Genomic DNA, 42160 nt, shown 5'->3' with positions numbered 1-42160 from the left:
CCGCATTGATCACCTCACGGAATGCGACCTCTCGTGGGCGGCCACGACGCCCAGGACTTGGCATCAACGGCGCGATCCGCTCCCATTCCTCGTCTGTCATGTCAGACGGGTAGCGTCTCGTCTTGCGGGTGATCCTGGCCATCCGGCCCCTCTGCTCTGGCGTCCACATCCAGAGCTTGAATCACATCAGACCGATTTTCCAAACAGGCTCTTAGCAAACCAGCTCCAACTCAACAGTTATCCGCTCGCAGATTACGTTGCTTTCGAACTCAGTAACTCTTTCTCGAGCGCGTCTCTCCGCATCCCCAGAGCAACGCCACTAGCGCATGTCTTAGAGATTTTTTCCATTTTCCCGTAATTTCCGATGCGACGGTATGGTTTGGGCCGCCCGCCCCTCCGGATCGTGACGGTCGGGCTGGCAAATAAGCTACGCATAGCCGCTTGCTCATAGAAACCGTGTTGTATCGTTATCGCGTAGGCATTCCATTACATCAGAACAAACAAAGAATGTCGCCGCAGTGCAGGCATGATCGTCCGAATTCGGGTTGCTTCAATGATCCCTTATAATATCGATTTGATCAAAGAATTAATGGAATAATAAAAAATCACAATAGCAAAAAAAAACTCACAGCATATAGAAAATAAATTGCACAATTTAAATAAATATAAAAATATATGAGGAATTACTTCTAAATTGGATTTATTCAGGGGCACTACGGACGCCAAGAAAACTCCGAGTTAACAGTTTTCACAGTCGTCCAATTCGAGCCTGCCATCATCGAAACTCTCCACCGATATACCGCAAACCTCAGTTAGCCACATCTTCCAACGAAAGCGTCGCCGCAAGAATTCTTTGGCATTGAAGACACAATTTCTGGGCTTCAGTGCGTTGCAGTTTCGCAATAAACACCACATCCAGCTGACCCCATATCAACCCGCCATTGTTTCGGGCGAGGCGACCTCTGGTCATTCCACAATTCAGCGCCGCGTTCATGCTCCGCGCATACCCGGGAAGGGGATAGAAGTGACGCCTAGTCCTAAAAGTTATCTACCGCACACCCTCATTGCGACGTCTCTTATCACGGTCTATGCCTCGTCACCGCTTCTCGCTGCAACAAACAGTGCAGAGACCAATGCCAGACTTCACGGCTCCGCCCAGAAGATGGTTACCGGAACGCCCGCATCCGCTCCCGCACGCCCGGCAAGGCAGGTGACCACTCCTGCGGCCGGTGCGCGGCGTTCCTCCGCGTCCTCTCCAAACGAAATGGTGGTGGTCACCGGCAACCGAAATGTCGCCCGCAAAGTGACCGACAACATCGCGCCGATCGACGTCATCACATCGCAGACTCTGCTTTCAACCGGTATGCCGGATCTTGGCTCGGCCCTGATTAACGTCAATCCAGCCATCAACATGCAGGACCATCAGACCGACCAGGGAGCGTTGAGCTCCTCGATCCGGATGCGTGGCCTTGATCCTGATCAGGTCCTCATACTGATAGACGGAAAGCGTCGCCATACGACGGCGAACATCAACTCGGACAAAGGTCCCGATTCCGGGGAAACACCCGTCGACATCGACATGATCCCGGTCGCCATGATCGACCACATCGAGGTTCTGAGAGACGGCGCCGCGGCACAGTACGGCTCTGACGCAATCGCGGGCGTCGTAAATATCATCTTGAAAAAAGGTCCCAAAGGCGGGTCCGAACAGGGGCTGGTCGGCGCAAACTACGCGGGTGACGGTTTCACTTATCTGCTACGTGGCGACCATGGCTTCAAATGGGGCAGCGACGGCTTTGTTCGCATGGCTTTTGAGTTCAAGCACAATGACCTGACCTCACACGATCTGGTCGACAGCCGCACGGGCCGCAAAGATTTCCATCAGCTGGGCGAACCTGATCAGACGCGTGAAAATTTCGCGATCAACTGGGGCAAGCCCATTCTCCACGACAAGGCCTATTTCTACGGCAACGTCATCTACGGCCATCGTCACGCAGAATCTCCGCAGTTCTTCCGTACTGCCACACAGACGCCGCTGCCCAGCTACTATCCCTGGGGCTTTGATCCTGTCGACACATCAGAGGAAAACGACTTTGCCGCCACGGTAGGCGTCAAAGGCGATGATTTTCTTGGTTTTGGCTGGGATTTGAGCAGCACTTACGGCGAAGATATATTCAATATCAATCAGACGAATTCCGCCAATTTGAGTTATCTGGCGACTTACGGCTACACGCCCACCAACTTTCATCTGCGCGGACTGACCTCCACACAGTGGACCAATAATCTCGACTTCAAGCGATCCATTCCGGTCGGCCATCTCATGGCGGGACCGATCAACGTCGCTTTCGGCGCTGAACACCGCATGGAAAGCTATCGGATGAGCGCGGGCGACCCTGCATCTTACTACGGAGCCGGGTCCCAGGCCCTCGTCGGATTGTCGCCGACAAATGCAGGCATCTGGTATCGCGACGTCTACGCAGGGTATCTTGATGTCGACATGCAACCGATCAAGCATCTTGACGTCGATATCGCGGGACGCTTCGAGCACTACACGGACGCAGGCGACGCCAAGACTGGCAAGATTGCCGCACGCTACGATTTCACGCCACAATTCGCCATCCGTGGCGCGATCAGCACCGGATTTCGCGCCCCGACGCTCGCCGAAGAGCATTATGCGACCCTCGGGGTAGCCCCCACGTACGCTGGCGGTCAGCTCGCGGTGAACTCCGCGGCCGCACGACAGTTGGGCGCAGTGCCGCTTACGCCCGAATACTCGACAAATGCGAGCGGCGGCGTCGTCATTCGACCGATCAAGAACTTCAATATTACAGCGGATGTCTATCAGATTAATATTCGCGACCGGATTGTGAACGGCGGAACATACTCCGGCGAACAGGCCGTGAACGCAATTGAAGCGTCAGGCATTCAGGTGCCCTCGTCCATCGCGGCAAGCGCCGTGACAGCTAGCTATTACTCCAACGGCGCTAGCACCAGAACCCAGGGGCTGGATATCGTATCCAACTATCATCTCGATATGAAAAAGAACGGAGTGCTCGACCTCAATCTTGGGATCGATCTCAACCGCACCACGCTAACGCACCTTGGAAATGACACCAACGGCAATCCGCTTCTCAATGCGCAGCGAATCTCCTATCTCACAAGCAATACGCCGCGCAGCAAGATCATCATGGGCGCGCATTGGAAACGCGACAAGTTCGACGTCATGCTTCAGGAAATGCGTTGGGGCCAGACGAAAGACATGATGACCTACCAGTCAGGTCCTTATGCATACTCTTCCACCCATTTCTTCCAGTTTATCAACCCGCCGGTGTGGACGACAAACATTGAGTTTGGTTATCAGGTTCTCCCTCGCGTACATCTCGCTGTAGGCGCAAACAACCTGACAAACCGGATGCCGAAAAAGCTGCCCATGGACGGTCGCTATTACAACGCCGAGGCTTACGACGTTTACGCAAGCCAGATCGGCTTCAACGGCGGCTACTACTACTTCCGGGTGAACGCGACTTACTGATCAGCGCCTACCTCTGAATGAAGAAACGGCCGCATCGATCTCGATGCGGCCGTTTTTCTTTAGTATCACCAAAAGAACAAGGCGAATCCTACCGGATCCGCCTTACGAAGATCAGCGTGCAAACAGCGCGCTATCATCCTTGAATGCCTTGAATTCAAGGGCATTCCCCGCAGGATCGAAGACGAACATCGTAGCCTGCTCGCCCGGCTGCCCAACGAACCGAACCTGAGGCTCCATTCCAAAGCGAACGTCTGCGGCCTTCAGTCGTCCGGCCAATGCTTCCCACTCCGACATCTCGAGGACTGCGCCAAAATGCGGGATTGGAACATTGTGACCGTCAACCGCTCCACCCCCGGCAGCTTTGCATGCGTCCGGGACAAGGTGCGTGACGATCTGATTCCCGTAGAGATCGAAATCAATCCAGGTCGCACTGCTACGACCTTCGGGGCAGGCCAGGACTTTGCCATAAAAGGTTCGCGCTGCGTCAAGATCGTCGACAGCAAAGGCAAGATGAAACGGTCTGGGCATCGTTTTCCTACGTTAATTTGAGCGCTATTTTGCGCCACAGGAACCAAAGGGAAGTTTTTCTCTTCTCAGAGTGAAGCCGACCTTGCGTTCCCAATTTCGGAATGCAGGGGGCACCGCGCTCGCGGCGCAGCAACGCTGTCGTCGAATGCTCGAAGCAGGCGTTTGATCAGGCGTTCGCGTGGCGACAAAGTCCCCCAGACAAGCCCGATTCTTCTTTGCGGCGCGGGCGACGGAAGCGAAATCTTGCGCAACCGCAATCCTGCTGGCCAAGGCGGGGCCCAATCTGGAACCAACGATGCGCCGATGCCTTCGTTCACCATAATGGCGATTGATTCCAGAGAATCGAGCTCAATCTGTTCATGCGGACGCAAATTGTGCCGGGTCATATAACTGTCGGCCAGACGGCCGCTCCAGTGATTGCGACCATACCGGATGAAGTTGTTGCTGCGCAGGATCTCGAACGGATCGTCGGAAGGCTCTTCCGGGGGCGCGATGACGATCATTCGTTCCGTACGGATTGTACGAAATTCGTAGGTTTTTGAAAGGTCGAAGGGTGGCTCCACGATGAACGCGGCGTCGAGGCCACCTTCCTGCACCATGGCGAGCAACTGTGCGGAAGATCCCGGGACAATATGAAAGTCGATACCCGGAAACTGTTGCACGAACCGACGCAGGACGCCCGGCAGGAGGCCGGTGACCATTGTAGGAATGGCGCCAACGCGCAGCCTGCCGACAGGTCGGTCCAGCGCCGCTATGCTGCGCAGGTCATTGACCTGCCCCACGATCACCCGAGCCTGCTCGACAATCGCCGCTGCGTTGATGGTCGGCTGCACCGTTCTTCCGTTGCGCTGCAACAACGTATGACCGATCTCGGCTTCCAGCGCATTGATACGTTGGGCGACAGCAGCTGGCGTCACGTTGAGCGTGCGCGCAGCCTCCGCCAGCGAACCGCGCTCAACGACAACTAGAAATGTCTCCAGAAATCGGGTATCCATCAGCAGTCCTTATTTCCGGAACAGGCGCGGCGTGATCGTACTCAATCTCTCCGGCGGCCCTGACTCATTGATGACGAATGTCTCGCCCACTCCCGCCGCGAGGCCGCTGTCGGCATCTCCGAGCATGATATGCACAAAGAGGACCATACCCGCTTCAAGCAGGAGCGGATTGCCGGAGTAGATCATCGGAGGCGCGTCCATCCAGGTCGGGCGGAACGTTGCGCCAAGCGAGTAGCCGCAAGCCGAATAGCGCGCGGTGCGATAGCCGCCACGATCCAGTCCTGCGCGATGCACGTCATCGAGATGGCCGATCGGCGTGCCCGCACGGGCCGCGTCCATCACCTCGGCGAGAGTCTCCACCGTGCAGGCATGCATGCGTTCCGCGGCAGGCAGGGGCGCACCGATGGCGACCGTGTGCTCGATACAGACATTATACCGCTGGAAGGACGCCCCTAATTCCAGAATAAGCTGATCCTGATCAGCAAGCTGGCGCGCGCCTCCGAATCCTCGACCATAGATTGCTCGCGGCCCACTATTCACCATCGGGCCACCGGCCGGCATGTCGCCGCCGCCAGCCAGCATGGCGCGTACTCCCTCGGCGGTGACGAGGGAATCCATAATTCCCGGCCCGGCGCGCTCGACCATCGCGATCACCGCGTCGTCAGCCAGCCTGCTGGCCTTGCGCACCATGGAAAGTTCTGCGGGCGATTTACGCAAACGCAGATTGCGGACGATGTCCGATGCGTCCTCGAGAAGGAAACGCTCTCCAAGCTCCGAGCGCACGCGCTCCCAGTTGGCGCCCGTCAAGCCATAGGTCGCAAGCTCGACCCCAATCCGCTCACCGGACAGGCCCAGTTCCGCCAGCAACCGCCCGACTTCGCCTGCCGGGTTTTCATCGACTGCATTAAACCAGAGCGCGACATTTTCGTAGAGCGACCCCGCGAGCGCCTGCGCCTGATCCGGACGGCGGGTAAGCAGGACCGCGGCCCGGCCGTCGGCGGTAATAACGCCACATTGAAAGAAGACGTAACCTGCAGTGTCGAAACCGGTCAGATAGAGATGACTTTCCTGAGCGAACACGAGCAGCGCGCCCATCCCTCGGGCCCGAAGCTCGGCGCCGGTGCGCGATAGGCGCTCCGCGTGCTCTTGCGGATGAAAGCTCAGACTGACCTTTCGACCACTCCCCGTCTCACCCACAAACCCGCGTGCGGTATCGATGTCGGACACGCTTAATTACTCCCAATATCAGCTTCGAGGACGGGAGCTTCCATGCTCCACCACGCTGTCGGTTTGATCCGGTGTTCCGTCGAACGACCGTTGGTATACCACTTGCACATCAGTTTGTCATGTTGCTATCGTAATGGTCATGGATTTATTCCCACCCTCGGAAGGCGCAGCCCCGGACTCACTCGCGCGGACGGCCTACACCCGCCTGCTGTCGTTACTGCTCAGTGGCGAACTCGCGCCTGGCGACCTGATTCAGGAGCGACGCCTCGCGGACTGGCAGGAGCTTTCCCGCACGCCAGTTCGTGACGCCCTGAACCGACTGGAGGCGGAGCGGCTACTTACGCGCAAGGGGCGCCACCTCTTCGTCGCAACGATCTCCGTCCGTGAAATCATCGACATCCTTCACGCGCGCCGTCTGCTGGAAGGCGAAGCGGCCCGGATCGCCGCGACCAAAATGGATCAGCATCAGGTCACTGCGATCCGTACCGCCGTGCAGGAGATGACTGACGCCGGAGACGTGGAAGACGAACAACATTGGCGCGTGGACGATATGCTTCATCTCGGAATAGCCGACGCGGCCGAAAACGGAGAAATTCGTCGTATGATCGGCGCCTTGCGCCAACGCACTCGGATGTTCGGCCTCCGCCGCATTCCTGGCCGGTTCGACATCGGGCGTCTGGAGCACCTGCGCATCCTCGATGCCATCGAAGCGCGGAACCCGGCCGCCGCTGCGCAGGCCATGTGCGATCACATCGACCACGCGCAACAGGCTATCGTCGCATTGCTGCAGCAATCAGGGGGCCACGGTGGCTAAACTTCTCTATCTGGCCAATGGCGCCAAAAAACACGCCCCCGGCCGTCTGGATCAATTTTTTGAACGCCAAAATCTTTCAGTCGACGTTTTTTGGGCGTTCAACAACGAGCTCCCTGACTCACTTGATGAATATGAAGGAATTTTCCTCTCGGGCAGTCCCCATGGCGCTTACGAGGATATCCCCTTCATCCACCGCGAGCACGATCTGATCCGCGAGGGCGCCGCACGCAACATACCCATGCTGGGCCTCTGCTTTGGCCACCAGATTCTCGCCTCCGCACTTTGCGGACGCGAGCAGGTGTTTCGCAGGGAAAGCTGTGAAGTCGGCTACAAATGGCTCGATGTCCATGCACCCGCCGAGCGGGACCTTTTGTGTGGCGGTTTCAACAAAACCACGCATATGTTTGTCTGGCATAATGACGAAGTTCGCGCCGGACATCCCGACATGCAGATTATCGCTTCATCGGATGTTTGTCCCAACCACATCTGGCGCTTTCGAGATCGGCCAATCTGGGGAGTGCAGGGACACCCTGAAATCCCGATGGCTGACGCCCGTGAGTGGTTCGAAGGCGTTCGCAGTCGTCTCGAACACGACGGCGCCAACATCGAAGACTTGCTGGCGCAAGCGAGTGACGCAGACGACGGAAAGACCATGCTGAGCCGCTTTGCGAAGCTTCTTCACGGATGAAGGGTTTTCGTGCCCTCCTTTCCGCTTGCCTGCTTGTCTGGGCCATGCCGGCCGCCGGCTCCGATCTGGTGTTCACCAGTTGGGGCGGCGCCTATCAGGATGCAGTCCGGGACGCGTGGCTTACACCATTCAGCAAGGCAAGCGGTATTTCTGTTCTCGAAGATACCGGCCCTGCCCTCGCAAAAATTCGTCTGATGGTCGAAACCGGATCGGTGACATGGGACGTAGTCGCGAGCAGCGGCTCAGGATTCGCCATGGGTTCGCGACTGGGTCTATTCGAACGCATCACCGACTCGATGGTCGATCAAAGCCATATCATTCCGGGAGCACGAAACCCCTACGGCGTACCATCGGAAATTTTTGCGACGGTTGTGGGGTATTCCACACGCACCTTTCCACAGGACCCGCCGCGAAATTTTGTAGACTTCTGGAATGTCAGGAAATACCCGGGAGAACGCCTTCTACCCGCGCTTCCGACTGGCGTTCTGGAGGCTGCATTGCTGGCGGACGGGGTAAAAAAGGAAGACGTTTACCCGCTACTCTCTACGGACGCTGGCCTCAACCGCGCGATAGAAAAAATTCGCGAAATTCGGCCATATGTCAGCTTCTGGTGGTCCTCAGCCGCGCAGGTCGTCCAGGCGCTGGCCAGTGGAGATGGCGTAATGGCGCTTGGTTGGAGCGGCAGGTTTCAAGACGGGATTGACGCCGGGCTGCCGATCGCCATGGCTTGGGACCAGAGCATCATGCAGGTTGGCTATTTCATGATCCTGAAAGGCGCGCCGGATCGCGACAACGCGCTTGCGTTGCTACGATATATTTCCTCAGCGGACGCTCAATCCCGCCTCAGCAAATACATTGCCTATGGCCCGACAAGAACCGACGCATTGTCGATGATACCGACTTCTCGACTCCAACGTCTCCCATCCACACCCGAGAGGCTTGAAAAAGGCTTGCTGATAGACAGCAACTGGTGGGCGGAGCACGGGCGCAGGGCGACGGAACTCTACACAAGCGTCATGGAAGGAAGCTGATGACAAACTATTCGCCACCAGCGGTTGGGGGTGCGTCAGGCGAAATTACGCCAGCATTTTCGCGCGCGGAATATATGAGCCGTCTTGCTGGCGTCCAGGCTGACATCCGGGCGGGGGGCCACGACGCTCTACTGCTATTCATTCCAGAGTCGGTCACCTGGCTGACTGGATTTTATACACGCGCCTACAGCAGTTTCCAGTTCGTGATTGTTCCGGCGGACGGAGAGCCAACCGTCATATGCAGAGATATGGAGCAGTATTACCTCGACCGTAGCAGCATATTTCAAAAACGTTCTGTCTGGACAGATAGCGACGAACCTCTCTCCGTGGGGCTCTTCGCTATTCAGAGAGCAGTGGGTAAACGCCCTAAACTTGCCGTGGAACTCTCGGCCTGGACTCTCAGTGCAGCAAGGTACCGCGCGATTATCGAAGCATTTCCGGATGCCGTGATTAGCGACGCATCTTCCCTCATTTCCACGAAACGCCTCATCAAATCCCCCGCCGAGATCGAGTATCAGCGCAAGGCCGGGCAAGCTGCGGCGGCTGGCATGCAAGCCGCCGCAGCGGCAGCCTGCGCCGGAGCGAGTGAGCGCGATCTCGCAGCCGCGATCTGCTCCGCGATGGTCACGAGCGGCAGCGATAGTCCTGGCCCAGGCGTTCTTTCCTCTGGAGAGAGAGCTTACCATCTGCACGGCGCGTATGGCGACCGCATGCTCGAGGTGGGCGACATTGTTCAACTTGAAGCCATGGCCTGCGTCAGACAATATCACGCGCGCTTCATGCGGCCGATCTCGATTGGTCCCGCCCGCGAGGATATCCTACGTGCGGTCGAAAAACTCGTAGCCATCCAGGACGCCGCCCTTGCAGTGGTTGCGCCCGATGTAGAAGCGAGCGTGCCCGATGCTATTTATCGCGAGGGCGTTCTCTCCTCCGGACTCGCAAAAAAATACACCAACAAGACTTTCTATTCCGTCGGTCTGCTTTTTCCACCTGCAGGCGGAGAAAACCTGGAGGCGACGCCGCAGAGCACCTGGCGGTTCAAAGCAGGTATGGTTTTCCATAGCTACGTGCTTGCTGGAAATCTTGGCATGTCCGAAACAATCGCGATTACAGACACCGGATACGAGCGCCTTACAACCTTCCCTCGCCAGTTGCTAACCAGCGGATGAAAGCTCAACGCCCGAAAGAAAACAGGCGGCTCGCGCTTGCAACGGCGCCGCTGGTTCTGTTCCTGCTGCTGTTCTTCGCGTATCCTGTCGCACGCCTCTGCGTCCTTAGCTTCGCAGACCCCGAGGGACCGCTGGCAAGTTACGCGCGCCTGCTTTCTGTTCCGGCCTACCGCGCCGGTCTTATGGCGACATTCGGCATATCCTCCCTAGTCACGATCCTTTCCGTGTTGTGCGCCTATCCTGTGGCCTACCTTATGGCCAGCGTCCGTCCACGCCTTGCCGCGCTGCTCGGCCTATGCGTGCTTCTACCATTCTGGACGAGTTCGCTCGTGCGCACCACAGCATGGATAATCCTCCTGCAACGCTATGGTGTTATCAACAGTCTTCTGCTTCACGCCGGGTTGATCCGGTCACCCATTTCATTCATCTACAATCTTTCCGGCGTGCTCATTGGCATGACCCATGTGCTCATGCCCTTTGTCGTATTGCCGCTCTATAGCGCATTTCGCGGCCTGGACCGCAGTCAACTGGACGCGGCAGAAGGTCTCGGCGGGTCGTGGCTCAAAATCATCGGTCGGCTTGTTCTTCCACTCACTTCGCGCGCTGCATGCTCAGGAGCGGCGATCGTGTTTATGAGCGCTCTTGGCTACTACGTCACGCCAGCCCTCATGGGCGGGGCTCGCGAGACGATGGCGGCGCAACTCATCGCTTTCAACGTCGAGGATCAACTGGACTGGCCAATGGCTGGCGCATTTTCCAGTATCATTGTGGCGGCGTCTGTCATGATTTTTGCGTGCGCCCAGCGATTAAGCGGTCCGGGTGGACTGTTTGGCAGCCCTGTGAAAGCGACGCAGGCGACCCGCAGCGACGTCGCAATCCGGCGATCTCCCCTCGATTGGGGCGTCGCCGCATGCGGCGCCGCTCTACTCTTCTTCCTCATACTTCCTCTTCTGATCATTGCGCCGATGAGCTTTGGCGCATCGCCATTTATGTCCTTTCCACCCGAGCACCTTACCTGGCGGTGGTACCACCAAGTTTTTACACGCCCCCAATGGCGCGCGGCTCTTTGGAACTCTCTCCAGATCGGAATGATCGCTGTGACAGGAGCGACTATCCTTGGTTCTCTCGCTGCGATTGGTCTCGACGCCCTGCGCGGACGCGTCCGCACTGCCGCAGAAATGCTGATCATCATGCCGATGATCGCTCCGGCAATCGCTCTTGCGATAGGACTCTATTACGAATTTGCGCCCCTGCACCTGCTGTCCGGGCATTGGGGACTGGGACTGGGCCATATTGTCCTCGCATCGCCATTTGTATTCATCGCGGTCCGCAGCGCCTTGCAACGTTTTGACCCCACGCTACTCGACGCGGCGACGGGCCTAGGAGCAGGCCCTCTGCGCGTCACATATCGCGTCTTACTTCCCGCCATCGCGCCGGGCGTCGCCGCTGGCGCTATTTTTGCTTTTGTCACCAGCTTTGATGACGTGGTGCTGGCGCTCTTCCTGACAGACGTACGCAGTCGCACCCTACCCCGCCTTATTTACGAAAACGTATCACAGGACATTAACCCCACAGTCGCCGTAGCATCGACCTTGGTAGCGTTAGCAACTCTGCTGGTTCTCTCGATCAATCTCCTGCTCACGAAGTCGAAATCATGAACTCTTTCTTCTCAGGCAAGCCGGTTGCTCTTAACCAGGTAAGAAAATCTTATAACGGAACTGGAATACTCAAGAATATTTCGCTCGATATTTCGGCCGGAAGGTTTTGCACATTTCTTGGCGCCTCCGGATCCGGCAAGAGCACTCTGCTCAAGATCATTGCAGGCTTCGAATACGCAGATTCCGGAGAAATAAGTATTGGTGGTCGGAACATGGCCCAGGTTCCAGCTCGCCGACGAAATATCGGGATGGTATTCCAGAATTACGCCTTGTTTCCTAATATGAGCGTCGCTCGAAATATTGCTTTTGGACTTGAGACGCGTCGCGTATCCCGGAATGAAACAAGAGCGCGCGTTAACGAAATGCTGGAGATCATAGGACTTTCTGGGTTTGGTGACCGTCTGCCCTCAGAACTTTCCGGCGGGCAGCAGCAACGCGTGGCTCTCGCCCGGGCGATGGTCATTCGACCTGACGTGCTGCTTATGGATGAACCCCTTGGGGCGCTTGACCGCGTGATCCGACAATCGTTGCAAACTCAGATAAAAGATATTCAACGTAGTTTTGGCATCACCATTTTATTCGTCACTCACGATCAGGAAGAAGCCCTGCATATGTCGGATGACGTAGTGATCATGAGAGATGGTATGATCGAGCAAATCGGGTCGCCGCAAGATCTTTACGCCCGCCCGATTAACCGCTTCGTTGGATCATTCCTTGGCGATTGCAATTTCATTTCGCGCAACGGGAAGGAATACGCGATACGTCCAGAGGCCACACATGTTGGAGACGCCTCAAATGGTCGCGATCACATCCTTGACGGCGTGCTTTCTCAAATCGTTTTTTTGGGTGGTCGCGAAAAACTGACCGTCATGGTGGGCGACATGAACTTCACGGCCATCCGAAACGTGAGCAATACAAACGAACCTATCGTGCCAGGTTCGCCGGTCCGTATCGGTTTTTCCTTACGTGACGCGACAGCCCTTGCAAAATGATTGCCCCCTTAGAGATACATAAAATGTGAAGTATGAATTTATAAAATGGCGTTTGAAGACGCTGGCGGCAACGTCATACAACCACCATCGCGGTTTTCTCACGTGAGTAACGCGCCAAGAACTGCCAGAGGAACATGATGGCACACGAAGCGCCCTGGCGTACGGAACCTGATTTTGCGCTCGCACAATCGCTTTTCGATACCTTCCAAACTATTGGCTTTGACGGACGTGGCATTACGCGCGCCTCCTACGGCGAAGGCGAAGAGCGCGCACACAACCATGTCCGCTCCGTTGCTGCCGATTTGGGTCTTGAAGTTCGTACCGATTGGGCGATGAACCTCTATGTGACCCTTCCCGGTCGCGATCGCAGCCTACCGGCCGTCATGACAGGCTCTCATCTGGACTCCGTTCCTGTGGGTGGCAATTTCGACGGCGCAGCAGGCGTCGTGGCTGGCCTGTCGGTTTTGTCCGGCTGGGTGCGCGAAGGCGCAACGCCTTCCCGCGACGTTACGCTGATGGCGATCCGCGCCGAAGAAAGCGCCTGGTTCCCTGTCTCCTACATAGGATCCAAGGCCGCGTTCGGACTGCTTGATGCAGCCGCATTGCAGGCAAGGCGCACAGATACACGCCGTACCCTGGCCGAGCATATCGCTGAAGCAGGCGGCAACGCCGAAGCATTCAAAAAGCCAGGTCTTGATCCAAAACATATCGATTGTTTCGTCGAATTGCATATCGAGCAAGGGCCGACGCTCATCGGGAAGAATGCACAAGTAGGGATCGTCACGGGCATTTGCGGCAGTTCACGCTATCGACACGCCGAGGTCCATGGCGTTTGGGCTCATTCGGGCGCTACTCCGCGAGCTTATCGCCATGACGCCGTCATCGGCGCTGCACGTCTGGTCGAGCGCCTTCATCGCGAGTGGTTGGAAATCGAAGCCGACGGCGGAGAAATGACCCTGACATTCGGCGTCTTCCAGACTGATCCGACCCAGGCGGATTTCAGCACAATCGCAGGCAAGGTTGGGCTGTCGATTGATGTCCGTTCCCGGTTCCTCGAACTTCTGAGCAAAATGAATGCGCGTATTCTTGATATCGTACAGCAGATCGCCATGGATAATGACGTCGAAATCAAGCTCGGCCCCCATACCGGCAGCACACCGGCCCAGATGGATGACACAATTCTCAAAGACCTTATGACATTGGCAAAAAATTCTGAAATTTCTGCGATTGCCATGCCTAGCGGAGCTGGCCATGATTCGGCGATTTTCGCCAACCAGGGCGTGCCTACGGCCATGTTGTTTGTACGTAACCAGAACGGAAGTCACAATCCGGATGAAGCCATGGATTTCGCGGATTTCAAGGCCGGCTCGAGACTATTGTCCCAAATCCTGGCTAACAGATCAGCTTGACGCAAAATTCGTTTCGACTGGAACTAAGGAACTATGAAGCTTTCTCTTACAGGCGACAGCATTCTGTTTCGCCGACTAAATAGCGTGACTGACCCAACAATTTCTCCATTGTTCGATATCATTCGCGAATGCGACGTTTCTTTCACCAACCTTGAATTGGTCCCCAACGATTTCGAAGGAGATCCAGCGCTCGACCATGGCGGCACGCATTTCGGCGCTCGGTCGTGGGTGCTGGATGAACTTCAGGATGCAGGGTTCGACTTGTTTGCTGCCGCGACAAATCATAGTCTTGATTACGGTATCTCTGGTCTGCGTAAATCAATAGCCGAACTTGAAAAGCGGAACCTCTGCTACGCCGGCATTGGGGCGAATCTTGAGGAAGCGCGACGCCCGACTTACTTCACTCACCCCACCGGCACCGTGGCCATGATCTCCTGCGTCTCCACATTTGCTCGTGGACAGGAGGCCGCGCCCCAGACGACGATCATGGCCGGACGCCCGGGCGTCAATCCGCTTCATTTCAATACGGCGCACCACGTCACTGGCGCCGAAATGGAGCAATTGCAGTCGATCTATGCGCGTTTGGGGCTTGCGCGTGACCGTCAGCAAAAGATCCAGCTTGGCTTCGCCTTTCCTGCACTTGAGAACACTCTCAGCTTCGGAAATACAACCTTCACGTTAGCCGACGCCACACGCACACATACGACTGCGAATGAAAGTGATATTGGCGATATTTGCAGGTGGGTGCGCGAAGCTCGGCTTGTTTCGGATACCGTTGTGGTGAGCTTGCATGCTCATGAAAGCGGATATAACACGGCTGGAGAGTTCGATGTTGAAATTCCGGCGCCCTTTCTATCTGTGTTCGCCCACCGAGCAATCGATGAAGGTGCTGATGTCGTGGTTTGCCACGGCCCGCACTTGCTTCGCGGGATGGAAATCTACAAAGGCCATCCTATTTTTTACAGCCTCGGAAACTTTATTGGACAAAATGAGTTGGTCGAACGCCTTCCCGCGGAATCGTATAGTGTTAATCGAGCTGCGTTAGATTTGACGCCTCATCAAGTTTATAAAAAGCGCAGCGAAAACGACCGCAAAGGTTTTCCATCCGATGTTCGATTTTGGGAGACTGTTGTGCCAATATGCGATTTCTCTGGATCAAAATTAAACTCCATTGAAATTCTTCCCGTGTCCTTAAACTTGAGTCGAAACGCGCATACTCGCGGGCGCCCAGCACTCGCAACGGGCAGTGAAGCCGAAAAAATTATCGATAAGTTCATGACACTGTCATCGGGTTGCGAAGGTGTTTTTTCGCGAGAAAATGATCGCCTATTTTGGAGCCCAGACGCTTGATCCCAACGCTTCCTACTTCCGTGGGCGAGCAGTAGCCCGCGGAAGGAAAATGCCTTGTTCTTTGTCGATAAAATATCAATTTGTTTTAAATAATAAAAATATTTACAGGAACGCGCATAGAAGTACCCGAGCCCACTGAGTTGTCTGTATTGCTAGAAGCCCAAAAGCCAGAGGCACCAAGTTAGGAGCCTCTCGTCCGCCATTAAAAAATTCAACTCGCGAGCCCCCGTTAAAGGCGTTCCTTTTCAATGAAAATCTCGCGACTTATTCAATAACACAGCCTTTCTCCCATTAATTTCTGCAGATTTTTTCTCTCCATCGCTGTACAACGCTACATCCAGCAACATATGAGACAGATCGGTCAGTTCTAATGTGACAAGATGCACGACGTCTCCCTCACGCTGAATGCGCCCTTTCGCCGCGATCATGGACGCGGACAGGATGATCGGACGATATTTCTCAAAAATATCCGGCCATATTATCAAATTGGCGATGCCTGTTTCGTCTTCCAGTGTAAGAAAACAAACCCCCTCTCCCGATCCTGGTCGCTGACGTACCAGCACCAGCCCGGCCACTTCTGCACGCTTGCCATCGCGGGACCCCATGGCTATCCCGCAAGTCACAATCTCCCTCTCCCGAAGACTCTGCCGCAGGAACGACACCGGATGCGCTCGCAGGCTGAGGCCCACATGGCTGTAGTCTCCGACCACCTCGGCGCCATCAGTCATCGGTGCAAGCGTCATGACTGGTTCATCAACCTCCCGCACTTGCTTCGCCGCGTCGAAGAGCGGTAACGGCTCGTCACGCAATCCTTTGATCATCCATAACGCTTCGCGCCGAGCCAACCCGAGAGACGGCCTGAAAGCATCAGCCTCCGCCAGACGGATCAGCGCCTCCTGCGGCGCCCCTGCCCGGCGCCAGAGATCATCGATCGAGGCGAACCGCCGACGCATACGCGCAGCGACGATCGCCGATACATGGACATTGAACAGGCCCTTGACCAGACTCATCCCCAAACGCACGGCAAAGCGGCCATTGCCGTCCTTTTCGCCCTCCAACGTGCAGTCCCAGCGGGAAGCGTTGATGCAGACAGGCCGAACTTCGACGCCGTGCTCTCGCGCATCCCGCACGAGTTGCGCGGGCGCATAGAACCCCATGGGCTGGGAATTGAGCAACGAGACCAGAAATACATCAGGGTGGTGGCATTTCAGCCAGCTCGACGCATAAGCCAGAATGGCAAAGCTTGCTGCATGACTTTCAGGAAAACCGTAAGAGCCAAACCCTTCTAGTTGCCGACAGATCCGTTCCGCGAAGTCCGACGGGTATCCCTTACGCGCCATGCCCTCCATCAGCCGTGTCTGGAATTGTACGATCGTACCGGTGTTCTTGAAGGTCGCCATTGCCCTTCGCAACCCGTCAGCCTCAGCGGCTGTAAACCCCGCACAGACCATCGCCACCTGCATGACCTGTTCTTGAAACAGCGGCACCCCAAGCGTGCGACTGAGCACTTCCCTCAATTCCGGCGTCGGATAATCCTCCGCCTCCCTCTTCTCCCGCCGACGCAAATAAGGATGCACCATGTCGCCCTGTATGGGGCCTGGGCGAACGATCGCCACCTCAATCACCAGATCATAAAAAGTCCGGGGTTTGAGCCTCGGCAGCATCGACATCTGGGCACGAGATTCAATCTGAAACACGCCGATCGTATCAGCCTTGCAGATCATGGCGTAGGTGCGCGGATCCTCGGGCGGAATGGTCTGGAGCGTGAGATGCTGGCCTTTATGCTCGGCCAACAGGTCCAGTCCCTTCTTCATGCAGGTGAGCATCCCAAGGGCGAGAACATCGACTTTCATGAATTTCAGCGCGTCAATATCATCCTTGTCCCACTCGATGATCTGGCGATCATCCATAGATGCAGGTTCGATCGGCGCCAGCTCGTCCAGCCTATCGCGCGTCAGCACAAACCCGCCCGGATGCTGCGAAAGATGACGCGGCGCCCCGATCAGACTCTGTGCCAGTTCCAATGTCAGACGGATGCGTCGGTCGGTCAGATCGATGCCTGCAACAGAGGATTGCTCGATACCTACCTTGCGTGACCAGCCCCATATCTGCTTGCTGAGCAAAGCGATTACATCCTCGGGCAAGCCCATGACCTTGCCAACGTCACGCAACGCCCCCTTGGCCCGGTAGCGAATCACCACAGCCGTCAAGGCGGCGCGATCCCGACCATAATGGTCATAGACCCACTGGATGATTTCCTCGCGACGGGCATGCTCAAAATCGACGTCAATATCGGGCGGCTCTCTCCGCTCCTCAGAGATAAATCGTTCAAACAGAAGTGAGGTAGTCGAAGGATCGATCGCCGTAATGCCCAGCACAAAACACACCGCGCTGTTGGCGGCCGATCCTCGTCCCTGACAGAGGATATCGCGGCGTCTGGCCTCCCGAACGATCGAATGCACAGTCAGGAAATAGGGCGCGTAGTCCATACGCCCTATCAAAGCCAACTCATGATCGAGACTCTGCTTCACACCTGACGGAATGATCTCGCCATAGATTTTTCGTGCAGCCCGCCAGGTCAAGTCTTCCAGCGCCTGTTGCGGCGTCTGGCCGGGCGTTTCGACCTCGTCTGGATATTGATAGGCCAGATCATCAAGACTGAACTGGCAGCGCGTGACGATTTCCATCGTGCGATCAATTGCTTCCGGGTAACGAGAGAACAACCTTGCCATTTCTCCGGGCGACTTGAGATAGCGGTCCGCGTAGCGCTCACGCGCAAAGCCGGCGTTCTCGATGGTGACGCCGTGTCGCACGCAGGTGACTACATCCTGCAGAATGCGTCGGTCATGCGTATGAAACACCACGTCGTTGGTGACGACGGTTTTTACGTTCTGAACGTGCGCCAGATTGGCCAGCTCGTAGAGCCGCATCTGGTCGTTCGGACGCCGCCGCAACGTCAGAGCCATATAGGCGCGATCGCCAAATGTCGTACGCAGGCGATGCAGGTTTTCCGCGCACTCGTCATCCGCGGCCTCAGGAGCCAGCACGACGAGCAGCCCCTCATTCCATTCGGCGAGATCGCGCCAGCGCAGGCTACATTTTCCTTTACCCGCACGAGCCTTGCCGATCGACAACAGCCGACACAGCCTCCCATAAGCAGCCCGGTCTGTCGGATAGACCAGAACGGGCGGGGAATCTTCGAGATCGAGCCGACATCCCACGACCAAACGAACGCCGACGCTCTTGGCGGCAACATGAGCCTGAACCATTCCGGCCAGAGAATTGCGATCACAGACGCCCAGCGCTGCGAGCCCGAGAGCCTTTGCCTGCTCAAACAATTCGATCGGAGAGGACACACCCCGCAGAAACGAGAAGTAGGTCGTGGCCTGCAATTCGGCGTAGCTGCGGCAGGCGTCCGTCATCCAAAGATGCCGTGAATGAACCAGTTTTGCGAACCGGTTTCTCCATGTTCGCCATCACCTGCACGGTAAAGCCAGAACCGTTCGCCGTTCGTATCCTCCACACGGAAGTAGTCCCTGACTACCGTCCGTTCAGTGTCCTGGCTCCACCACTCCCCGAACACGCGCTCCGGCCCGTCGGCGCATTTCACCTTGCGCCGGATCCCCCGCCAGATGAAGAACCGTGGTGGTTGATCCGGCAATTCCGCCACCGCCTGCACTACTTCGGGTTTTGACAGCAGCCGTGTCGGACGCGGCCACTGATCGGGCCCGCGAGAAGCCTCAGTGACCGGAGCAAGAGGCGGCACGCGCTGAACCGAGCGTTCCGGCACGTCGCTTTCCAACGGAACGACACGGTAGAGCGCATCGCTACCCAGCCGGTTGACCAGCGTGTCGATCAACCCCGAAAGATCGGCCGTCGGTTCCTCGATCAATGCCGACACCCGTTGCCGCTGCTCGATCGGCTCAGCCTGCGCCGCGAAAAGCTCCATTCTTTCGATCCCGAAACCGGGCTCTATGGTCTCGATCCGTTCGCTGAGCAGACGGGTCAGGTATTTCGAATCACGAACCGGTCGGGCCAGCGTCACACGTACCACCTGCATGGCGCTATCGACACGATGCAGCATCAGATCCAGTCGCCTGGCTCCGAGTCCGCGCTTCTCCAGTTCGACGCAGAGCGGGGACGCCAACAACCCAACATAACGAGCAATGGTCTCCGCTGCCGCGATGGGTTCCGCGAAATTACGCGACACCATAACAGGATCGACTGGACGGATCGGGTGGATCGGCTCTCCTACCCGTCCGTAAGCCTGATCAAGCCTTCGGGCGAGGCCGTCGCCAAAACGCAAAGCCAGCGGCCCACGAGGGGCATTTTCCAGATCGCGTATCCGCGTCAGCCCCAGATCGGTCAGACCAGACACCGTCTCCGGCGGCAGTCGCAGAACGCCGATAGGCAAATCCGACAGGACCTCCGCGCAAGTGCCCGGGTCCACCACCACGACCGCGCCCTTGGTGGTGCGCGCCACAGCGAACGCCGTTCCCAGAGTATCGGCGACAACCGCTCGGGCCGTAAAGCCGGCGCCCTGAAGGCGATGAACGACATCGCGCAGCATCGCAGCTTCACCGCCATGAAGATGATCTGTCCCGGTGGTCTCCAGCACCAGCCCGTCCTGACCGTCAACCGCCACGATCGGCGCCACTCGCTGCTGAAGCCATAACGCCAGTCTTTCAAGAGCCTCGCGGTCTGCGTCAGGGCGGGCGTCCATGACTACCAAACCGGGAAAGAGCGCTTGCGCCTTGGCGATCGGCATGCCGACAGAAAGGCCAATCTTGCGACCTGCGAGATCGACCGCTAGCGCTACACGCCGACTGCCGTCGCGACCGGCAAGAATCAGCGGAACATCGCTGGGAGGAGCTGCGTCCCCCAGTTCCCGGCGCAACCGGTCAGTAGCCCAGAGCGGCAACCATACCGATACGATGCGTTGACGGGGGCGGAGCGCCAGCAATCCGCAGTCCTGCCGGTCCATCGCCTGCCTCCACTTCAAAAACGCCGCTCTCGCCCGCACGAGTCCGGATCAATTCCAACAACCAACGGCTCTGTCCCACGCCCTGCACTGGCAGCTCTGCCGACGGCAGGGCAGATACACGCCAGCGCGTGGACGACGCCGTCGGCTGGCCGAAATCCGCTCCATTGGCCAGACGGGGCCAGCGGCGAATGGCGATGCCGAGCGCCCCACCGCTCTCAGCGGCGAGTTGCAGTCGCCGCGACGCCGTCATAGTCAGACGTCCAACCTCCGCCACGACAGCACTCAGGCCCCCGTGGCGAAGCCCCTCTTCAAAACAGGCAAGCCCATCTGCGTCCGACTCCACCTCGACGAACACGACCCGCGTCGGCGGCAACCCCGCCTGTTGCAAGGATGGCGCAAACAGATCAGCTTTTTTGGCGATCCACAGAACCTGCCCCCCCGTAAGAGCAGCAAGTCCCGCCGAGAAACGTGCAGCCACGGCAGCATTAACCGCATCATCGCCGCCTCCCGCCACCTCGTGCAAAGCTCCCAAGGGTAGTCCGCCACCCGGCAGCTTCTGGTCGATCTCCGGCAGCCCGAGCGGCGCCGCAGCCTTCCTGTGGCCCAGCCGCCCTTCCATTCGACGTATTTTTTCACGCAAGGCATCAAGCGGGGGCGGCGTGACAGGGGCGGCCATATCAAGGGTCCATCGGTCTTTCCGGCAGGGTTGCCTAGCGTTCTCTTTTTGTTCCATTCCGGATGGAAGAGTCAATGCGAAACGCGAGGAGCCTTCTCCAGACGAGCAGTCCAGCAGGAAAGATCGAAGAACTGCTGAGCGAAAGGTTGAGTGGCTGATTTCAGACGCAGCGAACCTTGGTTAATGGCGTCGTCCGACATTCTCGGCGTGCCGCATGGCCAGAGCTGCGTTCATGGTTCCCAGGATCGCGGTGGATCGGCACCAAGCAGCTTTAGTAAGCGGACGCACTCCGGCGACTCTGTTACGGGCAAGCGTCTTGAGTGATGGACGAAATCGAAAACACTCTCGGGTTTACTGCCCCCATTCGCACATTACCGTTTCAATATTCCTGCTGTGTGGCGGGCTGATCGACGGAAAATCGGCAGACCACCGATGTGGCGCTGCACGCAAAGCACATAGCTGCATGACGGCGCCAGCGAAAACACATGCTGGGTTACATCGAGATGTTTTACAACACCGTCCGCAAAAACATCAAAAGCAGGCTGCTGTCATACGCCGCGTTCAACAGGAACTCGGCTTTGAAAACGCAAGGTGTCCAGCAAAACGGAGGCTATTCAGGACTATCCCGTTAAAGGGCGCCACGACTGTAAATAGGGCAAAGCTTTTTCCCGAAAAAGCGACTTCAACGCCAGCCGAGCGCCGGCGCCACATGAGTAAGAATCGCCTCAATAACATGGGCGTTATAGGTGACCCCCAACTGGTTAGGGACAGTCAACAGCAAGGTGTCAGCCTCAGCAATAGCCTCATCCCCCCGGAGTTGCTCAACCAACACGTCCGGCTCGGCCGCATAGCTACGCCCGAAAATCGCCCGCGTCGTCTCATCGAGCATGCCGATATGGTCCGCATCCTTTTGCCCCCCGAAATAGGCGCGATCCATGTCGTTCACCAGCGCGAAAATACTGCGACTGACGGAAACACGGGGAGCATGTGTATGACCAGCTTCCGCCCAGGCTGTTCTGTATGCGCGAATCTGACGAGCCTGCTGAATATGAAACGGTTCGCCCGTCTCGTCATCCTTGAGCGTCGAACTCTGTAGGTTCACTCCCATTTTCGCAGCCCAAATGGCAGTCGCGTCCGAACCTGATCCCCACCAGATGCGGTTTCGTAACCCTTCGGAGAAAGGTTCAAGCCTTAACAGACCGGGCGGGTTAGGAAACATCGGGCGCGGACTGGGGGTTGCGAACCCATTTCCTTTGAGCAGTTCGAGAAACACCTCGGCATGCTGTCGTCCCATGTCGGCGTCGCTCTGCCCATCGTTTGGTTGATAGCCAAAATGCCGCCACCCATCGACAACCTGCTCAGGAGATCCACGACTGATCCCCAATTGCAGGCGTCCCCCGGAAATCAGGTCAGCCGCCCCCGCATCTTCGGCCATGTAAAACGGGTTTTCATAGCGCATGTCGATGACTGCAGTGCCAATTTCGATGCGGGTAGTCCGGGCTGCAACCGCCGCCAACAAGGGAAAGGGCGAGGCAAGTTGGCGGGCAAAATGATGGACACGGAAATAAGCTCCGTCCGCTCCTAACTCCTCCGCAGCCACCGCGAGCTCGATCGATTGCAACAAAACGTCAGCAGCTGAACGCGCTTGAGATTGCGGCGAGGGCGTCCAGTGACCAAAGGAGAGAAAACCGATATTTTTCATGGCTGGATATTCCGATCGAGTTTCTTCCCCCTGATATAGCAGCGACAAAAGACTGTCGCGTAATTCGTGATTGGAAAGCGTCCGATAAAGGTCGTGAGGCAAGACCTCACTGCCGTATCTGGTCTGAGTGAGGCGCCGCCACGGATCTGGTCTCCGGTCCCATCGGCAGTATGTATCGCGCACGCATCTATCGTCGCTTTTTTACCGAACACTATCAGGCCTGTTATCACTGCCGATCTGAACTTCCTGAGTCTTACCGGATTCCTGAATTCAGCTGTTGCTCCGGCTCATTCGTCGCGCTGCCTTTTGAGAGAACGTAGACTTAGCAATACCCGCCGATTTCCACGTCACAAAAAGGCTGGAGTTTGTCGATATCGACGCTTTCATTGGACACCATTTTTTTCTGCTCGTCTCCCAGACGCTTTCGCACGCAGCCCGCTATCTGTCTGGGGTTTTATATACACCTCGATGAGGCGCCATTCACCGGCGTATTGGCGAGGGTAGATCAACTGCGGCGGCATATCCTTGTAAAGGATACGATGGCAACACTGCGGTCACGAAAAAATCCGCGCCGATCATAATGATTAACCGTCATACTTTCATTTTATTTTAAATGGATATTTTCTATATCTTTCTTTTGTGGCGGAAAAAAGAGCATTGCTTAATGCAGGAAAGGCTGCGGCGGTCCCAACCTCTCCTATCCCCCCTGGCTCCTCTCCACTGTTAACAATATGCACTTCAACATGAGGGGCTTCATTAATTCTCATCAAGCGATAATTATGAAAATTACTTTGATCTATTCTTCCACCCTCCAAAGTAATTTCCCCATAAAGTGCAGCCGTAAATCCAAAAAGCAGCCCACCTTCGATCTGCGCGACGAGCGTGTCTGGATTCACCGCCATTCCGCAGTCCACAACGGCTGTCACCTTCGAGATTTTTATTGCCTTTGTCGGCTCTATTGCGACTTCCGCCACCACCGCGCAGTGAGTGCCGAACGCATTGTGCAGCGCTACGCCGCGTCCAACACCTTCAGGCATATCGCTGTTCCAGTCGCTCTTCTCGGCAGCAAGCTCAAGAACAGCGACCGACCTCGGGTTATTCTTCAGCAGGCGTTTCCTATACGCGATTGGATCTGCGCCTGCCTCAAACGCCAGTTCGTCAATAAAACTCTCGACAACATAGACATTATGCGCAGGGCCAACGCCTCGCCACCAACTCACCGGAACAGGCGTGTCCGCCCGGGTCCAGATTACGTGCATATTCGGCAGTTCGTATGGTGTGTCAGCAGCCCCTGCGACCGCATCGTGATCAAGCTTCCCCACGGGGAGCCCCCCAGGCGTGAATCTGTCCATCACCGACGGGCCACTCACATGATGCGTCCAGACTAGAGGCTGGCCATCCGCCCCAAGCGTTGCACTCACACGGTCATAGTAAGCGGGGCGAAAGAGATCCTGTCGGATGTCTTCTTCACGGCTCCAGATAAACTTGACCGGCATTTTAGTTTTGCACGCGAATTTCGCTGCCTGTTCGAGAAAATCGGTCGCCAGCCGACGCCCGAAACTTCCTCCGATCATGTGGTTATGTATCGCCACGTTTTTTTCGGGAATGCCGGTTACGGCGGCGACCGCTTGCCGTGCTCGCGTAGGAACCTGTGTCCCCATCCACACGTCGCACCCTTCAGAATGGACATGGATTGTCGCGTTCAGGGGCTCCATCGCAGCATGGGCGAGAAACGGCGACTGATAGGCGCTATCTATTTTTTTTCCTGAAATCTGGGCTGTATCGGCTCTGCGATCATCACGCGCTGTGACCGGCGCAACGTGATCGGCAGCGTTTTTTATAGAGGCTAGGACGTCGTCAGTGGAGAGATGTGCATATTTTTCCGCGCTCCACGTCACATCAAGAGCGGCGAGGCCCTTGCGTGCTATCCAATACTTTCTTGCTATGACGGCAATGGCGGAGCCTATGGAGAGAATGTCCAGCACGCCAGGAATCGCTCTTGCAGCGCGGTCATCAAATCGAACGACGCTCCCTCCCAGAAACGGGCATCCCATGATAGCGCCGTACACCATGCCTGGAACGCGAACGTCGATGCCAAAGACAGCGTGGCCATTAAGTTTATCTGGAATATCGACCCGAGGAATCGATTGCCCAACCAGCTTCCAGGCCGTCGGGGGCTTCAACTTGACTGTGGCGGGTACCGGCTGGCGGATCGCACCTACGGCAAGGTCGCCATACGTGGCGACTTCATTGCTGGCAGGATTCTTGATCGTTCCATCCTCTACGATCAAACTATCCGCACTTACGTTCCACTTTTCCGCCGCAGCAGAAACCAGCATCAGACGCGCCACCGCACCCGCCTGCCGCAACGGGGTCCAGCTTTTTCGAATAGACCGCGAACCGCCGGTAGAAAGTGATCTCAAAAGCGGGGGCGTCATATCGGTGACATCCTGCGGCAATGCAGTCAGAACCGTAATTCTGCCGGGATTTACCTCCAGCTCTTCAGCGATCAGCATCGCCTCTGCCGTGTAAATGCCTTGCCCCATCTCAATATTCGGCACGATAAGCGCGATCTCGTTGTCCGACGATATCCGAACGAAACCGCCAATTTGTGCACTACTTCGCGCTGGCGTATCCGATGCGGCCGCAATTGAAACGCCCACGCGCGATAAATCAGCAAATGCGAGAAGAAGACCGCCAGTCGCTAAAAACCGACGCCGGGAAAAGTCACCCAGAGCGCCGTTGGCCTTATGAACAAGTGGAGCAGTCATATTTTATTCGCAATAACAGCGGATTGACAGAGAACCATGACGCCAGAAAGCAGCGCCGCATCATCACACGGTAACACCATTACCCTCTTATATCAGCGATATTTTTATCAAGTATTCGCTCAACTTCAGGAGATGACAGCTCCTGACATGAAACCCTCTCGCAGCACGTCAAAATTGTGTGAAACGGAACTCCCCTCTGCAATCAAAGCCGCAAAGCCGGTAACCTGAGCCACTGCGAAGCTTACGCCATGCAGATTACGCCGTGAGGGAACACCGGGAATCGGGCGCGGATATCCAGATGCAGCGACCGTCAACTTATCCTGCGCTTGCGTGGCCTCATAACGAGATCGCGGAATGTCCCAATCAAGCGTGACGCCGATAACCGATGGCAATGCGCCAGGGTAACATGCGCAGCCTCCGGCCTCCGCCGCTGAAATAACTGTCGCGCCACCCTCCCGAGCTTCCCAGACGGCTAGAGCCAACACCGCCTCATGCGCTGGATTAAGCGATCCGAGGCTAAGATTGATGAGGTCAACATCCTCCGAAACCGCCCAGCGAATTGCGCTCACCAAAGCAGCCGCGCTGGTGCGTAATGCAGTTCCGAATACCCGAATAGGCACGCACAAAGCGTCCGGCGCCTTCTCCTGGATTGCCGCCATGACGGCGGTTCCGTGGCCCAGCTGATCAACAGTCGAGCCCGGACCGGCCTCAACTCCGCCATCCGGGAGCACACCGACGCCACGACATAGTCGAGTTGCATCGATATGCGGATGCGACGGCTGCACCCCGCTATCAATGACGGCAATTCGGATACCTGCTCCGGTTCGCATTGACCCTGCGACTTCCCCAGGGGGCGCACGGTCATGCATCAAGCTTCTCAACGCTTCTTTTGAGCTGTATCCGCCCGTCATCGATCATAACGACCATGTCAGCCCGCTCAGCCAGAACAGGCCGATGCGTGATGACTATGAACGTGGCGTGCGGAAGCGCCCGCCGCAAACTATCCGCCACAAACTCCTCCGTCTGGCCATCCAGCGCTGCAGTGGGTTCATCAAGGATTAAAACAGCGGGATTACGCAGCAATGCTCGCGCCAGGGCGACGCGTTGACGTTCGCCAGCCGAGAGAGCCAGACCACGCTCACCTGTCTGGGTATCGAGCCCCTCGGGCAAACGCTCGGCAAGCGCCTGCAGGCCGGCTAGGTGCGCAGCTCTGGACACATCTTCAGAAGTCGCCTCATTGTGACCAAAAGCAATATTTGCAGCGATTGTATCGTTGAAGATATGCGGCGACTGGTCGATCAGCAAAATCTCCCTTCGCAGATCTCTCAGCCGCAAATCACGCAAATCAACGCCATCCACAGAAATCGTTCCGCGATCCGGATCCAGATTACGAACAAGAAGGTCGGCCAGACTGGATTTTCCAACCCCACTGGGGCCAAGGACCACGCAAAACTTACCCTGAGGGATAACGAGATCGATATCCCGCAGAATCTCTCTTGCGCCATGGCGCAACGAAACCCCCTGGAGCCGGAGTTCTTCTCTGATTCCGTTCAGATGAACCGCAGTCGGCCGTTCCGTCACATCCGGCTGTGTGTTGAGCAGTTCTTCAACCCGCGCCAAAGACACGCGAGCCGAACTAAGTCCGGAAGCCAAACCCATAAGCACCTGTATTGGCCCAAAGAGACGCGTCTGGTAGCTCATGAAGGCGACGAGAGTGCCTATTGTCATCTTTCCCGCAAAAACCAGCAGTCCGCCATAGATCACTATGCCGGACGTAGTGACCGTCAACAAAGTTCCCGGCACGGCGCCAGCCATAAACGAGACGACCTGCATTCTCAGCATAGATGACACAAAAGCCGAGTTGCGTTTTTCGAATTTAATAATTTCGACGTTGCTGGCGTTTAGGGCGGTGATAGCCCGCATACCCAATATACTTTCGACCAGCATGCTGCCAAGATCAGCGCCACGCTCGCGCATTTCACGTGTCAGACGCGTAAGTCTCTTCTGATATTTTATGAAAATTAGCACGCATCCAGGAAGAAGAATCACACTGATGAGAAACATGCTCCAGTTCAACCAGAGCATAATCGCCACGCAGCCGCACAACGTCATGACGTTGCTTACAATCGACAGCAATGTATCGGCGGTGACGCGCTGAATATCGCTGACATCGCTGTTCAAACGCGACATCAGATCCCCCAACCGAAACGTGCTATAGAAACGTGGGGATAAAGTTTGAAGATGCCGCAGCAGCGCCACACGAATATCGAACAACATAGCGGCCGAGGCCGAAACATAACAATAACTTGCCAGTATATTCAAAACATAACCAACAATCGCGGCCACAACCATGGCGACGGCTATGCGAACCAGATAGCCCGTATCGTGGGGAATAAGCGCCTTGTCGATCATGAGCCTCGACAGCCACGGTTGGGCCAGCGCCAGTCCTGTCGCAGCAAGACTGATCACGATGACAAACGCAAGAGGCGCGATGTAGCGGCGCATGAAAGGCAGCAGGAGCCGGTAACTACTCCACCGCGCAACGGGCGCAGGCATGCTCAAGCCGCACGCGCTCTCGGATAGAGTCGCAAACCATGAAGTTCATATTGCGGCTCGCTTAGTTCAGCCAAACGCTCTGTGCACCATTCAAATCCCAGCGCAAGCGTTTCGACCTGTTCGCGCCACCACTCGCCCCTCCCTCCGGTGACATAAAATTGCGCACATATACGCAAATGACGGCGCATTGAAGCTAATAACATGGAGTGATAATGCAACAGAACCGCCGTCTGCTCATGCTTCAGTTGCCGACGTTCGGCCACAGCTTGAATCACTGCGGCCCCCAAAATGGCCTCGCGTGCCGCCTGTCCCGCACCATCGCCGCAAAGAGGATCAAACGCGATTGCATTGGCGCCACACGCCAGCCACCCGGGGCCAGAAAGCTGAGACAAAATTCTCGGGGCAGTCTCGAAAATCTCTTTTTTTTTCGATATAACTTCAACTCTCTGAGAAATATACCGACTTCGACCAATCAGTTCGGATAGTTCGTCGCCAACTCCCAAAAGCCAACCTCGGCCGTGGCTCGTGGGTATCAAAAACAACCAACCTCGATCCAGCGCCTCGATCCAGCATGCGTCATTCTCATCTACCCTTAAAAGTCGGACTGACGCCGCCGACCCGGAACGCCTTCCGAAATATTTCAGTGGCGCATTCGTTCCCGTCGCGCCGGAACGAACAGAAAAAACTTCTCCGGCCAACGGTTCCTTTATGCTTTGAACAGGCGGCAGTTGCCTGCTTAGTTCTCCCGCCCCAAACGTAACGCCACTGTGTGGCACCGAGGCCGGCTCCCCCCCCCCCCACGCAACAATTCTTCGCGAGATTCGCATGCCGCCCATTGGCTCAAACGGTCTGCCGAGGCAATCACCAAGCAACCTTATGGCTGCTTCGCCCAACATTACAGCGGGACCATCGGTCGCATGAAGATCGCGCGAAAATACAGGAATTCCGATACGCGCAAGCAGACCAGCACAACACCTCGACGCAATGCCACCGCCCTGCAACAGTACTTGCATCTGCGCTTGCGGAATCGACGCCGGTAGGCAGCTGTTGTCAGACATCAGGGCAGATTTATTATGCCAGCCATCGTGATGTCGTTCCCCAACTCCCAATCCGTTTCCGGCTTAAGAGTCTTGGCGTCGTAAACTGCGACGTCATAACCTGCGCCGTATATATATAGTTTTTTTCCATTATGGGACATACCAAAATAAAAACGTCGTCTACATGGAAATTCGGCATGGCCAACAGCGATGTTGGTCGTGAGGTCGTAGTGCCAGAACTCACACCGTTGGTTCCCATATTCACCATTTTCGACAACCGTATACCCGTCCTTCCCATCAGGCGTCACTTGCAGCCCTTCAACTGAATTGGGAGCAGCGCCGATAGGGTCAAACTTATACGTCGCGTTGGTGAGATCAAAACGCCCGACGCCAAACGTCTTGCTGTGGATGTATGGATCTTGCGACATGAACAACGAAACGTATTCTGAGGCGTTACCCAGTGTACTGATCGCCGTCCCTATGTTAATATCCTGCTTCCATGCCGGATCTGGTTTCGCGAGGTCAATCCGTTTGGTGACCTTCATATTATGCGTATCTACAACCCTGACTTGTTTATCGAAGATGTAAAAATTCTTGCCGTCTGGAGAAATTCCAAAGGAAGGTCGTCTGTTTCCTGAACCATCTTCATCCGACACATCAACCGCCTGAGAAACTTTATGTTCTTTCAGGTCGACGACAATGTATTGCTGTTTACCAAAGCGAAAGCGATCATTAAGTTTATCAATATGCCACCCCAGAGTATAAAAATACCGCCCCGCCGGATCCGGAACTCCTCCAAGGAAACGATACTTCAATGTCGGGGTATTCAGCGTGAAATGATTCACAACCTTATGGGTTTTAGCGTCAAGCACCTCGAAACCCGATGAAGTCAGCGTCATGACGTAAATTTTACTGCGGTCAGCAGACAACTGAATATTTGAGGGCAATCCCGTTTCCATCGTCACTTTCTGCGCGACGTGCCCTGTCGAATCGTCAATGAATTGAATTTGGTCCGGATACCCCCCCAGAACCACCGTAGCCGCACCAGCCTGTGTTCCTAAGGCGGTCGCAAGCAACACGATGACGCTTCGAATGCCGGGAATATTCATGATGCAAGATCTTCCTCGAGGAGACGCGGGCTCGAACTCCCGGCACATTGTATTAAGACAGAACGAATCAGGATTGCTGAATCAGGGGAAAACAATATCAAGATTCCGCCAATCTTTAGTCGCTGATGCACAGTTGCTGGCCCAGTCTGGTGAATAATTCACATGATCAGGAACCTGGACTGGCCAGAAACACGTGACATAGCAGTCATAAATATCCCGTTCTACGGGCTGGCAAAGCCCCGCGGTACCGCCGCCCGCATCCACCTCCCACCCCGGAGAGAAAGAGAGCGTACATCCCATTGGCACATGAGGGCGTGGCGGCGGCGTTGTCTGCTGCAAGGCCACAAAATCTTCATCTGTAGAAGCAACCAGGTCGTCAATCCTGCGAGCTTTTCGGTTTAGAGGCTTCAGGTGCTTCATGTCATGGGCTTTCGTTCGGCGAATCGATCAAGAAATTCAGGCTTTTGGATCGCAAGAACTCCGTATATTTTCAAGCATGTATCCGTCCATTCACGAATCCAGTCACAGTAGTGCAAATTGGCGTGCCTTGTATCTCCATAGCGCACGAACGCTTCGTGGTGGCACCCTCCTGCGCAAAGAGGGCGCGCCCAACAGGTCTGGCAATCGTACTTCGTGCCAATATGGCCCCGCGCCAAAAAGTCGCCCCGCTTTTCGACGTCGATTCCAGTGTTGATGTTGCCCAGCGTGTGACTGTCCGCATCGGTAAAGCGGTGGCACGGAGACAGATCCCCTGACGGACTCACTCCGAGCAGACCAAGACCAGCGCCGCACGGATGAGATTTGTTAACACCCTGCGTCAGCTCACCTATAGTCTCCGAGACATTGGAGAAGCCATGCATCTGACCGCGCAACGCATACTCCAGCCACTCCTCGGCGAGATCGTGAAACCCTCGCAAAACCGTGTTCATATCAGGATCTGATATTGAATAGTCCTGCTTCTCCGAGCTCGTCACCGGGGCAAAGCCAACTTCGTGGAAACCCAAATCGTCTTTCAGGTGCCGAAAGATTCGCACGACGTCCGTAACGCCATCCGTGAGCGTGACGCGTGCGGTTATTGCTCGCGATTTGTGACGGGCTATAAGTTTTCGTAGTCGTGGCTCGATGACGTCGTAAGACCCTTTGCCGTTTTTAAACACACGATGCTTGTTCTGCAGATCCGGCGGGCCGTCCATGCTGACTGTGACGCCGACATGATGATCCGATAGAAAGTCGATAATTTCGTCGTTCAATAATGTCGCATTCGTCGTAAGACTGAACGTAATTGCCTTGCCACTTTGCTGCGCCTGACTTTCCGCATAAAGCACCACGTCACGCAGCAGGCGAAAATTCATCAACGTTTCGCCGCCGAAGAACGTTATATGCACTGCCTTTCGAGCCGCTGACTGCTCCAGAAGAAAATCGACAGACGTCTTAGCGGTCTGCAACGTCATAAACTTGGGCTTGCCTTGCGGGGTCGCTATTTTGTCAGAACCGAACTCATAGCAATACGTGCACGCAAGATTACATTGGCTTGTAATGTTCAAAACCAACGCCTGAAGCGGAAAATCCGTTGGCGGTGCTTCGGGCGAGGTAAATTGGCGCACGCCGGGAGCATCCGCGACAATGCCCTGCACTAACACCAGTTCACGAATAAGGTCCTCTGCGTCTTGCCTTTGGTGACCTTGAGCACAAAGAGCCGCTACAAGGGCCCCATGCTCAACACCTTCATCCGCCATGTTTGTAAGAACAGCACGCGCCGCTTCATCCAGGGCAAAAATAGCGCCTGCGGACACAAGGTAGATAAAATCATTTCCACCCGCATTGAATTCATGCAATTCGCCACGACGGTAGCGCGGCGAGGCGGAAAGCGCGTCCTGATGACGAATGACGTTCATTCTGAAACCTCCGGCTGGTCCCAGCGCTTGTAGGCTGGCACGGTGGTGACGAGGTAACTGCGCCCCACGAGGGGCCTTCCGGCGGCGTCCTTGTCGTCCTTTGCCGTGGCGACAACCCAAACCTCACCGTAGTTGTTTCTCATAAACCGGCGTTGCGTATCCGGTCCCTCGACATTTGGCGTAAAGAGACCACTCGCCGGATCGAGCTTCCCGACGAAGTGAACGTCATCGTCATAAGTGACTGTTGGGAATTCAGCGAGCGACCAGGAAACAGGAACGGATCGTATCGGAAAATCATCCGCATTGCCGGGTTTTCCGTCCGGCCCCGCCGACCAACCGGTCGCAGCGAATTGCTGATATCCTTTACCGTATTTTATGCCACCCAAATGGGCCAGAGCCGTGTCAGGCGACACCTTAATGTAGTCTATCCCTGAATATACCGTAAGCGCCTTCGGCAGCATTGCGCCATGCACGACAACGCTACGACTTCCGGCCACCGCAGCAGCCCCTACATCTACGGTAGCGACAATTTCACCAGAGGAAATGGAAGCCACTTTTTTAACAGTGACCCCACTGCCAAAATCCACATCTCCGACGGAAACCGACGCTGGCAGGGCAGCGCCATAGAGATGAATCTGCACGCCCACTGCGCCGGACTTCAGCGCGTTGGGCCACACCGCCCCGACCATTGGCGCGCCCGTCTCGCGTATCAAGGTCACATCCAGACCAAATTCATGATACTCGCCCCAGTACCAGCGCCCCACGGACTTCGCCTGATCAGGCGCGAACCACATAGTCTCGCGCATCTTGTCGGCAATATCGTCCGGGCGCGCGGGGTCTCCCCCCTCACCTTGCGACGTCCCCCGCCAGGAGTACCCTGCATATACCAGCCCAACCCCCTTGCGAGTCACGACCTTGCCGTCATCAAGCGATTTCAACGAAGTCGTCGATGTGAACTCGTCGGAGCCCGCGGTCTTCGCCGCAAGGTCCATCTCACCCACAAATCGCCCATGCCCGTCAAACGCCGCGCTCACGAACCATTTGCCAGCCAAATTCGGCGCACGGATGGAGGGGCTCCACGCAGCCCACTCCGGCGTGTGTAGCGGTGCATTTTTTGTTAACCACGCGAGCGCGACCTGAGCCTGGGTTTCCGCTTTCGCTCCACCGTCGTGCGCCCCGCCCGCCGCAGGCGTCTCATAGGTTCGTTGCGCGGTTGCATAGAGCGCTTTGTGCATATTCTGCAGAAGAGCCCACTCGCGATGACTTCGGCGAGATGACATTGGCTGTGCGAATGCGTGACAGCTTGCGCAGGTTTGGTGCAGCACGTCGTTAGGGATGATCGTCTCGTCCTGAATCCGCCTCTCCGCGAAATACATAACCGGCTCTGCCTCCTCCGGCGCAAGACCATGCGAGGTCGAAAGGTATTTGACAACGGATCTCGCTTCATCGGGCGTGATCGACAGTCCGTTGAGCTTCACCATTCGCTTGAGCGTCTGAGCCCAGCCTTCAGGCGTGGCTCTGGTCCAGGAGATTCGGGACAAATTTCCCTTCGCATCCGGCGTGTGGCAACTGCCACATCGCTGGGTGGTCAGCTTGTCAGTTACCGGAATCCCGACATCGACCTCGGTCCAGTCAGCAGGATCAACTGATTTATCAGCTGCATGCGCGCCACCTGCGAGCACAGAGAATGAGCCAAGAAGAAGCGTCGCACAAAAGCCAACTTTGGAAACTTTCGTCACTCGACTTAATGGCGGGAAAAACCGCCAGCTACCGCTGACAGTGGAAGGCGAAACGATCATCCCAGAGTGGCCTCTCACCGGATTATACGGAATGCTTTTTAAAGTCCGCCGCCGAACCTGATCTGAAATCAACGAACAGAATGCAGCCACGAAAAATGATTCGATAAAGCAATATTACGATCAAAGAATGTATGTCAACCATTTGCCAGCGAAATATATAAGGCGTTGATCACCTTGCCGACACGGAACTTTCGACTACGAAAGAACGCAGTTTCGTGTCACATGAATCTCTCGGATAGGGCGTATTAACACAACTTACCGCGCATTATCCGCTTTCGGCGCACCTTGTCACAGAGGTCTGCATTCGTGGCTCGCCGAGACAGACCTAGGCCTTCTATCCACGCCGGTTCGATGAAGGATCACGGTCAATTAATCCCGACAAACCTCCCCAAAGCACCCCACCACCACCAAGAGCACCGACGCAGACCGATCGGACGCCGAGTCCGGTGGCGGCAGCAACCCCATGAACTCGGAGTTCGATCTCGAACGGTCGGAGTTGACAGGGTTACGACGATCATTTTTAACTCGATATCGTAACGGTCAAACAAACGAAACACGTCACGATATATCATAATATGCGTTGATGTTTTTATATACAGCATCGTCGGAGTTATTGAGCATGAGAGATTCGCGCCTTCCCTCGCTACTAATGTTAAGCGCGCTTCTGCTCGCAACAACTCCGTTCACCCCATCATGGGCCGAAGAAACTTCACAACACGAAAAAAGAGTGTCGAAAAAGTACAAACAATCAAGTCGCCCAGCAAACTCCCCGGTAAAATCCTCACCCAAAAGCGGGAAAGGCGCCTCCAGTCGCCATCGAAGCGGCATAGAGGCCAGCGACGCCGAAACACTTGGGGTCCACGGAAGCCGGGTACGAACCCACGGCGCTGAAGTAGCGATAACACGAGCGACCATGGATCAATTTGTTTCGGGCACAAATCCGATGCAAATTCTCGCGCAGACCACGCCCGGAGTAAATTTCACTTCTACGGATGCGTTTGGTCTCGATACCTGGGCCAATAATCTTTATATGCGTGGCTTTACGCAGGACCAAATCGGCGCGAGCCTGGATGGAATGCCTCTCGGCGGGCAAGGCTACCTTAACTCCAACGGCGTCGCTATTACGCAGGCAATTATACAGGACGATATCGGCGGCATGAGTATGTCGCAAGGAGCAGGCGCTCTCGATATGTTTTCCGCTCAAAATCTGGGGGGCGCCATATCGTACGTATCTCGTGACCCACAAGACAAGGCTGGTGGCAAAATAAGCCAGACGTTTGGAAGCTTCAATGCGTTTCGCACCTATGGGCGCGTAGATAGTGGAATTCTCAACTCAACGGGCACAAAGTTTTACGCTTCGTTCGCTCGCACCAAGAGTAACCTCTGGAAGGGCGTCGGCTACCAGAGCGAGTTACAAGCAGACGCGAAGGTTGTGCAGCCAGTCGGCGACACCGGAAAAATAACTGCGTTCTTCGGTTACGGGAATTTCACCCAGGCAAATTACATGCCGATGAATCTCAACACGTGGAGAAAAATGGGTCGCGACGCGACATTTCTGAAACCTGATTACGAGAAAGCCAAGTTGTGGGCTTACTATGCGCAATATACTTCGGATGTTCCCCCGGGCTATCAGGGCATCCTTTCGAATGACGATGTCGGCAACTATGTCTGGGATGGTTCACAGATACAGAGAACATACCTCTCATATATCAACGGTCATTTCGATTTATTCAAAAATGTCACCTCGGATACCGTCGCTTACGCCGGAATCGGCAGCGGCACATCCGGGTACACAAACAACTTTGTAACTTCCCCCAGTTCAGGCGCTGTAAGCCTGTTAGCAGACGGCACGGTAAGCGGAGTGCCTATGGCTCTCGGAATGCCGCACTACTTTAGCCGACGCATCGGTTTCACCCAAAAATTTTCTATCGAGGCCCCCCATCACAACCACATCGAAACCGGTGTTTGGTACGAAAACAACTATTGGCGTGACGCGTATCGCTTATACGAAGATTACGAAAATGAGGGCCACAATTCGAATTCAGATTTCAAGCAAAGCCAAGCTCACACATGGTACGATGACTCATTTAATACAAACACTTTCCAATTTTTCTTACAGGATCGATGGACTATCATTCCAGGTATGAATTTGCTCGCAGGTTTTAAATCACTCACTCAAACAACTCATGGAGGAACGAAAGCTGACTATACCGCCGAGCTTGAGGCTGAAGGCTGGAATCCTTATTATCGTCACCCGGTGAACGGCACGATGACGGCGTCATCCGCGTTTCTACCGCATTTCAACTTCGATTATTTATTTTTGAATCACCACGAATTCTATTGGGACATTGCTGAAAACCTTCGAGCATATGATTTCAAAACGCAAACGAGCGGCGGGCCATGGGGCGGCCTAGGCACCAGCGCCGCCGGACAGACTGCCCAGGATGTGTTTGACGCAAACAAAAACAAACTCCGTCCGGAAAGAACGTGGAACTACGTAGTCGGATACAGATATAATTCTAATTTATTTTCTGGTTCCGTGGATTTTTATCACACTGATTATTACAATAGATTGGCAACCATTACAGAAGGAACCACCAGCAATGCTTATACAGCTTATTTGAATGTTGGACGGGAAACGGTCAACGGGGCTGATGTACAAGGTACAGTTCGTCCCTTCAAGGGACTCTCCATCACCAACAGTTTCAGTTGGGCCGACGCGGAATATCAAACAAAATCTATCAACTATGCTGGATCGACATATAGCCTGAAGGGAAAGAAACAGGTTTATTATCCGAAATTCATGTACAAGGCAGACTTGACCTACGTGTGGCGTCAAGCAACGTTCAATTTTAATGTCAACTACATAGGTGCACGTCCAATCACATTTTTAAACGACGAAAAAGTCCCCGCCTATTGGCTCGCCAGTCTTGGGGTGGGTTACAATTTCGGTAAGGTCGGTTTCGCTCATGGTATCAAAACAAATTTTGGCATAACTAATCTTTTCAATAAAAATTACATCGGCGGTATCACTGGCAGCGCAGGCATCTCTGGAGACGATAATTACAATTTATTTGTAGCTGCGCCACGAGAGTTTTACGGCACAGTTTCCGCTGAGTTTTAATGCCAGATAGTTTCCGCACTGATCCAGGGTCCGTTTCAGAGGACCCTGGATCAGGGCGTGCCGGAACAGGTTTTTGAACGCGTGAATTTTTAATGAAGACCCAAGGGGTGATAGTCGTCTCTCCTCAATCGGACTTCCGATCGATCCTGCCTTCCATACACGAGAATGCGGTGCAATTAATCGGCTACCTCATTTGTGCGTTCGCCTTCCAAAAATTCAATCGAAGTCACTCGACGCTAATTTTTGAAAAAGAGAGATTGCATCAAACAAAGGTTCTTCATCGTAAAATATTTGATCGTTTATATCCAATAAAATTTATTTTGCGGCGGTAGACGCATAAGGATGGTCAAGGCCGCACGCGATCGCCCTGGGGCAGCAAGGTTCCAGCCCAACTAACCGATTGCTACAAAACGCCCGAAACCCGATCAAGTATATCGCAGTACCCGACCGCGTCCCACGCAGACCGTCCAATAAACAACCCGTCGATGTGGGAGCATGAAGCTAACTCTCGGCAGTTCTTTGGATTTACAGACCCGCCATATAAACACGGCAACTTCCGCCCCAGACAATCTTCGGCGACTGTCGAAATATGTTTATGCCGCGCATCAGCGTAATCAGCACTTGCAGGAGTACCGCGCTCGCCGATAGCCCAAACTGGCTCATATGCCAGCAAAATGGTCGATGCTTCTTTCGCGGCTACATGCCGAAGAGCCGCCCTTACTTCACGCTCGAGGACAGAGTCCGCTCTCCCGTTACTTTTGTCTTCAGCGGTCTCTCCTATGCAGATTAGTGGAGTCAACCCATGGGCAAGAGCCGCGGCGACTTTCAGTCCGACCGTTTCGTCAGTTTCGCCGAAGTGCGCTCTCCGTTCTGAATGTCCCAACTCGACCAGATCAAGACCACAATCAATTAGCATGGGAGGGGATATCTCTCCCGTCCATGCTCCAGAATCTTCCCAATGCATATTTTGCGCCCCTACTTTGACCGGAAGATCGGCGATCATATGCTTGACGTCCCGAACCATAGTGAACGGCGGAATTATGAACCGTTGGATGCCATCATCGCGGTGGGGAAAACGCTTTCGCAACTCACTACAAAAATCTTCCGCTTCGGGAAGAGTCTTGTTCATTTTCCAACTGGTCCCGACCCAAAACGGATGCTTGCTCATAGTCATGCCTTAAAAATTCCAAAACACTTGGACGCCCGCGTATATTTGAGAAGAAATTATCGTCAGATACTTAAAATTAATAATCAGTCTTATTGGAAAGAAATTCACCAACGACGCGCGCCGCAAGCGCGAGGGACAAAGCTCCTGCGTCTGGAAGCCCTATGCTCCGCTGCGCATGATTACGTGCACGACCAAGACGTGGTGTAAGATCCCTCGTTCCGTCAGCCGCTTTTTGGGAGGCCTCCGCTCCCACGCGCCACGCATCAACAACAGGCCGTCCAGATTTGACCCCATGATCAAACGCCTCCACGAACGGCGCCAACGCATCGATCAAGGTCTTGTCGCCCGGTTTAGCCCCGCCTAGAGTCATTATGCGGTCCATCGCTAAACGCGCCCCTCTCACAAGCTGTTCCGCTGTCGGCTTAGCATCATCATTCAACGCGGTGCTAAAGGCCCTCAGGCCCTCTCCCCACAGCGCTCCGGAGGTGCCTCCAGCTCTGTCGGCCCAGGCATCCGCAGCCGCGCCGAGCACGCTCATCGCGCCGGCTCCAACCTTTGCAGCTTGCTGGGCCATACGTTCTGCTGCAGCCGAACCCCGCGCCATCCCCTGCCCGTGATCTCCATCCCCCGCCTGCGCGTCAATACGCCCGAGTTCGGCCTCGGCCTTCGCCAATGCCTGCGACAGCTTCAGCAACGCCCCCGCGACACAACGTCCGCCAGCCTCGCCGTCGACGGAGGAGGCTTTCTCAAACGAGAACACCGAACTTTCTTCAGCCGGTAGAGCCAACAGCGCCTCTCCGTCCACTCTCGCCCTGTTCAACGCAGGAGTATGCACCTCCGCCCGCCAAAACTGCTCAAGCTCATCGTCAAGCCATGTAAAGGTCAGAGAACAGCCCGCCATCTCCAGACTGGTCGCATATTCGCCTACAAGCGGCGCGACAACAGTAAGGCCAGCATCAACAAAAAGGGCGCCTAACGCCTCCCACAGAACAAACAACTCTTCATACTTCGTGCTGCCAAGGCCATTGAGAAGCACAGCGACTTTCGCCGGGGCGCCTGCTGGCGCCTCGTTCATAACGCGCTCGAACAGCAGTTTCGCCAAATGCTGAACGTCAGGAATATCCTGCTCGTCGATACCCGGTTCCCCATGCAGGCCTAAGCCCAGCGCCATTCTACCTTTTGGCACCGTAAAGAGCTTGTTTTTCTCTCCGGGAATAGTGCATCCACCAAACGCGACGCCGAACGTCCGCGTCCAGTCATTAGCGTGTCGACCAATACGATCAACGTCGTCGATCAGGAGTCCCGCTTCCGCGGCGGCTCCAGCTATTTTGAAAATGGTCAGATCACCGGCAATTCCGCGCCGCATCGCTCGATTGGAATCGTCTGCGCTCGCAACATCATCGGTGGTGGCCAGCACACGAACATCAATGCCTTCGTCGCGAAGCCTCTCGGCAGCGATGCCGAAATTAAGAACATCTCCGGCGTAATTTCCGTAACCTAAAATAACGCCGCCCCCCCTGTTGGCGGCTCGAGCTACGTTGATGATCGCCTGCGTAGACGGGGAAGCGAATATATCGCCCGCTACGGAGGCTTCGGCGAACCCTTTACCCACATACCCTACAAACGCCGGGTAATGACCTGAACCGCCGCCCACTACCAACGCAACTCTTCCGTTGTCGCTCTGCGTGCGACGCACAACTCCTCCCCGCACGGGCCTCACGATATCGTGGTGCGCAAGGCAGTAGCCATGAAGAGCCGAAGCCGCGAATTCAGAAGCATCTCCGCAAATCCGAGTCATTGATGCGGTTCCTTTATTTTTTATTTTTCGGAATTGGTCTTTGGGTCACGGCGCGAAATGGATCGCCATCACGCGCTGCGGTTGAGATAACGACGCGTCAGGGAATCGAAGGAAATCGCGAGCACGACGATTCCGCCGCTTACGATCGATTGCCAGTATGGAGATATTCCAAAAAGGACGATGATGTTTTCGATAATGCCGATAATCACGGCCCCGAGGACAGCTCCGATTGGACTCCCAAGGCCACCCGTCGTCGCCACACCGCCAATTACGGCCGCTGCAATAGGCGATAGAACCCATGTATCGCCTATCGAAGGTTGCGCGCTCCCCAACCTCGCCACCATCAGGATGCCCGCAACCGCCGACAGAAATCCGGCAGTCACAAAAGCGCCTACGCGGATTGCCGCGACCCGCAGACCCAGCATACGCGCAGCTTCCGCATTACTGCCTATTGCGTATACATACCTTCCCAATGGGGTGCGCTGCATGACAAATCCCACAACAATCAGGATCGCCAGCAAAGCGACAAAGGGGATAGGCACTCCCGCGATCATGCCACTACCGAGAAATGTGATGTCGTGCGGGATTCCGGTGATTGCAACGCCCTTCGTCGCCACAAGTATCGCGCCGCCATACACGCCAGCCATACCAATCGTCAGCACAAGCGAGTGAAGCTGAAGCCGGGTCACAAGCAGCCCGTTCAACAAACCACATGCTGCGCCAAGGAACAGGCACAAGATGATCGCAACCCAAGGGTTGACTCCATATTGCACCATCAGGACACCGCTGGCGATTCCGCTCAGGCCCCCTATAGCGCCGACAGAGAGATCCAGTTCACCAAGAATCATCAAAATCGCCTGACCGATAGTGATCAGGCCAATAAACGCCAGAGAACGCGCGATGATCATCATGTTAAAGCGCGTCAGGAAGTATGGCGAAAGGAAGCATGCGACAATAAAAATGATGACCAGAGCGGCCATAACGCCGCCAAGCGAATTCCCTGCAAAGCGATCGATTAATGTCTTCAGCAGCTTCTTTTCCGCTGTCGGCGAAGCCGCGGCTGGGGCAGTAGTTTCATGCGACATGACGACTCTCCCGGGCGCCAATGATCGCGCCTACGAGTGTGTTGACGTCGGTGGACGCCTGATCAAACGAACCGTTGATTCGACGATCGTACATTGTAACGATACGGCTCGCACACCGTTGCAGTTCAGCCATTTCAGAGGAAACCAGAATGATTCCAGCCCCGCCTTCCGCCAATTCTTGCATGATTTTGTAGATTTGAAATTTTGTTCCTATATCAATTCCTTTTGTTGGTTCGTCAAATATGAGAATTTTAGGACGTCTCGCCATCGCACGTCCGATAATCGCTTTTTGTTGGTTACCCCCGGAAAGGAATTTTATACTTTTTTCGACCGACGATGTTCTCACGTCGAAATCGCGAACTATATTTTTGATTCTGTCCTGCTCTTTGCGTCCGGAGATCACTCCGCCCCGAGTGAGCTGATCCATTATGGAGGCCCCTATATTTTCCCTTACGCTGAGAAGCGGGAAGATTCCGTGGTGCTTTCTTTCTTCGGACAAGTAGACCATACCTGCTGCAACAGCCTTGTCAGTACGGCCCGGTGGAATAGCCGCTCCATCCAGCAGGCACTTGCCACCCGTCGCCCGATAATATCCAAACATAGTTTGCATCAACTCGGAGCGTCCTGCACCGACCAGGCCAGCGAATCCTACGATTTCTCCGCGCCTGACGGAGAAATTTGCATCGGAAAATCCCGGCCCCGCCAATCCCTCTACAGACAGCAGCACTTCTCCTGCCTCCCGCCGTGGCTGGAAGCGCTCCTCAAGGGATATGCTGTTCCCCGACATCAGATGAATAAGGCGGCTTTCCGTCATATCCGTCATGGAGTAGGTCCCGACGCTACGCCCATTTCGCAGCACCGTCACCGTATCTCCCAATTCGAATATTTCTTCCATTTTGTGAGATACAAATACAATTGCAACACCTTCTGCACAAAGTTGACGAATAATGCCGAAAAGATGTTGTGTCTCGTTCGCCGTCAAAGACGAAGTTGGTTCATCCAGTATCAATACGCCAAAACTGTCACGCGACGCAGCGCGTGCAATCTGCAGAAGCTGCTGATC

General features: G+C 55.4%; 30 protein-coding genes (1 of these 30 only partly in view). 10 read left to right on the top strand and 20 right to left on the bottom strand.

The features are described 5' to 3' along the window. Positions 1-169: transposase (locus J2D73_RS01700; protein WP_207878813.1), on the bottom strand; the 169-nt coding region annotated here is incomplete at its 3' end. 855 nt (positions 170-1024) lie between these two features. Between J2D73_RS01700 and J2D73_RS01695 the strand changes: the two genes are divergently transcribed. Beyond that, positions 1025-3532, top strand: a complete 2508-nt coding sequence (locus J2D73_RS01695; RefSeq protein WP_207878740.1) for a TonB-dependent receptor domain-containing protein — start codon at positions 1025-1027, stop codon at positions 3530-3532. Positions 3533-3643: 111 nt separating this feature from the next. On the opposite strand, the gene J2D73_RS01690 is transcribed toward J2D73_RS01695, so the two are convergent. From J2D73_RS01690 to J2D73_RS01680, 3 genes are all read right to left on the bottom strand, one after another. Beyond that, a complete protein-coding gene (locus J2D73_RS01690) occupies positions 3644-4060 on the bottom strand; it encodes a VOC family protein (protein ID WP_207878738.1) in 417 nt (138 codons plus the stop codon). Between the two features lie 65 nt (positions 4061-4125). Next, on the bottom strand, positions 4126-5055 hold the full coding sequence (locus tag J2D73_RS01685; RefSeq protein ID WP_207878736.1) for a LysR family transcriptional regulator: 930 nt from the start codon (positions 5053-5055) through the stop codon (positions 4126-4128). A gap of 9 nt (positions 5056-5064) precedes the next feature. Then, complete coding sequence (locus tag J2D73_RS01680; RefSeq protein ID WP_207878734.1) at positions 5065-6282, bottom strand: M24 family metallopeptidase; 1218 nt, start codon at positions 6280-6282, stop codon at positions 5065-5067. A 139-nt stretch (positions 6283-6421) separates the two neighbouring features. On the opposite strand from J2D73_RS01680, the gene J2D73_RS01675 reads away from it, so the two are divergent. The 8 genes from J2D73_RS01675 (at position 6422) to J2D73_RS01640 (ending at position 15393) form a co-directional block, all read left to right on the top strand. Then, positions 6422-7096 carry a GntR family transcriptional regulator gene (locus J2D73_RS01675; RefSeq protein ID WP_158093416.1) on the top strand — a complete coding sequence of 225 codons (675 nt, stop codon included), beginning with the start codon at positions 6422-6424 and terminating at the stop codon, positions 7094-7096. Then, positions 7089-7784: a glutamine amidotransferase-related protein gene (locus tag J2D73_RS01670; RefSeq protein ID WP_207878732.1), complete on the top strand. Its 696-nt coding sequence runs from the start codon at positions 7089-7091 to the stop codon at positions 7782-7784. The genes J2D73_RS01675 and J2D73_RS01670 overlap by 8 nt, the downstream gene beginning before the upstream one ends. Beyond that, the gene (locus tag J2D73_RS01665) at positions 7781-8815 is read left to right on the top strand and encodes an ABC transporter substrate-binding protein (RefSeq protein ID WP_207878730.1); all 1035 of its coding nucleotides are present in this window, start codon (positions 7781-7783) and stop codon (positions 8813-8815) included. The genes J2D73_RS01670 and J2D73_RS01665 overlap by 4 nt, the downstream gene beginning before the upstream one ends. A 74-nt stretch (positions 8816-8889) precedes the next feature. Beyond that, positions 8890-9984, top strand: a complete 1095-nt coding sequence (locus J2D73_RS01660; RefSeq protein WP_207878728.1) for a M24 family metallopeptidase — start codon at positions 8890-8892, stop codon at positions 9982-9984. After that, positions 9981-11642 (top strand): ABC transporter permease subunit, encoded by a 1662-nt coding sequence (locus J2D73_RS01655; protein WP_207878726.1) that lies wholly within the window; start codon positions 9981-9983, stop codon positions 11640-11642. The genes J2D73_RS01660 and J2D73_RS01655 overlap by 4 nt, the downstream gene beginning before the upstream one ends. After that, complete coding sequence (locus J2D73_RS01650) at positions 11639-12634, top strand: ABC transporter ATP-binding protein (protein WP_207878725.1); 996 nt, start codon at positions 11639-11641, stop codon at positions 12632-12634. The genes J2D73_RS01655 and J2D73_RS01650 overlap by 4 nt, the downstream gene beginning before the upstream one ends. Before the next feature lie 134 nt (positions 12635-12768). Then, positions 12769-14043 carry a Zn-dependent hydrolase gene (locus tag J2D73_RS01645; protein WP_243429524.1) on the top strand — a complete coding sequence of 425 codons (1275 nt, stop codon included), beginning with the start codon at positions 12769-12771 and terminating at the stop codon, positions 14041-14043. Between the two features lie 33 nt (positions 14044-14076). Then, positions 14077-15393 (top strand): CapA family protein, encoded by a 1317-nt coding sequence (locus tag J2D73_RS01640; RefSeq protein WP_207878723.1) that lies wholly within the window; start codon positions 14077-14079, stop codon positions 15391-15393. Between the two features lie 245 nt (positions 15394-15638). Here the strand turns inward: J2D73_RS01640 and J2D73_RS01635 are convergent, their stop codons facing one another. The 12 genes from J2D73_RS01635 to peaA all read right to left on the bottom strand — a co-directional run bounded on the left by J2D73_RS01635 (position 15639) and on the right by peaA (position 33922). Then, positions 15639-18815, bottom strand: a complete 3177-nt coding sequence (locus J2D73_RS01635; RefSeq protein WP_207878721.1) for an error-prone DNA polymerase — start codon at positions 18813-18815, stop codon at positions 15639-15641. Then, positions 18812-20377, bottom strand: coding sequence for a DUF6504 family protein (locus J2D73_RS01630; RefSeq protein WP_207878719.1), 1566 nt, complete (start codon positions 20375-20377; stop codon positions 18812-18814). The genes J2D73_RS01635 and J2D73_RS01630 overlap by 4 nt, the downstream gene beginning before the upstream one ends. Then, the gene (locus J2D73_RS01625) at positions 20295-21053 is read right to left on the bottom strand and encodes an ImuA family protein (RefSeq protein ID WP_243429523.1); all 759 of its coding nucleotides are present in this window, start codon (positions 21051-21053) and stop codon (positions 20295-20297) included. Before J2D73_RS01625 ends, J2D73_RS01630 begins: the two co-directional genes overlap by 83 nt. A gap of 682 nt (positions 21054-21735) precedes the next feature. Further along, entirely contained in the window at positions 21736-22755 is a 1020-nt protein-coding gene (locus tag J2D73_RS01620; protein ID WP_207878717.1) for an LLM class flavin-dependent oxidoreductase, read from the bottom strand. A 599-nt stretch (positions 22756-23354) separates the two neighbouring features. Then, positions 23355-25526 (bottom strand): xanthine dehydrogenase family protein molybdopterin-binding subunit, encoded by a 2172-nt coding sequence (locus tag J2D73_RS01615; protein ID WP_207878715.1) that lies wholly within the window; start codon positions 25524-25526, stop codon positions 23355-23357. 125 nt (positions 25527-25651) lie between these two features. Continuing rightward, on the bottom strand, positions 25652-26356 hold the full coding sequence (qhpE, locus tag J2D73_RS01610; RefSeq protein WP_207878713.1) for a subtilisin-like serine protease QhpE: 705 nt from the start codon (positions 26354-26356) through the stop codon (positions 25652-25654). A 31-nt stretch (positions 26357-26387) separates the two neighbouring features. Beyond that, positions 26388-28031 carry an ABC transporter ATP-binding protein gene (locus J2D73_RS01605; RefSeq protein WP_243429555.1) on the bottom strand — a complete coding sequence of 548 codons (1644 nt, stop codon included), beginning with the start codon at positions 28029-28031 and terminating at the stop codon, positions 26388-26390. Positions 28032-28084: 53 nt separating this feature from the next. Then, positions 28085-28780 carry a hypothetical protein gene (locus J2D73_RS01600; protein WP_207878709.1) on the bottom strand — a complete coding sequence of 232 codons (696 nt, stop codon included), beginning with the start codon at positions 28778-28780 and terminating at the stop codon, positions 28085-28087. A 359-nt stretch (positions 28781-29139) separates the two neighbouring features. Further along, positions 29140-30228 (bottom strand): YncE family protein, encoded by a 1089-nt coding sequence (locus J2D73_RS01595; protein WP_207878706.1) that lies wholly within the window; start codon positions 30226-30228, stop codon positions 29140-29142. Between the two features lie 81 nt (positions 30229-30309). Further along, positions 30310-30648: a quinohemoprotein amine dehydrogenase subunit gamma gene (gene qhpC, locus J2D73_RS01590; RefSeq protein ID WP_026399091.1), complete on the bottom strand. Its 339-nt coding sequence runs from the start codon at positions 30646-30648 to the stop codon at positions 30310-30312. Then, positions 30645-32123: a quinohemoprotein amine dehydrogenase maturation protein gene (gene peaB, locus J2D73_RS01585; RefSeq protein WP_207878704.1), complete on the bottom strand. Its 1479-nt coding sequence runs from the start codon at positions 32121-32123 to the stop codon at positions 30645-30647. Before peaB ends, qhpC begins: the two co-directional genes overlap by 4 nt. Continuing rightward, complete coding sequence (gene peaA / locus J2D73_RS01580) at positions 32120-33922, bottom strand: quinohemoprotein amine dehydrogenase subunit alpha (protein WP_207878702.1); 1803 nt, start codon at positions 33920-33922, stop codon at positions 32120-32122. Before peaA ends, peaB begins: the two co-directional genes overlap by 4 nt. A 619-nt stretch (positions 33923-34541) precedes the next feature. Between peaA and J2D73_RS01575 the strand changes: the two genes are divergently transcribed. After that, positions 34542-37046: a TonB-dependent receptor domain-containing protein gene (locus tag J2D73_RS01575; protein ID WP_279380872.1), complete on the top strand. Its 2505-nt coding sequence runs from the start codon at positions 34542-34544 to the stop codon at positions 37044-37046. A gap of 403 nt (positions 37047-37449) precedes the next feature. Here J2D73_RS01575 and J2D73_RS01570 read toward each other — a convergent pair whose 3' ends face one another. From J2D73_RS01570 to J2D73_RS01555, 4 genes are all read right to left on the bottom strand, one after another. Next, positions 37450-38214, bottom strand: coding sequence for a triose-phosphate isomerase (locus J2D73_RS01570; protein ID WP_207878700.1), 765 nt, complete (start codon positions 38212-38214; stop codon positions 37450-37452). A gap of 76 nt (positions 38215-38290) precedes the next feature. Then, complete coding sequence (locus tag J2D73_RS01565) at positions 38291-40012, bottom strand: dihydroxyacetone kinase family protein (RefSeq protein WP_207878698.1); 1722 nt, start codon at positions 40010-40012, stop codon at positions 38291-38293. A gap of 68 nt (positions 40013-40080) precedes the next feature. Beyond that, complete coding sequence (locus J2D73_RS01560; protein ID WP_207878696.1) at positions 40081-41097, bottom strand: ABC transporter permease; 1017 nt, start codon at positions 41095-41097, stop codon at positions 40081-40083. Continuing rightward, positions 41087-42160, bottom strand: the 3' portion of a protein-coding gene (locus J2D73_RS01555) for a sugar ABC transporter ATP-binding protein (RefSeq protein WP_207878694.1). Its footprint extends 426 nt past the window's final position; the window shows 1074 of its 1500 coding nt (coding positions 427-1500); its start codon lies beyond the right edge, outside the window; it ends in the stop codon at positions 41087-41089. Before J2D73_RS01555 ends, J2D73_RS01560 begins: the two co-directional genes overlap by 11 nt.

Source organism: Acetobacter sacchari (assembly GCF_017377715.1).
GTDB lineage: Bacteria > Pseudomonadota > Alphaproteobacteria > Acetobacterales > Acetobacteraceae > Acetobacter > Acetobacter sacchari.
This window is presented reverse-complemented; position numbering and strand designations above follow the sequence as displayed.

What these genes read in the sequence shown, in the direction of transcription:
- J2D73_RS01675 (WP_158093416.1), top strand. Translation starts at nt 6,422, where the DNA reads ATGGATTTATTCCCACCCTCGGAAGGCGCAGCCCCGGACTCACTCGCG.
- J2D73_RS01665 (WP_207878730.1), top strand. Translation starts at nt 7,781, where the DNA reads ATGAAGGGTTTTCGTGCCCTCCTTTCCGCTTGCCTGCTTGTCTGGGCC.
- J2D73_RS01630 (WP_207878719.1), bottom strand. Translation starts at nt 20,377, where the DNA reads ATGGACCGGCAGGACTGCGGATTGCTGGCGCTCCGCCCCCGTCAACGC.
- J2D73_RS01645 (WP_243429524.1), top strand. Translation starts at nt 12,769, where the DNA reads ATGATGGCACACGAAGCGCCCTGGCGTACGGAACCTGATTTTGCGCTC.
- J2D73_RS01560 (WP_207878696.1), bottom strand. Translation starts at nt 41,097, where the DNA reads ATGTCGCATGAAACTACTGCCCCAGCCGCGGCTTCGCCGACAGCGGAA.
- J2D73_RS01605 (WP_243429555.1), bottom strand. Translation starts at nt 28,031, where the DNA reads ATGCGCCGCTACATCGCGCCTCTTGCGTTTGTCATCGTGATCAGTCTT.
- J2D73_RS01565 (WP_207878698.1), bottom strand. Translation starts at nt 40,012, where the DNA reads ATGACTCGGATTTGCGGAGATGCTTCTGAATTCGCGGCTTCGGCTCTT.
- J2D73_RS01690 (WP_207878738.1), bottom strand. Translation starts at nt 4,060, where the DNA reads ATGCCCAGACCGTTTCATCTTGCCTTTGCTGTCGACGATCTTGACGCA.
- peaB (WP_207878704.1), bottom strand. Translation starts at nt 32,123, where the DNA reads ATGAACGTCATTCGTCATCAGGACGCGCTTTCCGCCTCGCCGCGCTAC.
- J2D73_RS01640 (WP_207878723.1), top strand. Translation starts at nt 14,077, where the DNA reads ATGAAGCTTTCTCTTACAGGCGACAGCATTCTGTTTCGCCGACTAAAT.
- peaA (WP_207878702.1), bottom strand. Translation starts at nt 33,922, where the DNA reads ATGATCGTTTCGCCTTCCACTGTCAGCGGTAGCTGGCGGTTTTTCCCG.
- J2D73_RS01570 (WP_207878700.1), bottom strand. Translation starts at nt 38,214, where the DNA reads ATGAGCAAGCATCCGTTTTGGGTCGGGACCAGTTGGAAAATGAACAAG.
- J2D73_RS01660 (WP_207878728.1), top strand. Translation starts at nt 8,890, where the DNA reads ATGAGCCGTCTTGCTGGCGTCCAGGCTGACATCCGGGCGGGGGGCCAC.
- J2D73_RS01615 (WP_207878715.1), bottom strand. Translation starts at nt 25,526, where the DNA reads ATGACTGCTCCACTTGTTCATAAGGCCAACGGCGCTCTGGGTGACTTT.
- J2D73_RS01685 (WP_207878736.1), bottom strand. Translation starts at nt 5,055, where the DNA reads ATGGATACCCGATTTCTGGAGACATTTCTAGTTGTCGTTGAGCGCGGT.
- J2D73_RS01635 (WP_207878721.1), bottom strand. Translation starts at nt 18,815, where the DNA reads ATGACGGACGCCTGCCGCAGCTACGCCGAATTGCAGGCCACGACCTAC.
- J2D73_RS01655 (WP_207878726.1), top strand. Translation starts at nt 9,981, where the DNA reads ATGAAAGCTCAACGCCCGAAAGAAAACAGGCGGCTCGCGCTTGCAACG.
- J2D73_RS01595 (WP_207878706.1), bottom strand. Translation starts at nt 30,228, where the DNA reads ATGAATATTCCCGGCATTCGAAGCGTCATCGTGTTGCTTGCGACCGCC.
- qhpC (WP_026399091.1), bottom strand. Translation starts at nt 30,648, where the DNA reads ATGAAGCACCTGAAGCCTCTAAACCGAAAAGCTCGCAGGATTGACGAC.
- J2D73_RS01620 (WP_207878717.1), bottom strand. Translation starts at nt 22,755, where the DNA reads ATGAAAAATATCGGTTTTCTCTCCTTTGGTCACTGGACGCCCTCGCCG.
- J2D73_RS01575 (WP_279380872.1), top strand. Translation starts at nt 34,542, where the DNA reads ATGAGAGATTCGCGCCTTCCCTCGCTACTAATGTTAAGCGCGCTTCTG.
- J2D73_RS01650 (WP_207878725.1), top strand. Translation starts at nt 11,639, where the DNA reads ATGAACTCTTTCTTCTCAGGCAAGCCGGTTGCTCTTAACCAGGTAAGA.
- qhpE (WP_207878713.1), bottom strand. Translation starts at nt 26,356, where the DNA reads ATGCGAACCGGAGCAGGTATCCGAATTGCCGTCATTGATAGCGGGGTG.
- J2D73_RS01625 (WP_243429523.1), bottom strand. Translation starts at nt 21,053, where the DNA reads ATGGCCGCCCCTGTCACGCCGCCCCCGCTTGATGCCTTGCGTGAAAAA.